Consider the following 55168-nt stretch of genomic DNA (forward strand, 5'->3'; position numbering starts at 1 on the left):
GGCGCAGCCGAAGCCCCGGCGCAAACCCGTGCGCCGGCCGCCCAGCTTGCGCACGCCGCCGGCCCCGCCCCTGATCGCGTCCACCCAGGACGACGCCAGCTTCGCCGTGGCCCCGCCGCCGCTGCCCGAGATCGAAGCAGGCCCCCAGCCCCTGATCGCCAGTGCCGAGCCTGAGCCGCAACCCGAACCGGACCAGGCGGCCCTCGCGGCACTTGCGGACGAGGAGGCCGAAGGAGAAGCCGAGCGCCGGCGCGAGGAAGCGCTGGCCGAAGCAGCCCGTATTGCAGCCGCCGAGGAGCAGCAGCGCCTGGAGGCCGAGGCCGAACGCCGCTTGCGCGCAGAGCAGGATCGGCTTGCCGCGCAGCGCGCGCAACAGGAGCGGCTGGCCGCCGAGCACGAACGCGCACTCCTGGCCCGGCGCGAGGCCGCGCAGGCCGAAGAACAAAGCCGGGCGGAGCGGGAACTGGCGGAACGGCTGCAGGCGCAGCAGCGCCTGCAGGAACAGCAACTGGCCGAACGCCGTCACGCCGAGCAGCTCTCCGCCGAGCAGCGGCAAGCGGAGCAGCTCGCCGCCGAGCGCGCGCGGATCGCCCGCCAGCAGCAGGAAGAGCGCGAGCGCGCCGACGCCGAGGAGCAGCGCCTGGCACGGCTGCGCGAACGCGAACAGGCGCTGGCACTGCAGGCCGAGCAGCAGCGGGCGGCCGAACGCCTGGCCGCGCAAGAGCTTGCGCGCCGCCAGGCCGAGGCAAGCGAGCGCCAGCGTACTGAGGAACTGGCGCGGCGCCAGGCCGCCGAGGATGCGGCGCGCCGGCAGGCCGAGGAGCGCGCCCGGTCCGAACGCCTGGCGCGTGAACTGGCCGAGGAAGCGGGACGCCGCATCGCGGCCGAGCGCCGGCAGGAATCGCCGGGACCGGGCAGCGGCAGCCCCGGTCCGGGCGGCCCGGGCAGTGGGAGAGGGGACGGCGCATTGCCGGCCGGCAGCGTGCCGGGCAGTGCGATGGCTACCCGCGCGCGCGAACTGCTGCGTGGCCTGAGCATTCCGAACGTGGCGCCGCCGCCGGCCCGGCCGGAGGATGCGCCTGGCGCGCGCCGGGTACTGGCCGACGGTACCGAACGCGACGTGCCGCTGCGCCTGTACATCGACAGCGTACGCCAGAAGCTCGAACGTACCGCGGTCCTCGGCGGCGCCAGGTTCTCGGCGCGCGAGGTGCGGATCGACCCCCTGGTCAGCCTGACGCTGCGCAGCGACGGCAGCGTCGACGACGTGACCATCGTGCGCTCGAGCGGCCGTGCCGACATGGACGATGCGGTGCGCCGCTTCGTCCAGCTCAATGCGCGCTACGCCGCCTTCCCGCCGAACGTGGCGGCGCGCTTCGACATCATCGAAATCCGCCGCGTGTGGCGTTTTGCCGACGGACTTAAATTACTGGAGGAAATTCGCTGAGCCATTGCGCAGCCGCTGTTTGATCAGCTGCAAAGCCAAGCCTGATAGACACCGTACGCTGAACTGGACCGTTCAAGTATGACGTCTATTTTTGATAGGCAACAATCATGGCTGCGATTTGTTCAGTTGCAATATCAGGTTACCGCCGGCTGGTGCTGTTGCCAGTGCTGGCGCTGACCCTTTCCGTCTTCCTGCCGGGTTGCACCACCGGCATCCAGTTCGCCGGCGGCGGCAAGGACGGCGCCAGCGATGCGCCGCCCACCGAGATCATCACCGAGCAGCTGATCGAGAGCGAACGGCGCGCGCTCGCCGAGCAGTCGCGGCAAGATCTTTCCCCGCTGATCGTGCGCAACCCGGCGCCCTACACCATCGGCCAGGGCGACGTCCTGTCGATCGTCGTGTGGGACCATCCCGAGCTCGCCGGCAGCGGCATGACCGCCGCCACAGCCGCCCTCGACAGCGGAACGGCCTCGCCCAGCGCGGTCCAGCCCGGGTTTGCCGTGGACCACATGGGACGCATCCAGTTTCCCCTGATCGGCCTGCTGCACGTCGAGGGCCAGACCGAGGAGCAGGCCAGGGCGCTGCTCACCAAGAAGCTGGCGCGCTACATCGCCCAGCCCAGCCTCACCCTGCGCGTTCAGTCCTACCGCAGCAAGCGGGTCTACATCGACGGCGAGGTCAAGGCGCCCGGCCTGCAGGCCATCAACGACATCCCCATGACCCTGGTCGAAGCCTTGAACCGCGCCGGCGGCATGCTGCCGAGCGCGGACCAGAGCCGCATCATGATCGAACGCGGGCCCAGCCGCTACATGATCAACCTGCGCGACCTGGTGCAGAAGGGTGTCAACCCGGGCACCGTCTTGCTGAAACATGGCGACGTGGTGCGCGTCCATTCGCGCGACGAAAGCAAGGTCTTCGTGTCCGGCGAGGTCGTCCAGCCGCGCGCGCTCACCATGCACAACGGCCGCCTGACCCTGAACGAGGCGCTCGGCGAGAGCGGCGGCGTCAGCCCCCTGAGCGGCGACGCGCGCCAGATCTACGTGGTGCGCAAGACGCCCGAACGCACCCGCGTGTTCCAGCTCGATGCGCGCGTCAGCGGCGCGCTGGCGATGGCCGAATCCTTCGAGCTGCGGCCGAAGGACGTCGTCTATGTCGCCGCCTCGCCCCTGGCGAACTGGAACCGTCACCTGAGCCTGCTGTTCCCGGGCGCACTGACCAACGCGGTCGGCGTGACGACCCGTCCCTGAACACCCGATCCCGAGCAAGGCCCGCCACCATGAGCAATCCAGCCGACGCCCACCCGCTGACCCACATCCCGCACAGCCCGCCCGTGCTGTCGGTGCCCTTCGACCCGCGGCCGCCCGAACCCCTGCCGGAAGAGTCCACCGTCGACCTGAAGGGCTACTTCAACACGCTGTACGACAGCCGCTGGCTGATCGGCAGCATCACCGCCTTCATCACCGTGGTGGCGGTCCTGTACGCGCTCGTCGCCAAGCCGGTGTACGAGGCCAACCTCATGATCCACGTCGAAGAGGAAAGCCCGAACGCGTCCAAGAACATCCTGAGCGAAGCCTCGTCCCTGTTCGAGACCAAGAAGGCGGCGATCGCCGAAATGGAGCTGCTGCGTTCGCGCATGGTGGTGTCGCGCGCGGTGGACAACCTCCAGCTCTACATCGAGGTCCAGCCGAAGTACTTCCCCGTGGCCGGCTTCTGGTTCGCCAACCAGAACGCCGGCAACCTGTCCACGCCGGGACTGTTCGGCTACGGCGGCTACGTCTGGGGCGGCGAGAAGGCCGACGTCTCGGTGTTCGAGGTGCCCGATTCCTGGCTCAACCGGGAATTCGTGCTGACGGCGCGGGCCGGCAACCGCTACCGCTTCTCCGGCGGCGGGCAGCGCCTGGCCTTCGACGGCACCGTGGGCCAGCGCTACCGGGTACCCCTGCCGGACGGCATGCTCGAGATCAAGGTGGACAACCTGTACGCGAACCCGGGCGCGCGCTTTCGCATCAAGCGCAAGTCGCGCCTGAGCACGATCCAGGCGATCCAGCGCTCGATGGTGATCACCGAGCAGGGCAAGCAGTCGGGCGTGATCGAGGTCAAGCTGCAGGGCGAGAACTCGGCGAGCATCAACAACCTGCTGAGCGAAATCGGGCGCGAGTACATGCGCCAGAACCTGGCGCGCAAGACCGAGGAAGCCGAGAAGTCGCTGGCCTTCCTCAATCAGCAACTGCCGATCCTCAAGCGCCAGCTGGAACAGTCCGAAGACCGCTACAACCAGTTCCGCAACGCGCACGGCACCGTCGACCTGCGCGAGGAAGCCCGCATGAGCCTGGCCCAGGCCGCGGCCGCGCGCACCCGGCGCATGGAACTCATCCAGAAGAAAACCGAGCTGCTGGCGCGCTTTACCGAAGACCACCCGATCGTGATGGCGATCAACCGCCAGCGCAAGGAAGTCGACGCCGAGATCGACGCCATCGCCAGCCGCATCCGCACGCTGCCGGTGATGGAGCAGGACGAGGCGCGCCTGACGCGCGACATCAAGGTCAACACCGACCTGTACACGGCGCTGTCGAACACGGCGCAGCAGCTGCGCCTGATCTCCGTCGGCCGGGTCAGCAACGTGCGCCTGGTGGACGCGCCGATCGCCCCCGAAAAGCCGATCAAGCCGAACCGGCCCCTGATCGTCGCGATGGCGGTCGTCACCGGCCTGTTCCTCGGCACCCTGATCGCCTTTACCCGCAAGGCCATGCGCGGCGGGATCGACGATCCGCAGAAGATCGAACGGATGCTGCGCGCGCGGGTCGTGTATGCCTCGATCCCGCACAGCGTCAACCAGGAAAAGCTGATGCGCAAGTCCAAGCCCGATGGCGTGTTGCCGCTGCTGGCCCAGATCCTGCCGGAAGACCCGGCGGTCGAGAGCCTGCGCAGCTTCCGCGCGGCGCTGCAGTTCTCAATGCCGCACTTCAAGAACAACGTGGTCATGATGGCGGGTCCGACGCGCGACCTGGGCAAATCCTTCATCGCCGCGAACTTCGCGGCCGTGATGGCGGCCAGCGGCAAGCGCGTGCTGCTCATCGATGCCGACATGCGCAACGGACACCTGCACCGCTACTTCGGCATCGAACGCGGCAAGGGGCTGTCACGGGCGATCGCCGGTGGCGCGACCGTGGACGAGGTCATCCACCGCAACGTGCTGGACCGGCTCGACTTCATCCCGACCGGCGAACTGCCGACCAACCGGGCGGAATTCCTCCTGCACCTCAACTTCGGCACCCTGCTGGAGACGGTCAGTCCACAGTACGACCTGGTGCTGATCGATCCGCCGCCCTTGCTGGCGGTGGCGGACGCCCTGATCATCGGCGCCCACGCGGGGGCCGTGTTCCTGGTGACGCGCTCCGCCGTGACCACCGAAGGCCAGATCAACGAGTCCATCAAGCGCCTGAACCATGCGGGCATCTCGCCGCGGGGCGTGCTGTTCAACGACATGGCACTCAGGCTGGGCGACTACAGCTCCCAGTATGGCGGCGGGCCGCAGCTCGCCTACGTGGCCTGAGCAGCGCCTGCCTGGCGACCCGGTTCGATGGGCGGAAGGCGCCCGTCGGCCGGCTGCATTCTTCAGGCGGCGCCGTCCATGAGCGCTGGCACGGACGCCTCGGCGTCCGCTGGCGCGCGTGGCAGTTCCGGCTGCTGTCTTTCAGCTTCCTGTCCCATCGTCCTGGCCATCCCACTTCGCCGGAAGCACGGCCGGCTGCAGCCGAAAGCCGCGCGTCTGCCCGTTGCCCCCTCCACAGCGGCAGATCACCGCAGCGTTCACCCAACCACAGCGCTGGCCCGGCGGAGGCTAATACAGTGAAAGCGCGGCGGCGCTGTCGATCCGGCGCCGTGCAGCCCGGCTCAGGCGTCCGCCCCAAGCGCGTCGCGTTGCCGTCCCCAGGCATGGGGGAAGACGGAGGAAGACAGAATGGCGTCTTGCCGCGAAGCGGAAAATGCAAAGGCCCGGCTTGCCTACGGCTGCCGGGCCTGTGACGTGGGCGCTGCGGACCCTCCGCCTTTCCGATCGCCTCAATCGGGCGACAGGGCGACCCGCACCGGCTTCGGGCGCGGGCTCAGGAGCAGGTTCTTCAAGCTATTGCGGATGCGGATGGTATGCCGCTCGAACAGCAGGTAGAAGCCATAGGCGGCCAGCACCAGGGCGCCGAGGAGGACGACATACCACAGGAAGTCGATGGCGGCATTCGGGTCGAGGCGCTCGCGCCCGAGGAACCGCTGTCCGAGGTGGCGCAGCAGGTAGATCACTGGTACATGGAGCACGTAGAGCGAGAACGAGAACTCCGAGAAGAAGACGGCAAGCCGGTTGCCGCGGACATAGGCCGGCGCTGCCGTGTCGACCGGTCGCTGGAACGAGGCCAGCAGGAGCAGGAAGGGAATGCTGCAGATGAGGTCCTGGACAAAGGAGCCCGGCACCAGGTCATCGTTGCTGCCACGCAGCCGGTAATAGACGAACAGCGCCAGCGTCATCGCCAGCAGCAGCGCCTGGAAGGCCTTGCCGCAATCGACGCGCACGCGCGAGAAGAGCGCGCCGAGTAGCCAGATGGCGAAATACAGCGAGATCATGTCGCGCAGCGTCGCCAGCAGCAGGATCAGGGCGGCGGCGGCGGCGGCGCGGCGCAGCACGCCGCCACCGGCAATCATGAGCAGCAACAGGGGGAACTGGATGTAGTACCAGGTCTCGTGCGCCAGGCTCCACAGCGGATAATTGCCGCCGTACTCGGGAACGGTAAGGGTCTGCAAGCCGAGGAGGTTGCCGGCGAGCGCGGTCGCCGAGAATTCGTTGCCCGGGTTGAAGTCGATCGGGCCGGGCGCGGCGGCGCCGATGACCAGGCCTACGGCCAGGCTCAGCAGCAGTGTGGGCAGCAGGACGGTCCAGAGCCGGGTGAAACGGTCGATCGCGTAATGGGCAAGGGCCTGCGGTTTGCCGATGCGGTTCATCAGGCTACCGCCCACCAGCCAGCCGCTGATGAGGAAGAACACGACCACGGCCTGGTGGGCGAAGCCGGTGACGAAGGCCAGGCCCATGTAGGCCATCGACGGATCTTCGAGTGTGCGCAAGCCGGGATAGATTTCGGCGCGCAGGTGCGCCGCCGCGACCTGCAGGGCAGCCAGGCCGCGCAAGGCGGAGATCAACAGCGACTGCATCGCGTTCTCGCCCAGGGGCGCCCGTGCTTGCCAATGTATCGAGGGGAAGGAAACCATGTGTCTCTCCATTGGTAGAAAATTGCTAGCCGCATGTATCCCAGGAATAGGGCTGGGCCTTGCCGGACAGCGCCAGCGCCACCTTGATCATCCAGTAACCGACATGCGCCGACTGCATCAGCGAGGCCGATGCGAAGAACACCAGCACGGCGCACAGGGCTGCGACGGGAGCCGTCGCGACGCCGTGCGGCTCCGCCTGGTACACGGTACCGAGGCTGGCGCAGGCGCCGAGCAACCAGCCGGCGGCTGCTTCCGCGACCGCATGCTCGTCCAGCCGGACCAGCGCGAAGGCCATCAAGAGCCCGAACGCCAGCCCGGCGCCGGCGGCCGCCAGCCCGGCCCTGCGCCCGGCCGGACGCAGCAGCAGGTAGCCGAGCACCGGGTACACCGCGGTCACGCCTGCCGCGTGGCCGCTGAATGCCTTGAAATCGAGCACCGCAATGTCGATGCCCCAGCCCATATAGGCGATCTTGCTGCCACCGACGAGCGCGATCGTGCCGCCGTACAAGAGCGTCCAGGCAAGCGCGGCGCGCCAGGCGCGGGCGGCCAGCAACCAGGCGCCGGCTGCCACGGCCAGCGGCAGGGTGAATTCAATGTCGCCGAGGTGCAGCAGTTGCATCGCAAGCCCGTCGCTTCAGCGCACGATGGCGGCAAGGGTGTGCGCCAGGATGCGCACGTCGCCCCAGAAACTGCGTTCTTTCACATAGCGCACGTAATAGTCCAGCTTGACCGGCAGCACGGCCTCGACATAGGCCCGTTCCGGATCGGCTGCGCGCGCCAGGATCGCGTTCTCGTCCTTGTAGCGGATGGCGGCCCAGTCGGTAATGCCGGGCGCGACCGACAGCACCACCCGGCGCTGCTCGGGCGGATAGCACTCGACGTAGCGCGGCACTTCCGGGCGCGGACCGACCAGGCTCATGCTGCCTTGGACGACATTCCATAGCTGGGGCAGTTCATCGAGCTTGTAGTAGCGCAGCAAGCGCCCGGCGCGGGTCACGCGCGGATCGGCGCCGACGGTCAGCTGGGGACCATCCATGGGGCGTTGGCGCATGGTGCGGAACTTGTAGATCGTGAACAGCCGGCCGCCGCGGCCGACGCGCTGCTGGCGGTACAGCACCGGCCCCGGCGAGTCCAGCCTGATCCAGAGCGCGATCAGTAGCAGCAACGGGGCCAGCAGGAGCAGGCCGGCGCCCGCACCGAGCAGGTCGAAGGCCCGCTTGCTCATGACAGCAGCTCGTGCAGCGCCGCGGCCACCCGGTCCTGGTCGGCATCGAGCATGCGGGTGTACAGCGGCAGCGAGAGCATTGTCTCGAAGCTGGCCTCGGCGACCGGGAAGGCCTCGGGGTTCAGGCCGCAGCTGTCGCGCCAGTAGGGCTGGCGGTGCAGGGGAATGAAGTGCACGCTGGTGCCGATGCCGCGTTCCGCCAGCTCGTTGATGAGGGTGTCGCGGTCGATGGGGGCGTCGTCCTGCAGCCGGACCACGTACAGGTGCCAGGCATGGGTGCTGCCGAACGAAGGGTGCGCCGGCAACTGCAGAGGCAGGCCGGCCAGGGCCTCGTCGTAGCGGTGCGCCAGCCAGCTGCGGCGCTGCTGGAAGCGGTCGATCTTGCGCAACTGCTCGATGCCGATCGCCGAGGCGATGTCGGTCAGGTTGTACTTGAAGCCGGCCGCGACCACCTCGTAGAACCAGGCCGGCACCCGGGAGGTGTAGCGGTCGAAGGCGTCGCGGTTGATGCCGTGCAGGCGCATGCAGCGCATGCGCGCGGCCAGTTCACTGTCGCGCGTCACCACCATGCCGCCTTCGCCGGTGGTCATGGTCTTGTTGGCATAGAAGCTGAAGACGGTGATGTCGCTGTCCAGGGTGCCGACCAGCCTGCCGTCGAGCCGCGTGGGGAAGGCGTGCGCAGCGTCCTCGATGACGCGCAGGCCGTGGCGCGCGGCCAGCGCCAGGATGGCATCCATGTCGCAGGCCAGGCCGGCGTAGTGCACCGGCATCACGGCGCGGGTCCGCGGCGTGATCGCCGCCGCGACGGCGGACGGCGAGATGTTCAGGGTGACCGGGTCGACGTCCACCAGCACCGGACGGGCGCCGAGGTAGCGCACGACTTCGGCGGTGGCGGTGAAGGTCATGGTGGGGACGATGACCTCGTCGCCGGGACCGATGCCCACGCTTTCCAGCGCCAGGTGCAGGCCGGCGGTGGCGGAGTTGACCGAGATCGCCTGCACGTCGGCGCCGAGGTAGGACTGGAATTCCTGCTCGAAGCGGCGCGTCGTCGGTCCGGTGGTTACCCAGCCGGACCGCAGGCAGGTTTCGACGGCCCGGATTTCCTCGTCGCCGATGTCGGGCAGCGCAAAGGGCAGGAAGGTCCGCGGGATGTTGTCCAGCGGGTCAGCGGTCGACTGCGAGGCAGCCTGTTCCTGTTCAGCCATGGGAAACCTCGTGTGCGAAAGTGGTCAGGAAGCGTTGTCCGAGGACGGGATAGGTGAGGTTGGCCAGCGCGTGGACGCGGCCGCGCTCGCCCAGCGCGCGCCGCTCGCCCCTGGACAGGGCCAGCAGGGACGCCAGCCCGTCGGCGACGGCGCGCGGATTCTCCGGCGCCACCGTCAAGCCGCAGCCGGCCTCCAGCACCGGATCGTTGCCGGCTTCGACCGCGTGCAGGACCGGGCAGCCGCCCATCATGTAGTCGATCAGTTTGTTGGGCGCGATGCCGAAGCGGTACAGGGGCTGGCGCTGCCAGCCGAGATAGGCGATGTCGATGCGCGCCATCAGGGCCGGGATCTGCGCCTTCGGGATGGGCGGCGCGAAGTACAGGTGCGCCAGGCCGAGTTCGCGCGCGCGCCGTTCGAGGCGGGGCTTCTCGGGGCCGTCGCCCACCAGCACGAAGGCGGCCGGCTGGTCGTTCATGAGGGCGGCGGCGTCGAGCAGGGTGTCGAGCGCATTGGCCAGCCCGTGGCTGCCGGCGTAGCCGACCACGGTGCGGCCCTGGGCGCGCAGGCCAGCCAGCAGGGCGTCGAGTTCCTCGGGCAGCGCCGGCGGCGCGGCCAGCCATTCGGCCGGGTCGGTGCCGTTCGGGATGACGTGCAGCTTGTGCGGCGCCATGCCGCGCGCCTCGAGGTGCTCGCGCACCTTGGGCAGGATCGACACCACGGTATCGGCATGGCGGCAGGCATAGTCCTCGGCCGCCTGCAGCAGCCGGATGAAGGGGTGATGGCGCGAGAAACCGCCCAGTTCCATCGGCGAGAGCGGCCACAGGTCGTGCACCTCGTGCAGCAGGCGCGCCCCGGCGAGGCGCGCGATCCGGTGCGCCGGCCAGATGTCGAGCGGGTAGGTGCTGGAGGCGATCACCACCTGCGGCGCCACCTCGCGCGCCAGCGCGGGCGCTTCACGCCACAGGCGCGCCACGAAGGCCGCCATGTTGCGCACCCGGGCCAGGCCGTTGCCGCGGTAGGGCGGCGTGGCGAACCAGGTGTAGTCGATGCCGTCGATGTTCTCGTCGCGCCGGCTGCGTCCCGCCATGCTCGGGGCGCGGGCGCGCACGTGGGCATGGCTGGCGGCTACGATCCGTACCCGGTGTCCGAGCCGCACCCACTCGCGCGCAAGGTAATAGGGCCGGTATTCCATGCCGTGGTGCACCGAGCCGGCATAGTGGTTGATCAGGAGGATGTTCATGGTGGTATCGAGGTGATGCGCCTCAGGCGCGCCAGGCCACTTCTTCGACCAGGCGGCGCATGTTGCAGCGCGTGCTTTCGACCCAGTTGGTCTCCCATTGCACCGGATGGGTGAGCAGGCAGATATGCCGGTACTTCCCGAGCGCCTCGAAAGGCGACAGCGGGTAGTAGTAGACCGGGTGCTTGCGGTCGCTGATGTAGATGTCGAAGCAGCGCAGCAGCGCGGCATCGTAGGATTCGCATTCGATGCCGCAGCGGCGGCGCAATGCGTCGTCGCGCAGCAGTTCGTGGTTGATGACCTTCAGGCGACGGTTGGCGAAGTCGCCGTGGCTCGCCACCGTCGTGAGCGGCATGCCCAGGCGCTCGACGATCTGGCCGACGTTGCGGGCGAACAGTTCGCGGATCTCGGGGAAGCGCTGGCGTACCGCGTCGGCACTGCGCAGGCGGTGGCGCTTGGCGAAATCGGCCACTTCCTCGTAGTGGTAGCTGGCTTCACTGCCGGCAGCCTCGATCTCGCGCATGAAACCGAAGTCCAGCGTGCAGAGCCGGAAGTAATAGCTCGCATGGACGCCATGGCGCGATTCGATGGCGAACATCTTCTTGGCGGTGCGCAGGTCGCTGTCGATATCATGCCGGTGCACGAAGCTGCGTTCCATGGGTTGCCCCTGGGCGCGCTCGCCGCCATAGGCCTGGCGGAAGAATTCGCGCACCGACAATTGGGCATAGCCGGCGCTGGCGACCTCGCGCACGAGGGCGTCGTACTCGCCGAGACGGCTCGGCATCAGGTAGTCCGCATAGACACGGTTGAGCATGGCGTTCATGGCAGGCTCATTGCAGGTGATAGCTGGCGCGGTAAGGGCGGAAGCCCAGGATGGTCTTGAAGTTCCGCAACCCGGGCTGGGCGCCGAAGAACGTGTCGTACATGACATAGCGCACCTTGCCGGCGTCGATCAGCCGGCAGATCGCTTCGCTCAGGAGCAGGTGCATGATGCCGTCGTTATTGCGGATTCCCATCATTTGGGAAAACGAAGCGAAATTCCCGTAGATACCCAGGGTGGCGTAGGCGACGAGCTTGCCTTGCGGATTTAATACGCCCCAATAATGGAAATGTTTTTGACGGTCGAAGCGTTCCTGTTTTTCCAGGTAATGCCCGTCCATTTTCCGGCCCTGCCGCACATCCAGGCTGGTATTGATCTCGTGGATATCGTCGACATGATCGTTGCGGTCGATTTCCCGCACTACATAACCGCGGCTGCGGGCCCGCTTGGCGTGATATCCGCCCTGGTTCTTGCCCTTGATGTGGTCCAGGTAGGCTTCGCGATTGGGGAATTGCGCGAGGTCGACCAGGGCGGCGCCGATGGTTTTATGGCGAATGATCTTGAAACGCGGATGCGGTTTCGTGTAATTGCGATAGGTTGCCTTGATATCGACCGGATCGATTTGCTGCGAGAAATGAAGCTGCGCACGCGGCAGCTTCATTACCTCGAGAAACGTATTGTAGTGTTGCAAAAACATAGTCGGTCTCATATATCCTTGATAACTGAACAATACGGCCGATGGCGCCGGTCCCTTTTAACCTAAGATAAAACCTTGGCTTTTAATCAATCGATTGAGCGAATTGGATGGGCGGACAGATTGCTTTGCTTAAACGGTTTTTTTCGAGTCGAATGCCCGGACAGCAGATCGGCATAGAACGCAATCAGCTTGGCTTCCTCGTTTTCCCAGTTGTAGCGATCGAGGACGGCGCGGCGGCCGTTGGCGCCCATCTCGCGCGCCTGGCGCGGATGGGAGGCAAGGTGGTCGATCGCGGCAGCGATCGCAGCAGGGTCGCGCGGATCGACGCACAGGCCGCAGCGGCTGCCTTCGACGATGTCGCGCCAGAGCGGAAAGTCGGAAGCGATCACGGGAATGCCGGCGGCCATGTATTCGAACATCTTGACCGGCAAGGCCTCGCGGTAGCTGGCGGTCGGCAACAGGGTGACCAGGCCGGCGAAGGCGCGCCCCATCACCCTGGCGATGCCCTTGCGGTCGAGGTGGCCGAGCGCATCGACACGGCGCCAGCCGGGGTGGCGCCTGACCTCGGCCTCCAGTTCGGCCTCGGCAAAGCTGCCGGCCAATGCCAGCCGCGCCGGCGTGCGCAGCAGGGCGCATGCCTGGACCAGCTCGCGTACGCCGCGGATCGCCGAGATGCTGCCGACATAGCAGAAGCTGGCGCGCGCCTCGCCTGTGGGCGCCGGCCCCGTGAACTCCTCGGCGCGCGGGTAGTTGTTGACGTCCACGAGCAGGGCCTGGTGCGCGGCCAGCCGGTCGCGGATGGTGGGTGTCGCCGCCAGCACGCCGTCGAAGCGGCGCAGTGCGCCGCCTTCGAGCATGCCGTAGGCGCGTGACAGCAGGCGCGCGTTGCGCGGCGACAGGTAGGGTTTGTCGAGCAGCTGGTTGGGGACGTCCTCGTGGGCGTCGAAGACCACCTTGCGACCGCCCAGGGCGAGCCGCAGGCCGACGGGAATCAGCTCGGGGTCGTGCAGTTGGTAGACGTCGGCGCCGAGCGCCAGCGCCGCGCGGCCGACCCGCCAGGTGGTGCGCAGCATGCGTTCGCCCCGTCCCGAGGGACGTCCGACGTCGACGATCCGGATGCCGTCGCGGCAGGCGTCGCCGAGGCCGTCGGCCACGACCAGGGACAGTTCATGTCCATGGCTGGCGAGGCTGCGGCACTGCTTGACGAAGATCCGTGTATCGAAGCGCGGATGTGCCGAGCTCAGGTGCACGATACGGGCCATGTTTCCTCTCGTACGAATATGGCGCGGACGCCGGTGGTGGGGCAGGGGCATGGCCGCAAGAGGATCGGCGCCATGCGTCCCTGCCGCGCGCCGTCTTTCAGGCCGCCTTGCCGCCGGTCTGCTCGGCAACAGCTTCGTCGCGCAACTGCGCCAGTCCCTGGGCCAGCGCCTGCACCACGCGATGGGCGCTGGGGCGGTCGAGATAGGGCCCCATCGGCAGGCTCAGTACCTCGTGCGCCAGGCTGGCCGCCACCGGGCAGCCGCCCGGGCTGGCCCAGTGGGCGTAGGCCGGCTGGCGGTCGATCGGCACGGGGTAGTGGACCGCGGTCGGGATGCCGGCCGCGTGCAAGACTTGCTGCAGGCGCTCGCGCTGCGGGACCAGCACCGTGTACTGGGCGTACACGCTGGTCCGGTCCGGCTTGCAGCCGACCGGCTCGAGCATATCAGCGGGCACACCCGCGAGCGTGCCGGCGAGCAGGTCGTCGTAGCAGGCGGCGGCGCGCTGGCGTTGCTCGATTTCCCACTCGAAGCGCTCGAGCTTGGCCAGTACGATGGCGCACTGCAGGGTGTCCATGCGGCCGCCGACGCCGATGCGGGTGTGCACGTAGCGGCGCGACTGGCCGTGCACGCGGATCTCGCGCATGGCGCTCGCCAGGCCGTCGTCGCTGGTGAAGATGGCGCCGCCGTCGCCGTAGCAGCCGAGCGGCTTGCTGGGGAAGAAGCTGGTGCAGCCGATGGTCGACAGGTTGCAGCTCTTGCGGCCGCGGTAGCTGGCGCCGAAACTCTGGGCCGCATCTTCGATGACGGCCAGGCCGTGGCGTTCGGCGATGGCGTTGATCTCGTCCATGTCGGCCGGCTGGCCGTACAGCGACACCGGGATGATGGCGCGGGTGCGCGGGGTGATGCGCGCCTCGAGCAGGCGGTGGTCGAGGTTGCAGGTGCCGGCCTCGACGTCCACGAACACCGGGGTGGCGCCCAGCAGCACGATCGCTTCGGCGGTGGCGATGAAGGAGAAGGGCGTGGTGATGACTTCGTCGCCGGGCTTGATGCCCAGCGCCATCAGGGCGATGATCAGGGCCTCGGTGCCGGACGACACCGTGATGCAGTGGCGCGCGCCGGTAAAGCCGGCCAGGCGCCCTTCCAGTTCCGCCACTTCCGGCCCCATGATGTACTGGCCGTGGTCGAGGACCGCCTGCATGCGTGCATTGATCAGCTCGCGGGAGGCGAGGTATTGCGACTTGAGGTCGATGAAATCCATGGGGTCCTCGTCAGGGTTGGAGGGCGGCGCGTTCGAGGTGGCAGGCGCCGTCGTGCAGCACGTACAGGTCGCCGGTGTGGGGGCAGCGGGCTTCGGCCTCGCGCCCGCCGGCGCTGTCGGCGCCGGGCAGGGGCAGGTCCAGGCGCTCGCCGAAGCGGCTGATCCAGCCGATCTGGCGCGCCGGCACCCCGGCCACCAGGGCAAAGGCGGGCACGTCGCGATTGACGACGGCGCCGGCGGCAACGAAGGCGTATTCGCCGACGGTGACGCCGCACACGATGGTGGCGTTGGCGCCGATGGTGGCTCCGCGCCGCACCAGGGTGCGCCGGTATTCGTGCTTGCGGGTCACCGCGGCGCGCGGGTTGTAGACGTTGGTGAACACCATGCTCGGGCCGCAGAACACCTCGTCTTCGAGTGTGACGGCGTCGTAGATCGAAACATTGTTCTGGACCTTGACCTGGTTGCCGAGCACGACGTCGTTGCCAACGTACACGTTCTGGCCCAGCGAGCAATCCTCGCCGATGCGGGCGCCGGCGCAGACATGGGCGAAGTGCCAGACGCGGGTGCCGTCGCCGAGGGCGGCGCCGTGGTCGACGATGGCGCTGGAATGGATGACGATGGCCATGATCAATACTCCAGCGGCAGGGCGATGCGCTTGCCATCGCGCGCCGAACGGTAGGCCGCGACCAGCACCTCGAGCGACTTCAGCCCTTCGCGTCCATCGGTTTCCGGCTCGGCCTCGCCGCGCAGCACCTTGATCACGTTGTCGTAGTAGAGCGGATGGCCGAAACCGTAGACCGAAGTGGTCTGGTAGCTGGCTTCCTTGACCCGTTCGTCGTCCGGATCGGGCGCGGCGAACTCCCACTGCTGCACTTCGTTGACGGCGACGCCGCCGATACGCGCGGTGCCGTGCTCGCCGAGGATGGTGATCGAGCCTTCCAGGTTGCGCGGGTAGGTCAGCATGGTGACGTTCATCGAGCCGAGGGCGCCATTGCGCCAGCGCAGGCTGATGACGCCGGTGTCCTCGACCTCGATGTCGCGCGCCAGGGTGGCGGTATAGGCCTGCAGGCTTTCCACCGGGCCGACGATCCAGTCGAGCAGGTCGACATAATGGCTGGCCTGGTTCATGAAGGCGCCGCCGTCGAACTCCCAGGTGCCGCGCCACTTGGCGCTGTTGTAGTACGCGTCGGGGCGGGTCCAGAACACGTTCAGGTTGACCATGTAGATGCGCCCGAAGCGTTTCTTTTCGACCGCGCTCTTGAGCAGCTGCAAGGTGGCGTTGCGGCGGTTCTGCTTGACGACGAACAGGCGCACCCCCGCGGCATCGGCCGCCGCGACCATGGCCTTGCCGTCTTCCCAGCGCGTGGCCATCGGCTTTTCGGTGATGACGTGGTGCCCGGCGCGCGCCACCTGGATCGCCTGCTGCGGGTGCAGCCCGGACGGGGTGCAGAGCACGAAGGCGTCGGCTTCGCACTCGGCCAGCATGCGGTCCAGGCTACGAAAGGCACGGGCGCCGGTGGCGGCAGCGGCCGCTTCGAGGGCGCGCGAATCGACGTCGCAGACCCCGACCAGTTCGGCGCGGTCGTGGTGCTCGCGGATGGCATTCATGTGGTTCTGGGCTATGCGGCCGCAGCCGACCAGGGCGAAGCGGATCTTGCGGTCGAGGATGGCAGGGGGGTAGGAACGCATCGTGTTCTCCGGCTTGTTCGGTGTGTGATTGCCTTGGTTTCGTGACGTGGGCTTGCGGCTGGTATCCGGCTCAGGCCTTGACGACGTTCGGCAGGCGCTCGGTGTAGACGCCGCGGGTGTCGACGATCAGGTTGGCGTACTGGCGCACCAGCTCGTAGTCGAAGGCGCTGTGGGCGGTGGCCACCAGCACCACGTCGTAGGAGGCGATCGCGTTCGGCGTGAGCGGCACGCTGGACAGCTCGAAGCGGTGCTCGCGCATGCGTGGGAACACCGGCACGTGCGGGTCGGAATAGTCGACGGTGGCGCCCTTGCGGCGCAGGATCTCCATCAGGGCCACCGAGGGCGACTCGCGCATGTCCTCGACGTCTTTCTTGTAGGCGATGCCGAGCACCAGCACGCGGCTGCCCATGATCGAGCGCCCGCGTTCGTTCAGGGCGTCGGTCACCTTGCCGATCACCCAGTGCGGCATGTCGCTGTTGATTTCGCCGGCCAATTCGATGAAGCGGGTGTGGACGCCGTATTCGCGCGCCTTCCAGGTCAGGTAGAAGGGGTCGATCGGGATGCAATGGCCGCCCAGGCCGGGACCCGGATAGTAGGGCGTGAAGCCGAAGGGCTTGGTGGCGGCGGCGCGGATCACTTCGTGGATGTCGATGCCCATGCGGTCGGCGATGATCTTCATCTCGTTGACCAGGCCGATGTTGACGGCGCGGTGGATGTTCTCGAGCAGCTTGGTGAGCTCGGCCGCGCGGGTGGAACTGACCGGGACCACGCGGTCCACGGCGGCGCGGTACAGGGCCAGGCCGGCTTCCAGGCAGGCGCCCGTGGAGCCGCCGCAGACCTTGGGAATGGTGCGGGTCTGGTAGTGCGGGTTGCCCGGATCTTCGCGCTCGGGCGAGAACACCAGGAACAGGTCGCGCCCCACCGTGAAACCGCGCGATTCCAGGCGCGGGCGCAGTTCCTCCTCGGTGGTGCCGGGATAGGTGGTGCTCTCCAGCGACACCACCTGGCCATCACGCACATAGGGCAGCAGGGCGCTGACGGTGCCGAGCACATAGGACAGGTCCGGCTCGCGGAAGGCGTTCAGCGGGGTCGGCACGCAGATGATCAGGGCGTCGGCCTCGCCGGCGCGGGTGAAGTCGGCAGTGGCTTCGAAACCGAGCTCGCGCGCCGAGCCGATCGCCCGGGCGTCGATGTGCTTGATGTAGCTCTCCCCGCGGTTCAGGCGTTCGACCTTCTCGGTGTCGATGTCGATGCCGAGCACCTTGAAGCCTTGGGCCGCATAGCAGAGGGTCAGCGGCAGGCCGACGTAGCCGAGGCCGACAATGCCGATGACGGCGGTGCGGTCCTGCAGCTTGGCCAGCAGCTGCTCCAGGTGAGGGGAGGTGTTCTCGTCGCGCATGTGTTTCCTCGTCGGTCAGTGGCAGTGGGGTGATGTCAAATCCGGAAAGGCACGAACTTCTTGATCAGGCTCGGCGCCTGGGTGTCGGCCACCAGCGGCGGTGGCGTCACCGGGGAGGTGGGCACGTACTCGGCGACGATGGCCTTCACCATCGATTCGATCGTGCCGCGCTCGTGGGTCTCGCAGGCCATCATCAGGCAGGTGATGCAGGTTTCCAGCACGCTGGGGCGCAAGGCGCTTTCCTTCATGCGCATGATGCGCGGGTGCTCGCTCGGAAAGACGGTGCCTTCGGTCAGCAGTTCCTCGTGCAGCTTTTCGCCGGGGAACAGGCCGACGAACTGGATCTCGATGTCGCCACGCGGGTTCTGCGGTGACCGTTCGGTGAGCCCGGACATGGCGATCATGGTGCGGGCCAGGTCGACGATCTTGACCGGTTCGCCCATGTCGAGCACGAACACGTCGCCGCCCTTGGCCATGGCGCCGGCCTGGATCACCAGCTGGGCGGCCTCGGCGATCAGCATGAAGTAGCGCGACACCTCCGGGTGGGTGATGGTCAGCGGGCCGCCGCGGGCGATCTGGCGCTGGAACAGCGGGATGACCGAGCCGGACGAGCCGAGCACGTTGCCGAAGCGGACCATGCAGAAGGTGGTGTGGGCGCCGTGGCGCACCGCCGCCGCCTGGAAGATCAGCTCCGCGATGCGCTTACTGGCGCCCATGATGTTGGTCGGGCGCACCGCCTTGTCGCTCGAGATCAGCACGCAGGTCTCGACCTTGTGCTGGGCGGCCGCGCTGGCGACGACCTGGGCGCCGATGACGTTGTTGCGCAGTCCTTCGACGATGTTGGCCTCGACCAGGGGCACGTGCTTGTAGGCGGCCGCGTGGTAGATGGTGTTGACCTTGCCGTCGCGCAGGATACGCTCGACCAGTTCGCTGTTGCAGACCGAACCCAGGTGGGCATGGATGGCCAGGGCCGGAAAGCGCGCGCTCAGCTCCTGGCGGATGGTGTACAGCGCGTATTCGGAATGGTCGAGCAGGTGCAGCTCGAGCGGGGTCAGCGTGACGATCTGGCGGCACAACTCGCTGCCAATGGAACCGCCGGCGCCGGTGACGAGCACGCTCTTGCCGCGTACGCAGCGGGCGAACAGGTCGAGCCGTGGCGGCACCGGCGCACGCCCGAGCAGGTCCTCGAACTTGAGTTCGCGGATCGAGCCGTGTGCCGGCGGCCGGTCGTCGGCCAGGTCGACCAGGCGGCTCAGGATCTTCACCGGCACGCCGGCCTGGCCGAGGCGCTGCATGATGTCGCGCAGGCGCTCCGGGGACACCGAGGGCAGGGCGATCACGATGGTGCGGATGCCCTGGGTCGTCACCAGTTCGGCCAGGCGGGTGGTATTGAATACCCGCAAGCCGGCGATCGTGCGTTCGTTCAGGGCGCGCTTGTCGTCGAAGAAGCAGACCGGGCGGTATTCGTCGCTGTGGCGCATCGCCTGCGCCAGGCGCGCGCCGGCGTCGCCGGCGCCATACACGGCGACCGCATCCGAACTGGCGGCGCGCCGCCCGCCATGGGCGCGCAACAGGTTGCGCAGGCCGATACGGGAAATGACGACATACGAGAAAACCACGAACCAGTAAATCGCGAGCGCGCTGCGCGGAAAACGCGGCTCATTCATGATGATTAATACGACATACACGCACAAAATGGCGAATGCGAGTGCGGCTCCGGTAAAACTCAATAAGCGCTGATCGATGAAGCGGATGACCGCGCGGTATAAATCGGACACCGAAAATGCGGCGATCGTGACCACGGCGACCAGCGCATAGGAGGCCGGGCCGAAATTCTGCGCAAGCTGCAAATCGCCACCCCGTAATATCATCGCGATCAGGAAACAGACCGGCAGTGCCAGCAGGTCGCACCCCACCATCAGGGCGATTTTGCTGGTGCGGCTCATCGACACCATCCGTACGCAAAGCTGGCTGAAAAGATCGGATCTGAAATTGGACATGGCAATCCGCTGCGGTTAGGAATTAATGAAAGCCTAGAGAAATTCGGGCGCGGCAATGCATAAAGCGAGATAATCCGGTTCTTATCCAGGAGTGAAACAAGTAAATAAAAGAAGTTTTGTAAATTTATTATCAGGCGGCTACTACTAATGGAGTTTGACCTGACTCAACGGCGGCAGGTGAATTAATTCGAAAGGGTCGAAAAATGAATATAGGAAATGAAAATAGGAAATAAATCGCCTATTTCATTTCCATTGATTATTTAATTGATGAGCGGAACTGATGAGCAGGCAGCCGGCGTGCCTGGAACGCGCCGCCGGGCGCCGCGAATCGAGAGGAGGGGAAATGACGACGCGCCGGCAGGCGGCGCGTCGGAAGGGGCGGGAAGCGCCGGCGCAGCCGGCAGCGGGTCAGGCCTTCGGGCGTCCCGGACGTGGTTGCGGCGCCATCGGCGGCACCGTGATCTCTTCGTTCAGGCGCAGGAACTTGAAGCCGGCCAGCACCTGCCCGGGCTTGCCCTCGCGCGCATTGCGCGCCTCGCGCTCGCTGGCGCGGGCGATGAAGGAGTCGAACGTCTCTTCGCGCACTTGCGGCGCCTGCGAGTGCAGGAAGCGGCGCTCGCCGTCCGGCCCCAGGACCACCAGCCCGACGTGCGAGGCCCAGTATTCGCCGTTGCGGGTCGAGATCACGTTCACGAAGTCGCCTTCCTGCAGCTGGCCGGCGATCGCCGCCACGGCTTCCTTGGCGACGAAGGCCTGGCGGCTGCTCTCGACCGGAATCTCGCGCACCGTGTTGTGGCGGGTGCGCAGGAAGCGCGCGCGGTCCACCGTCATCGAATAGGACGGTCCGCCCGGTCCGGCCAGTTCGGCGCTGACGTCGCTCACCAGCCAGCGGTTTGCCACGTTCCAGTCCATCTCGGTGTAGTGGTTGCGGGTGGCCACGCCGATCACGCCGTCGCGGTAGCGGATCCGCTGCAGCATCCAGAAGAATTCTTCCCAGGACTGCGACAGGGCCATCGCATAAGTGTGTTCCGCGAAGACCACGCAGTCGCTTTCCTTCAGGCTGAACAGCGGCAGGTTGTCGTGTATCTCATACGGAAATTCGCCCAGCAGGTGCAGCGAATAGGGCTGGCCAAGGTTCTTGCGGCCGATCGCCGCGATGCGCTTGCGCAGGTCGGGTTCGGCCGTGTGGATGTGGGCGATGTAGCGCCCCGCTTCCTGCGGCGTCATCTGGTAAATGGGTTTCTGCAGCACCACGGCCAGCGGCGTCTCCGCGGCCGGCATGGTGGAGGACTGCGGAGTCGGTGTGGTGCTGGCGCAGCCCGCGAGGGCGGCGCCGGCAAGCAGCATGCTGCTGAGGCGTATGGCGATGCGCATTTGTAAAAAAGAGACACTCGGTACGATGAAGATGCTGCCAAGCTACCGCCGCGCCTGCGAAAAAGGGAATGAAATTTTGTTTGTTCACTATAACTTCCGAGTGTTTGCATAAGTACATTCCTCAAAGTTATATAGACGCGAACACAAGTGATTATTCAGCAAGCTTCACATCATCAATACTCCCGACCATGGCAGAAGGTGCCTACCAGTTGCATACCAATAGCTATAATCTCAGGAGAGACGTCATGTTCAAGCAGAAGCCGCTCGCAGCGGCCGTTTCGTTGGCCGTTTGGAGTCTGGCCGCCGCCTCCGCCGTTGCGCAGGACGCACCCGCGGGCCAGATCCAGACCGTCGAGGTCACCGGTATCCGTGCCTCGATGGCCAAATCGCTGGCCGTCAAGCGCGATTCTTCCGCCAACGTCGAGGTGATCACCGCCGAAGACGTGGGCAAAATGCCGGACAAGAACCTGGCCGATTCGCTGCAGCGCCTTGCCGGCGTGGCCGTGCGTACCGACTACGACGAGGCCGAGAAAGTCGCCATGCGCGGCACCAACCCGGACCACACCCTGATCCTGTTCAACGGCCACACCGTCTCGGGCGGCGACTGGTACTTCGCCGACCAGCTCTCGAGCAGCCGCTCGACCAGCCTGTCCTTGATGCCGTCCTCGGTCCTGAACCAGGCTGTCGTCTACAAGACCTCGCAGGCCAACATCGTCGACGGCGGCATGGCCGGCACCATCAACGTCAGCACCCGCAAGCCGCTGGCGCAGAAGGAACGCCTGACCGGCGTGATCAACCTGGGCGCCGTGTACTCGCAGCTGCCGAGCAAGGCCGCGCACGACACCAACGCCTCGATCAACTGGAAGAACGAATCGAGCACCTTCGGCTTCATCCTGCAGGGCTTCGCCGAGAAGCGCCATTCGCGCCGCGATTCGGCTTCGCGCTTCGCGTACTCGGGCGGCAGCGGCTGGGACGTCATCAACACCTCGACCATGCTGGGCATCACCGACGAGTCGCTGGCCGGCACCGGCTACAAGGCCTCGGACCTGAACGGCGTGCGCATCCCGGGTTCGATGAGCATGGAATACGTGGAAGGCGTGCGTGACCGCAAGGGCGGCATGTTCTCGGCGCAGTTCAAGCCGAACAACGACCTCGACATGACCATGACCGGCTTCCATTCGGAGATGAAGGCCAATAACTTCGGCCGCCTGAACGCCGGCGCCATGTTCAGCATGCTGCGCGGCCTGGGCGGCCCGCAGGGCGGCGCCGCGCCGACCGACTCGAACGGCAAGCGCGTCTATGCACAGATCAAGAACCCGGTGATCGTCACCGAACGCACCATGTACGGCCATGAGCTGAAGGTGCTGAAGGCGGCCGACATCGTCTACCCGAACGGCACCACCCCGCAGTACATCGGCGAAACCGAAGGCGCCTACCGCGACGGCGCCAAGGCCAGCAGCGCCTTCCTCGACCTCGACGTGAAATACCGCGTCAGCCAGGACCTGACGGTCAAGGCGCTGCTGTCGGTCACCAAGGGCGTCGGCGAGACCGCGCTCGACCAGGGCCTGACCTACACCCGCTACGGCACCGGCGTCTCCTACGCGCTGGGCAGCCTGTACGACGCCCCGTTCGTCAAGTGGTATGGTACCGGCCCGAACGTCCCGGGCCGCAACGCCGACGGCAGCGGCTACGTCCTGACCGGCCGCGCAGCCTCGGGCGTGACCACCAACGACCGCGAGAAGAGCCTCAACCTCGACGCCGAGTACAAGCTCGACAGCACCTACGTCAAGTCGCTCGAGTTCGGCGTGCGCCACGCCGACCACCGCCGCGACAGCGCCCGCCGCTTCCCGCAGCTGCGTAGCGGCAACCTGGAATCCTTCGCACCGACCGGCGCCTTCAACTTCCAGCCGATCCCGTCGGACTTCGGCGCCGACCTGGACGGCCCGGCAGGCTGGGACAACACCAGCTGGACCCTGACTCCGGACGCGCTGAAGGCCTATTTCGCGGCCAACTACAAGCCGACCAATGCGGAATGGGAGCGCCGCGTCTCGACCGAACTCGACATGCGCGAACGCCAGAGCTCGGGCTACCTGATGGCCAACCTGGAAGGCGAACGCTGGTCGGGTAACGTCGGCCTGCGCTATGTGCGTACCCAGGTCAACGCCAACGTGCCGTCGCCGATCCCGGCAGGCACCTGCCCGCGCACCGAACCGGGCAAGCCGGCGACCACCTGCGCCGCCGTGCCGGGCGCGATCACCACCGCCAGCGACGGCGTGCAGTACTACGACGGCGTGCCGTTCAATCCGCTCGCCGGCGTGATGTACTTCAAGCAGGCCAAGGAAAGCACCTTCAACAACCTGCTGCCGAGCCTGAACCTGCGCTACGAGCTGACCAAGGACCAGATCCTGCGCTTCGGCGCCAGCAAGACCATCTCGCGCCAGAACTACAACATCCTGGGCGCCGGCTACGGTTCGCCGACCTGCACCGACGGCTTCTGCCAGGTCACCGGCCCGAACCCGAACCTGGAGCCGCTGTTCGCGAAGAACCTGGACATCTCGTACGCCTGGTACTTCGCGCGCCGTTCGATGGTGGGCGTGAACCTGTTCGCCTCGAACATCACCGGCTACCCGAAGACGGGCGTGGCCGGCCAGGACACGGTGCAGCTGCTCGACCCGCGTGACAACGTCATCAAGAACTTCGCGGTGAACTCGGCTTCGCAGCAGGGCGCGCGCATCCGCGGCATCGAGCTGATGTACGAGCAGCCGTTCGGCAGCACCCCGTTCGGCTTCACCTCGAACGTGAGCCGCGCCAAGACCGAAGTGGACGATGGCCGTCCGATGGTGGGCGCTTCCGAGTACGCGGCCAACCTGGGCGTGTACTTCGAGAACGACAAGGTCTCGGCGCGCCTGGTCGCCAACTACCGCAGCGAGTACGTCAACACCTCGACCGCGCCGGCGCCGAACGCCAACAGCCAGGGTCTGTCGACCATCAACGGCATCCTGATGCCGGTCGCGCCGACCATGGCCGCCCCGGTGACCACGCTGGCCTTCAACGCCAGCTACAACCTGCGTCCGGACCTGGTGCTGTCGTTCGACGCGACCAACCTGACCAACGTGAAGCGCGCCTACTACCGCTACAGCGAAGCGGAGCAGCAGAAGCTGGACGTGTCGGGCCGCATCTTCTACCTGAACCTGAAGTACCGCTTCTGATTCCGGTGTAGTGCATCCAGAGGGGAGCTTCGGCTCCCCTTTTTTCGTTCCTGCCCGATCCTTCTTCCACCCGGCCCCGCCGCCCTGTAGGAGACGGCCTATCGAACAATGTGCGGCACCTAACGGTGGAATCCGGAGCCCATCGGTAACATGGGAACCGTCTGAGTGAGGGACCTGTGCGCCAGCCGCACGGTGCCAACAGCTCAACAGGTTAGCCGGTCGCCTCGAGGACCGGCACCAATTTCGGGCCGCGCCCAGGCGTCGGCCCCAACGGAAGCGGAGGTCGCCATGTCCGAGATCAAGCAGCCACCCAAGCACCTGGTGCGTGAATACCTCGAGCGCCGTGCGCGGGAAAACGCGCCGCCGCCGACGCCGGAGGAAATCCGCCGCCAGCTCGGCTGGGGCATGCTGATGCCGTCCGATCTCAAGATGGGGACCAACCGCTCCTGATCCCGCGCCACGACGCGGTCCACCACCGTCCACAGGAGACAAGCATGACCAGAAAGATCGGCAGCAAACACGAGGCGCAACACCGCGGCAAGAAGGAGCGCCAGGAGATCCGCCGCACCAACATCGCGCGCGAAGCGGTCAAGATGGCCGAGGCCCGCGCCAAGTACCGCAACCAGGCCAAGGGTCGTCCGGCGATGGACCTGTCGGCGTCAAGCTGAGTTTTACCGAAGCAGTTTGCCCAACTGGCCCGCCTACGCACAGGCGGGCTTTTTTTCGCCTCGCCATTCGCCGTCCGCGCCGCCGTCCGCCGAATACTTCGCCATTCACCGCCGCCATACCGCCATTCACCGAAAGGCGCTGTCCATTCATGTTGCTGTTCCGGTATCGTGTGTCCATTCCACACACGAGGAGTCACGCATCATGCATACCGAAGAAGCTTACCGCTGGCGCAAGCAGGCCGTCCTGGGCCTGGTCCTGATCGCCGTCGGCACCATCATCCTGCTCGACCGCATGCACTACATCGACGCCGGGGCCTACTGGCGCTACTGGCCAATGCTGCTGGTCGTGGTCGGCATTACCCAGACCATCGGCTATCCGAGCCCGCGCGAATTCGGCAGCGGCCTGTGGATGGTCTTCATCGGCCTGTGGCTGTTCGCCTGCTTCAACCATGTATTCGGCCTGACTTTCGGTAACAGCTGGCCGCTGTTCATCCTGGCCTGGGGCGTGGAACTGGTGTTCCAGCCCCTGGTCGCCCGCCGTTTCGCCCAGCAGCAGTCGGCCCTCAAGGGAGTGGAGAATCGACATGAAGGATAATTTCCAGTCGAAGGGCGTCACCAGCCAGGTCGTGCTCGGCCTGCTCGTGATCCTGATGGGCATGCTGCTCCTGCTCGACAATCTCGATTTCATCGACATCCGGCGCGTCCTCGGCTTCTGGCCGATGGTGTTCATCATCGCCGGCACCGTGAAGCTGTGCGATACCCAGAGCCGCAACAGCCAGCTGCTCGGGGGCCTCCTGGCCGGACTCGGCGTCCTGATGATCCTGGACCGGATGGACATTATCGACTTTAACATCCGTACCCTGTGGCCGCTGTTCCTGATCGGCGCCGGCGCCTTCGTGCTGTACAAGGCCCTGGATGCGCGCCGTGCGGGGCCAACGGCGTCGCTGAAGGACGAGGCCGATCCGGGAAGCGACGTGGTCGACGTGGCCGCCATCGTCGGCGGCTTCGAACGCCGTGTCACGACGCAGAACTTCCGCGGCGGCGAGATCACGGCGGTGATGGGCGGCTGCTCGCTCGACATGCGCACCGCCTCGATCCAGGATGAAGCGGTGATCAACGTGTTCGCGTTCTGGGGCGGTGTGACCATCAAGTGCCCGCCCGACTGGACCGTCGTCCTGCAGGGGACGCCGATCATGGGCGGCTTCGAGGAGAAGACCGCGACCCCGCCGCACAGCCAGAAGCGCCTGATCATCCGCGGCTACGCGATCATGGGCGGCGTCGAGGTGCGCAACTGATGGTGCTGGCGCGGCGCGGCAGTGCGCTCTACCTGCTGGCCTGGCTGATGCTGGGCCTGCTGCTGGCGGGGCTGATCGATGCCGCCACCGGCGCCAGCCCGGGTGCCTGCCTGCTGTTCGCGCTGCCGCTCACGCTGTTCTACGCGGTCGCCTGCGGCTTCTCCAGCTACTACCTGTGCCGCGCCTTTCCGCTGGCGCAGCGTCCGCTGGGAACGGTGCTGTCGGTGTTCTTCTTCAGTGGCCTGAGCGCGGCGCTGCTGTGGTGCGCGGCGGGCAGCGCCTGGGCGGCCGTATGCCGGTTGCTGCTGGCCGAGGAAGACGCGGTCGGCTTCACCCGGCCGTTTGGGGCCCTGATGCTGGGAATCGGAATGCTGCTGTACTGGATGACGGCAGTGGGCCACTACCTGGCGCTGGAATTCGAACGGGCGCGCCGCGCCGAGACGCGCGAGCTGGAATCGCGCCTGCTGGCGCAGGACGCCGAACTGCGCATGCTGCGCACCCAGATCGACCCGCACTTCCTGTTCAACAGCCTGAACTCGATCAGCGCGCTGACGGCGATCGACCCGGGCCGGGCGCGCGACATGACCCTGCAGCTGGCGGGCTTCTTCCGCCAGACGCTCGGACTGGAAGCGCACCGCAAGGTGCGCCTGCGCGAGGAGCTGATGCTGGTCGAGCGCTTCCTGGCGATCGAAGGGGTGCGCTTCGGTCCGCGCCTGCGCTTCGAGCACAGTGTGGGCGAGGGCGCGCAGGAATGCCTGCTGCCGCCGATGATCCTGCAGCCTTTGGTGGAGAACGCGGTCAAGCACGGGATCGGCGGACTGCTGGAAGGGGGTAGCATACGACTGCATGCCGAGCGCTCCGGTTCGCTGCTGCGGATCCGGATCGAGAACGATGCGGACCCGGATGAAACGGGAACGAAGGAAGGCAAGGGCATCGGCCTGGTGAACGTGCGCCAGCGCCTGGCCGCGGCCTATGGCAGGGATGGCAGCGTGCACTGGGCACGCGAGAACGATCTATTCCGGGTGGAGTTGGTGCTGCCCGCAGAGACGGAGGAGAAGTAAGCGATGCGAGTACTGATCGTCGACGACGAACACCTGGCGCGCGCGCTGCTGCGCGAATACCTGGCCGGCCACCCGGACATCGAGGTCGTGGGCGAATGCGCGAATGGCTTCGAGGCCGTCAAGGCCATCGGCGAGCTCGACCCGGAGCTGGTCTTCCTCGACATCCAGATGCCCAAGCTCGACGGCTTCGAGGTGGTGGAGCTGGCCGGCAGCAAGCCAACCTACATTTTCGCGACCGCCTACGACCAGTACGCGCTGAAGGCCTTCGAGGTGCACGCGATCGACTACCTGCTCAAGCCCTTCAGCCGCGCGCGGCTGGCGCAGGCGCTGGAGCATGCGCGCAGCCGCCGGCCGCGGCCGGAGCAGATGCAGGCGGTGGTGCAGGATGCGGGCCGGCGCCGCGGCTACCTGGAGCGGGTCCTGATCAAGGACGGGACGCGGGTGCACGTGGTCCCGAGTGGCAGCATCGACCATATCGAGGCGCAGGACGACTACGTGCAGGTGACCGCGGCGGGCAAGGCCTGGCTGAAGAACCAGCGCCTGTCCGAGCTCGAGGCCCAGCTCGACCCGCAGGTGTTCATCCGCATCCACCGATCCTGGATCGCCAACCTGGGATCGATCGCGCGCATCGAGCCGTCCAGCAAGGACAATTACTGCGCCGTGATGAAGGATGGAAGCAGGCTGCCGATCAGCCGCAGCGGCTACCAGAAGCTGCGCGAGCTGATGCGCTAGGACGCGGCGGCGTCCACCGCCCACCAGGCCGGCAGCAGGGCGCGCACTTCGGAACGGGCGAAGCGGTCGTCGATCAGCCAGACCACCCCGCGATCCTGCTCGGTACGGATCACGCGCCCGGCGGCCTGCACCACCTTCTGCATGCCGGGATAGAGATAGGTGTAGTCGTAGCCGGCCCCGAACATCGCCTGCATCCGCTCGCGCAGCTGCTCGTTGACCGGGTTCACCTGGGGCAGGCCGAGGGTGGCGACGAAAGCGCCGATCAGGCGCTCGCCCGGGAGGTCGATGCCTTCGCCGAAGGAGCCGCCCAGCACCGCGAAGCCGACCCCGCGTCCGCCGGGGACGAAGCGCTCCAGGAAGGCGGCGCGTTCCGGCTCGCTCATGCGCCGTTCCTGGCGCCAGGCCGGGACGTCGGGATGGCGCGCCTGGAGTTCTTCCAGCACCTGTTCCAGGTAATCGAAGCTGCTGAAGAAGGCCAGGTAGTTGCCGGGACGCTCGGCATACTGGCGCGCGACCAGGTCCGCGATCGGCCGCAGCGAGGCCGCACGGTGCTGGTAGCGGGTCGAGATGCGCTTGGCCACGTGGACCTCGAGCTGGCTGGCGGAAAACGGCGAGGCGACGTCGGCCCAGGCGGTATCTGGCGGCATGCCGAGCAGGTCGCAGAAGTAGTGCCAGGGATTGAGGGTGGCCGAGAACAGCGTCACCGAGCGGGCCAGCGCGAAGCGCGGCGCCAGGAAGGGCGCCGGCACCACGTTGCGGATGCTGATGGTGGAATCCCTGGCGCCGCACCTAGCCAGGTCGCACAGCGAATGCGCGCCGAAGGATTCGGCCAGGCGCAGGAAGGCCAGGGCGTCGAAATGGAAGCGTTGCAGCTCCGGGTCGAGCGGCCCGGGGACCTCCACCAGGAAGTCGTTGACGGCGCTGGTGGCGTTCTGCAGCGCGTCCAGCAGCTTGTCCGGCACTTCGGGCAGGACCTGGTAGGGCGCGGAGGGCAGCGGCGCCTCCTTGTCGACGCCGCTCCAGGCGCGTCCAACGCGCTCCAGAGCCTTCTTGACGACCCCGGGCGCGTTGGCGCGCGCGGCGCGCAACTGGCCGCGCTCCAGTTCCACGCTGTACATCGCGCGGGCGCGCGAGACCATGTTGTGGGCTTCGTCGACCAGCACGCTGGTCTTCCAGCCGCGCTCGAGCGCCAGCGCGTAGAGCATGGCGCTGCCGTCGAAATAATAGTTGTAGTCGCCGACCACCATGTCGGCCCAGCGCGCCATTTCGCTGCCGAGGTAGTAGGGGCAGACCTCATGGGCCAGGCCGACTTCGCGCAGGGCATCGCGGTCCAGCACGGCCACCCGGGCGCTCGCCGCGCGCGCGGCCGGCAGGCGGTCGTAGAAGCCTTTCGCCAACGGGCAGGCGTCGCCCTGGCAAGCCTTGTCGGGATGCTCGCAGGCCTTGTCGCGCGCCGTCAGTTCGAGCACCCGCAGCGGTATCGTGCGCCCGGCACCCAGGCTGGCGGCGGCATCGAGCGCGAGGCGCCGGCCGGGGGTCTTGGCGGCCAGGAAGAAGACCTTGTCCAGGCCTTCTGTCGGCATCGCCCTCAGGACCGGGAACAGGCTGCCCACGGTCTTGCCGATGCCGGTCGGCGCCTGCGCCAGCAGGCAGCGTCCGCTGGTATTGGCGCGGTACACGTTCTCGGCGAGCTGGCGCTGGCCGGGACGGAAATCCGCATGCGGGAAGCGCAGTGCGCCGAGCGCCGCGTCGCGCGCCGCGCGGTGCGCCGCCTCGCTGTCCGCCCAGTTCGAGAAGCGTTCGCACAGCCCGGCGAACAGGGCGGCAAGCTCTTGCGCGCTCCGGGTTTCGCGCAGCACGGTTTCCTGGCCGCTGCCGATGTCATAGTAGACCAGGGCGAGGTTGACGCTGTCCATCCCGAGCTGCCGGCACAGCAGGTGGCCGTAGACCCGCACTTGCGCCCAGTGCAGGTGGCGGTGGTTGTCGGGAATGGCGTCGAACTTGCCGCGGTGGGTCTTGATCTCTTCGACCAGGTTCTGGTCCGGGTCGTAGCCGTCGGCGCGCCCGCGCACCAAGAGTTCGCCCCAGCCGCCTTCCAGGGCCACTTCGGTGCGGTAGTTGGGGCCGCGCCGGCCCGTCACCACCGCATGTCCATTGATGCCTTCCTGGGCGGTGGGCGAGGGAGTGAAGCGCAGGTCGAGGTCACCCTGCTTGGCGGTGAACTCGCACAGGGCGCGCACCGCGACGGCGTAGTGAAGGCCGACATTCAAGCGGCCTGCTCCCATTGCAGGTAGCACACCGATACCGGCATCCCGTGCAGCGAACAGTACTCGATCCAGCGCAGCTGGTTGTCCTGCAGGCGGTCGCCCGGGCCCTTCACCTCGATCATGGTGTAGCGGTTTTCCGCCGGCCAGAACTGGATCAGGTCGGGAAAGCCCGTGTGGTTGGCGCGCACGTCCGCCAGGATCCGCTCGCACCACTTGCGCAGGTGCTGCGGCGGGATGCAGGCCAGCGCCAGCTCCAGCAGTTCTTCGCTCAGTGCGCCCCAGTACACGAAAGGCGAAGCGATGCCGGCCTTGTCGCGGTAGTGGGCGCGGATGGCGTCGCGGTAGCTGCCGTCGTCCAGCCGGGCCAGGCAGGCGTCGAACTCGGCCTTGCGGCGCAGCTGGAAGTCGGGGCTGTGCAAGTCGGCCGGACCGCGGTGGAAGGGGTGGAAGAAGGCGCCGGGTATCGCGGCGAAGACCGCGGGCCAGCACAGCAGGCCGAACAGGGAATTGGCCAGCGCGTTCTCGACGTAGAACACGGGCGCCTCCGCGCTGGCCAGGTGGTCGCGCACCACGCCCTCGACCCACCGGTCCTCCACCGGCATGGGCAGGGACAGGTCGAGGCGCTGGACGACAGGCTTGCGGGCCGGCAGCCTGGCATGGCCGAGGCGGCGCGCCAGGCGCGGCCCGATGCGTGTCAAGTGCTGGCGCTCGGCCTCGCTCTCCGGCGCCGCCTGGGCCGCCTGGAACAGGGCATAGGCGTCCTCGAAGCGCTCGTGCTTTTCCAGCACGCGGATGGCGCGCCCGCGCGCACCGAGGAAGCGGCAGCGCGCATACACGGCATGGGCATTGTCCCAGTCCTTGAGCTTCTCGAAACCCTGGCCGATCTGGAACAGCAGCTTCTCGCGCCGGCTCGCCAGCCAGTCGTTGTCGAAGACGTGGGCGGGCAGGTCGCGCAGCACCTCGCCCGGCGGCTCGCCGGCGTAGAAGCGCTCCTTGCAGGCGTGCAGCAGGACGTAATGCTCGACGTCGGCACGCGAGCGGAAACCGCGCGAGGCCTGCGAGATCTCGACCTGCTCGAAGCGGAACATGCCGAGGTCGGACAGCACGAACTCGGTCCAGTCCTGGGCCAGGTTGCCGAAGAAGATCAGGCGCAGCCGGTCGCACAGCGGCTTGACCAGGATGCGCAGGGCGAGGTCGGGGCAGCCCCGGTACCAGTTCGAAAAGGACCGGCTGTCGGCGCATGCCTCGCGCAGCGCTTCCAGTTGCTCGCCCTTGCGCGCGTTCCGGTGCGGCAGTTGCGCGCCGAAGGCATCGAGGATCTCGGGCTTGGACAGCAGGTCGAACAATTCGTCGAGCGAGAGGACCGGGTCGGCTTCGACCCAGCCGGTGGCGAGCAGTTCGCGCGCGGCCTCGACCGGGCAGCCGATCTCGGCATACACCAGCTTGCTGGCGCGGAACAGGTTCCCCTTGCGCATGACCATGCGCACGAACAGGGCGCGCGCGTTCTGCGGCAATGCGGGAAAGGCGGCCAGGAAGGCCAGCTCGTCGTCGACCAGCAGGTCGCGATAGCGCTCCCCGATCCAGTCGAGGACGCGCTGGAAATTGTCCAGATAATAAAACTCGTTTTCCAGAACCCTGATCATGTCATGACGCCATACTGTGCTTTCGTACAGTATAGCGCCACGTGGGCGCAATAACCCAGCAGTAAGCCACTTTTCCGCCGATTTTCAGGCATCTTGCGGACTTTTCGCCACGTCACTGCTTTGGCGGGCGGGTCTGGCAGGCGTTGTTCGGGCACAGCAGTTCGGTCATCTGCGAACCTTCGGGCGCGTGCCCGTTGGCGTGCACGATGACGGCCGAAATCAGCGCGACGTCGGCATCGACCGGGGCTGGCGCGGTCGTGGCCGGGTTGACGCCGCGCGGGGCCTTGGCCTGGGCCGGCCTGGCGGTGCTTTTCGCGACCGCAACCGGCCTGGGTTTCGCCGGCGGCGCGGCCAGGCGCGCGGCTGGCCTGGTCTCGGCCGCAGCAAGCGTTGCCGGACGGGCGGAAGGACCGGCTTTCGTCACCGCCCGGACGGGGGGCGGCGGCGCGGATTTCTCCGCGACCGGCTTGTCCGGCGCCGGCTTGAGCAGGCGCAGCGGCGGGACCGCCCCGGCCGGGGACGCCTGGTCGACGATGACGGCGTCCCCGGCCGGCTGCGCATCGAACGCGGCCGGGGCCATCGCGACCTGGAGCACCGTTGCCGCCGTCGTGGGACGCTCGGCCGGCGCCGGGCCGTGCCGCGGCGCCTGCCGCGCATCGGCCAGCACCGCCTCCTGCACATCGGGGCGCAGGCCGTCGTTGTTGGCAGCCATCCAGACCAGCGTCGCGGTCAGGGCCAGTGCGACGGCGGCGCTGGCGCCGTACCATGCCAGCCGTAAGGCCGGGTTTCTGGCGCCGCGCTTGCGTGCCGGCTCGCGCTCGAGCATCGCCAGGATGCTGTCCTCGCCCGATGTCGCGGTGCGGCGTGGCGACATCAGGTTCGGACGCATGGACGGGGATTGATTTTCGTCTGTAGGCCGCACGGTATTACTCCTAAGATTGGTTCTCCCAGTTCTGATTAGAAACAATCTTGGAGGAAGCGATGCTGATTTTTCTCGCCCTTCTGTACTTTTGTCTGGCGACCGGCGCGATCTGGCTGGCCCTGTTCCCGAGCGGAAGGGCGTTCCTTGCGCGCGGCATGTTCCTGCTGCGCCAGCGCTGGTCCCGGCGCGCCCTCGGCTGGCAGATCGCCGGCAGCCGCTACGCCGACTCCGTGCGCGGCGAGATTCCCCGCGACATCCGGGGCAGCATCCTGCGCTTCATCCGGCGCCACCGGATCGCCTGTGCGATCGGGGTGCCGGCCATCCTGATTCCCTCGCTGCTGGCGCTGGCCCTGAGCAGTCCCGCCATGTTGCCGGTCTACGAAGGCGAGACGGCCGCACCCGATGTCCAGGTGGCGGCGCTGCTCCAGGGCGAGCGCCTGGTGCCGCCGGTGGCCCTGCCGCCGATGGCCTTCACCACCGCCGAGGTCGAGCTGGTGCGGCCGATGCTGGTGAACGCCAGCCGCAACTGGGGCCTGCTGCACCCGGACTTCGCCCAGCGCCTGCTGCTGGCCTTCAAGATCATGAAGGAAAAGCATGGCTACGAGATGGCCCTGCTGGAAGGCTATCGCAGTCCGGCGCGCCAGGACGAGCTGGCCCGGGCCGGCAGCCACGTCACCAACGCGCGCGCTTTCCAGAGCTGGCACCAGTATGGACTGGCGGCCGATTGCGCCTTCTGGCGCGACGGCAAGCTGGTGATTTCCGAGAAAGACCCCTGGGCCATGCGCGGCTACCAGTTGTACGGCGAGGTGGCCGAGCAGGTCGGCCTGACCTGGGGCGGACGCTGGAAGATGATGGATTTGGGCCACACCGAATTGCGGCTGCGTGGCGTCATGCAGCGCTAGGGTCGGGTCTGGCGGCCTCCCTGGCCGGGCAACCCTTGCGCAGGCGCAAGTATCGCCCGGCAAGCCCGTGCGAGCATTTCCTTTAGAACATTCCTACAACCCACCATCCTGCTCCCGCCATGGCACGAATCTGGCAGTTACTGACCGACAGCCGAGTGCTGGTCGCGATCGGCATCGCCGCGCTAGCGGCTTGCCTCTTCATCGGCGCCGACCTGATCGGCATCGACCTCATTTGGGCCGCGATCGTCGGGCTGCTATTGCTGGCCTGTTGGGGCCTCTGGTGGGCGATCCGGCGCCACCTGCGCGGGCGGGCCGCCAGGCAACTGGGCGACGCCATCATCCCGGGCGAGGACCAGAGCGCCGGCGCGAGCGGGGAGATGGCGGTGCTGCGCAAGAACATGCTGGAGGCGATCGCCACCATCAAGACATCCAAGCTGGGCCTGACGCGCGGCGCCGCGGCGCTCTACGAGCTTCCCTGGTACATGATCATCGGGAACCCGGCGGCGGGAAAAAGCAGCGCCATCGCACGCTCGGGCCTGAGTTTCCCGATACCCGGCAACAAGGCGCTGCAGGGCGTGGGCGGCACCCGCAACTGCGACTGGTTCTTCACCACCGACGGCATCCTGCTCGACACCGCGGGCCGCTACTCGGTGCAGGATGACGATCGCGCCGAGTGGTTCAGCTTCCTCGACCTGCTGAAAAAGCACCGCAACAAGGCCCCCATCAACGGCATCCTGATCGCCGTCAGCGTGGCCGAACTGGTGGCCGGGCCCACCAGCGCGTCGCACGAACTGGCCAAGAGCCTGCGCACCCGTGTGCAGGAACTCACCGAGCGCCTGGGCGTGCACGCGCCGGTTTACGTGATCTTCACCAAGGCCGACCTGGTGGCCGGCTTCACCGACTTCTTCGCGGACACCGAGCGGAGCGAACGCGACCGCATCTGGGGCGCCACGCTGCGCTACAACCGGCGCAGCGCGCCGCAGGACGTGCTGGGCTTCTTCGACCAGCATTTCGACGAGCTGTACGACGGCCTCAAGGAGATGAGCCTGGCGAACATGGGCGCCAACCGCAGCACCCAGATGCGCCCCGGGGTGTTCACCTTCCCGCTCGAATTCGCCGCCATCAAGACGCCGCTGCGCGCTTTTCTCTCCACCCTGTTCGAAGAAAACACCTATCAGTTCAAGCCGGTGTTCCGCGGCTTCTACTTCACCAGCGCGCTGCAGGAAGGCAGCGTGCAGGACCTGTCGAGCAAGCGCGTGGCCAGCCGCTTCGACCTGGCGCTGCGCGAGCAGAAGGGCGGCGAAGTCGCCGAGCAGTCCGGCTACTTCCTGCTCGACCTGTTCCGCAAGGTGATCTTCGCCGACAAGGACCTGGTCAAGCGCTATACCAATCCGACGGCGGCGCGCTGGAAGGTGGCGGCCTTCTTCGGGGCCACCGTCCTGCTGGGCGCCGCGCTGGGCGGCTGGAGCTGGTCCTACATGGGCAACCGCCAGTTGGTGGCCAACGTGCAGTCCGACCTCGACAAGGTGGCGCGGATGCAGGCCGGGCGCGCCGACCTGCAGTCGCGCCTGGAGGCGCTCGACATCCTGCAGGACCGCATCGAGCAGCTCGACAAGTACCACGAGGAGACGCCCTGGGCGCTGGGCTTCGGCCTGTACCAGGGCGAGGCGTTGGCGCGCAAGCTGCGCGACGAATACTTCGCCGGGGTGCGCGCGGTGATGGTCGAGCCGGTGACCGCCTCGCTGGAAGCCATGCTGGCCGAGGTCAACGCGAACGCGGCCCAGCTGGCGCCAGCCGCCCCCGACGCCGCCAGCGCCCACCTGGTGTCCGCGCAGGCGGCCCCACCGGCGAGCGCAAACGGCCAGTACCAGGGCGTCTCGGCCACCAGCGTGGCCGACGCCTACAACGCGCTCAAGACCTACCTCATGCTGGGCGACAAGCGCCACGCCGAGCCGGGCCACCTGAACGACCAGCTGACCCGCTACTGGCGCACCTGGCTCGATGCCAACCGCGGCAACATGCCGCGCGAGCAGATGATCCGCAGCGCCGAGCGCCTGCTGACCTTCCACCTGTCGCAGGTGAACGACCCGGCCTGGCCGCAGATGACGCTGAAACTCAGCCTGCTCGACAGCACCCGCGAGCACCTGCGCCGCGTGGTGCGCGGCACCCCGGCGCGCGAACGCGTGTACAACGACATCAAGACCCGCGCCGCGACCCGCTTCCCGGCGGTGACGGTGGCGCGCATCGTGGGCGAACAGGACCAGGGCCTGGTGGCCGGCAGCCACGCGGTCTCGGGCGCCTTCACCCGCCAGGCCTGGAAGGATTACGTGCTGGGCGCCATCCGCGACGCCTCCAGCAGCGAAGCGCAGAGCGCCGACTGGGTGCTCAAGACCGTGTCGAAAGACGACCTGACCCTGGAAGGCAGCCCGGAACAGATCCAGAAGGCCCTGATCGAGATGTACAAGGCCGAGTATGCGCGCGAATGGCTGAAGTTCGTGCAGGGCGTGGCGATCGCCGACCTGAAGGGCTTCGAGGGCAGCGTGCAGGCCATGAACCGGCTGGGCGACCCGCAGTCTTCGCCCATGGCCAAGCTGCTGCGCACCGTGTACGACGAGACCGTGTGGGACAACCCGGGGGCCGGGGCGGCAAGCCTGTCCACGACCGAGCGCACGTTCGCGCAGTGGTTCAAGGAAGTGGTCCTGCGCCGCGCGCCTTCGGATGCGCGCACCCTGGCCAACGCGGTCGACCCGGGCGCGCTGCTGGGCGGGTCAGCCAATGCGGGAGCGGGGCCGATCGGCCGCGAATTCGCCGGCGTGGCGCGCCTGGTCGGGGTGAAGGAGAAGGACGCCTCCCTCATGACCGGCTACCTCGACGCGCTGTCGAAACTGCGCACCCGCCTGAACGCCCTGAAGAACCAGGGCGACCCGGGCCCCGGCGCCAAGCAGTTCATGCAGCAGACCCTGGAGGGCAACGGTTCCGAGCTGGCCGACGCGCTGCGCTACGTGGACGAGCAGATGCTGACCGGGATGAGCGACACCCAGAAGGCCGCGCTGCGCCCGCTCCTGGTGCGCCCGCTGACCCAGACCTTCGCCATGATCGTGCTGCCTTCCGAGGCCGAGATCAACAAGACCTGGCAGCTGCAGGTGGTGGAACCGTTCCAGCGCACGCTGGCGACCAAGTACCCGTTCGCGGCCGGCTCCAACGTGGAAGCCACGGCGGGCGAGATCGGCCAGATCTTCGGCCCCGAGGGCCAGGTCGCCAAGTTCGTGAACACGGCGATGGGACCGCTGGTCGTGAACCGCGGCGGCGTGCTGGCCGCGCGCACCTGGGCCGATATCGGCATCACGCTGGCGCCGCAGGTGGTCTCGGGCTTTCCGGGCTGGATCGCGCCGCTGTCGGCCAATGGCGTGGCCGCCGGCGGCGGTCCGCAGACCGTGTTCCAGATCCTGCCGCAGGCGGCGCCGGGCACCCTCGAGTACACGCTCGACATCGACGGCCAGCAACTGCGCTACAAGAACACGGCGCCGGTATGGACCAATATGGTGCATCCGGGACCACAGGGCATGGCGGGCGTGCGCATCTCGGCCGTCACCTTCGACGGCCGCAGCGTGGAGCTGTTCAACGAGCCCGGGCAGAGCGGCCTGAAACGGATGATCGACGCGGCCCAGAAGAAGAGAAAGGACGGCGGCGTGTTCGAGCTGCGCTGGAGCGCCGGCAACGTCGCGGTGACGGTCGACCTGAAGATCGTCTCGAGCGCGGCCGCCAACGGCAGCGGCGAGCAGGGCCAGGGCTTCCGCGGCCTGCGCCTGCCGACCGCCATCGTCGGGCGCGCTCCCGACAGTCCGCCGGCCGCGGCGCCGGCGCTGGCCAGCGCGAACGGGGGCCAGTGATGCGCGGCCCGGCCTCGGAACGGATCGGCTACTTCGGCAAGATCCCGGCGCGCGCCGACTTCGTCAAGCTGGCCGACGACCCGGCCGCCATCGCCATGCTGGACCGCTGGCTGGCCCAGGTCATGACCCAGCTGGCCCAGGACGCGCGCTGGCGCATCAACTACGACGCCATGCCCGCGGTCAGCTTCGCCCTGGTGGGTCCGGCGCGCCGCCATGCGATCGCCGGCCACCTGCTGGCCAGCCACGACCAGTCGGGACGCCGCTTTCCCTTCCTGGCGGCGCGTACCCACGCGGTGCAGGACCCGGCCGCTTTCGTCACGCGCTGTCCGCTGGCCTTCGCGCCGCTCTGGAGCTTTCTCGAGACGCGCTGCCCGCGGGTGCTGTGCGAGGCCGATCCCGGCCCGCACCTGCAGGCGATCGCCGACGCCACCGTGGCCCTGGGCGACGCCGAACCGACGCTGTCGCACCTGCTGGCCAACGGCACCGTCGGCTCGCTCGGCGCGCTGCTCGAGGAGCGCCAGTTCGCGCGCATGGTGCTGGCGCTCGGGCTGCTGCTGCAGCCGGTGATGCACAGCCAGCCGGCCGAGCTGCACAAGAGCCTGGTGCTGCCGCTGCCGAACGACGCGGGGCAGCGCTATCCGGTGGCCGCGTTCTGGCTGCAACTGGTCGCGCCTTTCCTGCGCCGCTCGAACTTCGACCTGGCGATCTTCATCACGCGCCAGGAGGGGCGTCCGGTGCTGGTGGTGGGCTTTTGCGCGGCCCTGGCCGAGACCCTGCGCGCGCTGGTCGACCCGCTGGTCGGCGCCGAGCAGCAGGTGCGCCTGTCCGACACCGGCTGGATCGACGAGCAGCTCTACATCGACCTCGACGTGCGTTCGCTGGCGAGCTACCTGGCGCAGGCCGACCTGCCGCTCGGGCTGGCGCGCGACATGTTCATGAAGACCTTCATCGGAGCCGCGACGTGAGACGAACCTTGAGAGCATCCGCCTTCTTCCTTGCCGCCGCGCTTGCCGGCGCCGTCCATGCCCAGCAGGAAGCGCCGGTCGTCGTGAGCGGCACCGTTCCCGACGAAGCGACCCGCGCGGCGCTGCTCGACCGCCTGCGCATCGTCTACGGGGCCGCGCGCGTGGTCGACCAGCTGGCGGTCGGCACCGTGGCGGCACCCAGCAACTGGAACGACTACGTCGCGCGCCTGATCAACCCCAACCTGAAGCTCATCAAGGGCGGCCAGCTGAAGGTCGAGGGCAGCAAGGTCAGCCTGCGCGGCGACGTCGCCGACGAAGCGCAGCGGCAGAGGATCGCCGGCGACATCGCGGCCAGCCTGGACGGCACTTATACCGTCAACAACGGGCTGCGGGTGGCGGTGTCGGAGCAGGGCGTGCTGGACGCGGCGCTGGCCAACCGTATCATCGAGTTCGAATCCGGCAAGGCGGCGCTGACCGAGTCGGGCATGGAGGTGCTGGACCAGATGAGCGCGGCGATGCAAAAGCTCAAGGGCGTGAAGGTGGAGGTGATCGGGCATACGGACAACGCGGGCTCGCGCGCGGGCAACCTCTCGCTGAGCCAGGCGCGCGCCGAGGCGGTCAAGGCCTACATCGTCGGCAAGGGCATTGCGGCGGACACGATCGCGGTGTCGGGCGAAGGGCCGGACCGGCCGGTGGCGGACAATCGCACGCCGGAGGGCAAGGCGCGCAATCGCCGGATCGAGTTCAGGGTGATTCAGTAGGTGTGCATGCGAACTTGGGTTCCCGCCTGCGCGGGAACGACGGTTTTTAAGCCAACGCTGCTGGATACGTCATCCCCGCGCAGGCGGGGATCCAAGTTTGTAGCGTACCAACAGCGCTACCACTTCACGGCAAGGTAATCGTCACATGCGCCGCCTTGGGCGGCAGCTTCACCAGGTCGTTATACGCTGCCATCTGGGTCGAGGTCTCGTTCGACAAGGCCGTGCGGAAGCCCACGTAAGCCCCCAGCCCCGCCACCATGAACACCGCGCCCAGCACCCACAGCGACAGATCGCTCTGCAGCCGGTTGACCACCTGGTCCGGGCGCTCGGCGTGGGGCGCGAAACCGTGGGTGCGGCCGCGCATGCGGGCGATCTCGTCGCCCAGGCGCGCCACCAGGTAGTCGAGCTTGTCGCGTCCGTCGAGCGCGTAGCGGCCCTGGAAGCCCAGCAGCAGGCACATGTGAAAGACTTCGAGCGCTTCCACGTGCATCTGGCCCTTGGCGCGCAGGTCCTCCAGCCGGTGGAAGAAGTGCTCGCCCGCCAGCTGGTCGCCGAACACGCGCAGCTGCAGCGGCCGGGTTTCCCAGGCTTCGCGCACCTCGTAGGTGGAGCGCAGGATGATTTCGTCCACGGCCGAGCAGAACGCGTACTTGGCCGCGGTCACGTCCTCGGCCGAGATGCCGAGTCCCTTGGCGTTGCGGTCGACATCGGCCAGGAAACCCGTCATGTTGTCGGCGAAGGCCACCTTGTCCTGCGGCCCGCAGCCGTTCTTCAGCAGGAACAGCGCGTAGAAGCCCTCGTACATGATGTCCACCAGGCGCTGGGGTGGACGTTCGGCGGTCAAGCCGGGTTGCGGCGCCACGCGCCGTTCGACGAAGGCGCTCATGCGGCCACCGCGATCAGTTCAAGGCGCAGGTCGCGGATCCCGTTCGGGACGTAGATCGAGATCGCCTGCGATTTCAGCATCGTTTCGTACAGCATGCCACGGTTCTCCAAGATGAAATAATAGGTATCGGGCCGCACCGGCACCGCCGCCGGTACCTGGGGCGCGTGCACCAGCTTCACGCCGGGCAGGGCCGACAGCACGAACTTGTCGACGTCTTCCGGCGCGCCCACCTTGAACTGCAGCGGCACCACGTCCACCAGCTGCAGCGCCGGCAGGTCGGCCGACACCGCCAGGTAGAGGGTGGTCTGCAGGTTGATGCGTCCCGAGTCGAGCGCGCCCAGGTAGTAGGACGGGCGCTCGCGGTTCAGGGCGATGGTGAAATAGCGCGACGAGATCACGGTGTCGAGCAGGTCGCGGATGATGCCGTCCAGGCGCGCGAACTGCGGTCCCGGATCGGCATGGACGTACGACGGCAGGTCTTCCAGCCGGTAGCTGCGCGAGTAGGTCATGAGGCCGCCCGCCAGCCCCAAGAGCTCGCCGAACAGCCGTTCCGGATGCAGGTCGCGGTGGCCCAGGTAGTGCGACAGCGCCGCGTAGCCGGTGCTGGCGGTGTGCAGCAGCCAGAAGGCCGAGACGTCGCCGCCGCGGATCTCGATCACGTTCTTGCTCGGCTCGCGCATGTGCCCGTACAGGGCGTTGACCTTGGCCAGCAGCTTCTCCATCAGGCGCGCCAGGCTCAGGTGCAGGCCGGGTGCGGCGTCGATCGACAGGCTGGGCGGCACGAAGGACGGGTCGGCCTCGAAGCCGCCGGTGGGCACGCGCCGCAGGCGCACCAGCGGGAAGCTGTCGTAGGCTTCCAGCGGCTCGGTGTCGGCCACCAGGCGCAGCGCCTTGCGCAGGTAGGTGATCGGGGCCTCGGCCGCGCGCGTGTACAGGTCCTGGGTCTCGCGCTCGATGCTGCAAAAGCGCGCATCGAGCTCGGTATCGCCGTCCAGGGCCGCATTGTCGCCCCAGGCTTTCAGGGCCGGCAGGGCGGCATGGAAGGTCACCACCTGCTGCCCTGCCGGCAGTTCGCCCAGGCGCACCTGCAGCGGCAGCGGGTCGCCGTCGGGGGCGCGGTAGACCTCGCCGTCGGGAAACAGCAGCGACAGCTCCTCGATCCGCAGCACGTCGTGGCGCAGCGCGTCGTAGTCGACCACCAGCTTGCGCACGCCCCAGGCATAGGGGTGGAGGGCGCAGGCGGTCTGGTTCAGGCGCGCTTCGTGGTAGCGGTCCTGCTGCTGGAAATGCTGGGGCCGCAAAAACAGTCCCTCGCCCCACAGTAGCTTCGCTGGCATGCTCATCGACCTCGCCTCCAACTCAGAAATTCCTAGCTTGGCGGAAACAACGCCAACTTCATTGACAGCGCACAGAAGATAGCGTCGCGGCTTCGGCCTTGCCGCCGATTGTCATGGCACAGGCGTGCAGGCCGAGCGTGAGGCCGTCGCGCTCGGCCTCGGCGGCCGTCACCGCGGTGCGCCAGCGCTGCTCGGCGGGGCGCTGGAACAGGGCGACCACGGCCAGGTGGCCGGCCTCGCGGCCGAGCTTTTCCGTGACTTCGTAGCGCTGGCCCGGCACCAGCATGATCTCGCGCACCTCGATCAAGTCCGGCCCCAGGCTCTCGCGTTCCGCCTGCGGGTTCAGGAAAGCGGAATAGGGCGCCTGCTCGAACGCCTCCTTCTGGCGCAGCTTGTACAGGCGCACGGCCAGCGCCAGCGGCTGGCCGCGCTTGTCCAGGTTCAGCTTCGGCGAGGCGTGCAGGCGTAGCGCCACGTTGCGCGGCGGCTTGTGCGCCTCCGGCAGTTCGGGCGGCTTGCGCAGGCCGCTGGCCTCGAGTGCCTTGCTGGCGAGCCCGTTGCTGCCGCAGCCGGCCAGGGTGCAGGCCGCCAGCAGGGCCGCCAGGGATGAACTTGCTTTCATCGCCATTTCCTTTCTACATCGTTTGCGGGTTCAAGCACGGATTGAAACCCAGTGGCATGCGCGTGCCGTGATCGCGCGCAAGCGCAAGGCTTGAACGTATGAAAGAAAGCGAACTCTGCTTTGGTTGACAGTGCGCAATTTCGCCGTGACCCGCTTGCGAATAATGGTGGCTGGCTTAACTGTCCTGGAGAAAACCAGCATGATGTACAAACGCTTGATGCCATTGATCCTGGGAGTCGTCGCCCTGGCCGGGTGCGAAACCATCCCGAAAGCCGACTCCGGCAAGTCGACTGCCGCCCTGGGGGAGCAGGTCTTTACCGAGGCCGATGCCGCGATCGCGGCGAAACAGGAAGAAAAGGCCTACGGCATGATGAAGGCCGCCAGCCAGTCGCACCCGGTCGACAAGCGGCCCTGGGTCAAGATGGCGCAGATCCGCTTCAATGCCGGCGTCTACGGCGAAGCGATCACCAATGCGCAGGAGGCGCTCGAGCGCGATCCGGACGACACGGTGGCGCACAGCATCGTCGCCGTCAGTGGGTTGCGGGTGGCCAGCAAGGCCTTGGCCGACCTGACCCGCAAGAACAACCTGAACGGCGATGTGAAGAGCGAGGCGCAAGACCTGGCCAAGCTCCTGCGCACCAGCCTGGGCGAGACTACCCTGGTGCCTGCGAAAGGCGAAACGGGCAGGTCTTCGACACAGAGGTCGCGGCCAACCAACACCGCATCCAACACGCCGGCCGCATCGAGCAAGCCGGCCGACAAGGACAAGGACCCGTTCGCCGGCCTCAAGTAACCCGCGCGGCCGGCCCCGCCGGCCCTTTCATCCCCCGCAACCTGGAGTCGACATGGCCAAGAGTGAAAGCGTGCAGAAACGCTTGCAGAAGGTGCGCGCGCCGCGCGTGCAGATGACTTACGACGTCGAGATCGGCGACGCCATCGAGAACAAGGAGCTGCCCTTCGTCGTCGGCGTGGTGGGCGACTTCGGCAACGACCCGTCGCAGGAAAAGAAGCGCCTCAAGGACAAGAAGTTCGTCAACGTCGACGCCGGCAACTTCGACGAGGTGCTGGGGGCGGTGGCGCCAGTGGCGACGTTCAGGGTCGACAACCACCTCTCGCCCGAAGGCGGCCAGTTCGCGGTGCAGCTGCAGTTCAAGGAGATGGACGACTTCCGGCCCGAGTCGGTGGTGCGCCAGGTGGCGCCGCTCAACGGCCTGCTGGAGGCGCGCACCAAGCTGGCCGACCTGCGCAACAAGCTGGCCGGCAACGACAAGCTCGAAGACATCCTCAGCGAAGTGCTGGGCAATACCGAAAAACTGCACAGCCTGAAGAAGCAGGGCAAACCGGAAGGGGAGGCATGATGGCGGCAGTCCTCGATACCGCAAGCAAGGCCGCGTCGACCGCTCAATCGGTCGAACTCGACGCCTCGCTGCTCGACCAGATCGTCGAGCAGAGCCGCGTGGCCAAGTCCAGCAGCGAACACGAACGCGCGCGCGACATCATCTCGGAACTGGTGACCCAGGTGATGCAGGGCACCATGGTCATGTCGAACAACCTGTCGGCCATGATCGACGCGCGCCTGGCGGAGCTCGACCGCATGATATCAAGCCAGTTGTCGGCGGTGATGCATGCGCCCGAGTTCCAGAAGCTCGAGCGCAGCTGGACCGGCCTGCAATACCTGGTGAAGAACAGCAGCACCAGTTCGAACCTGCAGATCCGCATGCTCAACGCCAGCAAGCGCGAACTGGTGAAGGACTTCCAGTCGGCCCTGGAGTTCGACCAGAGCAGCATGTTCAAGAAAGTCTACGAGGAAGAATTCGGCAGCTTCGGCGGCGCTCCCTACGGCACCCTGATCGGCGACTTCGAGATCTCGCGCCAGCCCGAGGACATCTACTTCCTCGAGCAGATGTCGCACGTGGCGGCCGCCAGCCACGCGCCCTTCATCACATCCAGCTCGCCCGAGCTGTTCGGCATCGACAGCTTCGGCGACCTGGGTAAGCCACGCGACCTGGCGAAGGTCTTCGACACCGTCGAATACGCCAAGTGGAAGGCCTTTCGCGAATCCGAGGATTCCCGCTACGTCGGCCTGACCCTGCCGCGCTTCCTGGGGCGCCTGCCTTACCATCCGGCCGACGGCATGACCACCGAAGGCTTCAACTACGTCGAGGACGTGGACGGCAGCGACCATTCGAAATACCTGTGGTGCAACGCGGCCTACGCCTTCGCTTCCAAGCTGACCCGCGCCTTCGAAGACTACGGTTGGTGCGCGGCGATCCGCGGCGTCGAGGGCGGCGGCCTGGTGGAGAACCTGCCGGCCCACACCTTCAAGACCGACGAGGGCGAGGTGGCGCTCAAGTGCCCGACCGAGCTGGCCATCACCGATCGCCGCGAAAAGGAATTGTCGGACCTCGGCTTCATCTCCCTGGTCCACTGCAAGAACACCTCGTATGCGGCCTTCTTCGGCGCCCAGTCGGCGCAGAAGGCGAAGAAGTACAACAACGAGGCGGCCAATGCCAATGCCGTGCTGTCCTCGCAGCTGCAGTACATCTTCGCGGTCTCGCGCATCGCCCACTACATGAAGGCCATGATGCGCGACAAGATCGGCAGCTTCGCGGCCGCCTCGAATGTAGAGGATTACCTCAATCGCTGGTTAACCCAATATGTGCTCCTCGACGACAACGCGAGCCAGGACCAGAAGGCCCAGTTCCCGCTGCGCGAAGCCAGCGTGCAGGTGTCCGAAGTGCCGGGCCGTCCGGGCGTGTACCGCGCGGTGTCCTTCCTGCGTCCGCATTTCCAGCTCGACGAGCTGTCCGTTTCGCTCCGACTGGTCGCGGAGTTGCCCCAATCGACCAAAGGCTAAGCAGTTTCTTTCAACGTGAATGGAGTAGAACATGGCAATTGACGTGTACCTGCAGATCGACGGGATCAAGGGCGAATCGATGGACGACAAGCACAAGGACTGGATCGAGTGCCTGGCCGTGGACTGGGGCGTGAAGCAACCACGTTCGGCCACCGCATCGACCGGGGGCGGCCACACCGCCGAGCGTTGCGAACACGAGGAGATCACGCTGAAGAAGCTGGCCGACCTGTCCTCGCCGATCCTGCTGCAGACCTGCTCGGCCGGCAAGACGATCCCGAAGGCCAAGCTGGAGTTCATGCGTGCCGACGGCCAGGGCGAGCGCATCAAGTACTTCGAGATCGAACTGGAAAACGTCCTGATCGGCGCGGTCGAGCCGAGCGTGAAGGAGGGCAGCATCATCCAGGAGCAGGTCGGCCTGAAATTCTCGAAGATCAAGTGGAAGTACACCCAGCAGAAGATCGGCGGCGGCTCGGGCGGCAACACCTCGGGCGGCTGGGACCTGGCGGCCAACAAGGTCGCTTGACCCGTCTCCGGCCGCCCGGGGGTGCAGACCCGGGCGGCCGGTGCGAGCGCGGCGCACGCGGCCGATGCCGCTGCGCCGCGCGCTTTTTCGACTCGGAGGAAGCATGAAGGGCCTCAAGCCCGGCCTGCTGGACCGCCTCATGGACGAGCGCCCGGACGCCGCCAGGGGCGCGCCGCTGAGCAGCGAGCAGCTCAAGGACAGCGTGGCGCGCGACCTGGAAGCGCTGCTCAACACGCGCCTGCCGTTCGATCCGGCCATCCTGAACGCCTTTCCGGAAGCGCGCGCTTCCATCCTGCACTACGGCCTGCAGGACTTCGCGGGCTACTGCCTCACCAGCAGCCTTGATCGCGCCGCCGTCTGCGCCAGCATCCAGGACGCGATCGAAGCCCACGAGCCGCGCCTGCGCGACGTATCGGCCACGCTCGACCTGGTGGCGGGCAGCGTCAACCGCCTCAGCTTCATCATCCACGCCCGCCTCAGCCTGCTGGAGAGCAGCGAGCCGGTGAACTTCAATGCGGTGCTGCAGCCGTCGTCGCTGCACTACGCCGTCAAGCGCAACGGCCGGCCGCGCGGCTAGACGGCTGCAGCCGGCCCTCTTCATTACAAGGACGCGACACGATGGACATCAATCTCAAGACCCTGATCGGCAAGCTGAACGACACCACGCGCGCCGCCGCCACGCGCGCCGCCTCGATCTGCGTCGGCATGGGGCAGTACGAGGTCGAGATCGAGCACCTGTTCCTGGGCCTGATCGAGCAGCCGGGGAGCGACCTGTGCGTGATCGCGCAGGCCTGCGACATCAGCCTGACGGGCCTGGAGACCGACTTGCGCAGCGAGGTCAACCGCTTCGCCACCGGCAGCGCACGCACGCCGGTGTTCTCGCGCCACTTGCCGGTGCTGTTCGAGCATGCCTGGCTGATCGCATCGCTGGCGACGCCGGCCGCGGGGCAACCCAACCAGATCCGTAGCGCGCACCTGGTGCTGGCGCTGCTGACCGAGCCTTCGCTGTCGCAGCTGGCGACGCGCGCCTCGCCCCTGTTCCGCAAGATCCCGGTCGACCGCCTGAAACACGACCTGCCGAAACTCACGCGCGGTTCGGTGGAAGCGCAGCCGGTGGCGCAGGAAGTGGACGACACGCCAGGTGACGCGGCCGGGGACATCGCGGCCGGCCCGGCGCGCGCCACCCCGGCGCTCGACCAGTACACCACCTGCCTGACCCAGCGCGCGCGCGACGGCCGGGTCGACCCGGTGATCGGGCGCGACCCCGAGATTCGCCAGGCGATCGACATCCTGATGCGGCGGCGCCAGAACAACCCGATCCTGACCGGCGAGGCCGGGGTGGGCAAGACCGCCGTGGTGGAAGGCCTGGCCCTGCGCATCGCCGGGGGCGAGGTGCCGGACGTATTGAAGGGTGTGGAGATCCACACCCTCGACATGGGCCTGCTGCAGGCCGGGGCGTCGGTGAAGGGCGAGTTCGAGAACCGCCTGAAGAACGTGATCGACGAGGTCAAGAAGAGCCCGCACGCCATCATCCTGTTCATCGACGAAGCCCACACCATGATCGGCGCCGGCGGCGCCGCCGGCCAGAACGACGCGGCCAACCTGCTCAAGCCGGCGCTGGCGCGCGGCGAGCTGCGCACCATCGCGGCCACCACCTGGGGCGAATACAAGAAGTACTTCGAGAAGGACGCGGCGCTGGCGCGGCGCTTCCAGGTGATCAAGGTCGAGGAACCGGACGAAGCGACCGCCTGCGCCATGCTGCGCGCCATGGCCCCGCTGATGGAAAGCCACTTCAAGGTGCGCATCTTTGATGATGCCGTGACCGAGGCGGTGCGCCTGTCGCACCGCTACATCAGCGGGCGCCAGCTGCCGGACAAGGCGATCAGCGTGCTCGACACGGCCTGCGCCAAGGTCGCGCTGGGGCAGAGCGCCACCCCGGCGGCGCTGGAAGACTGCAGCCGCCGCATCGAGCGCATCGACGCGCAACTGTCGGCCCTGCAGCGCGAAGCGAACAGCGGCGCCAGCCACGAGGAAAAAATTTCACAGCTGCGCCAGCAGCGCGGCGCGCTGATTGATGAGCGCATCGGCCTGCAGCAGCGCTGGGACGAGGAGCAGAGAATCGCCCTTGAGATCGGCGAGATGCGCAGCGCCCTCGAGGCCGGGGGACAGCCCGGCCGGCCGGCTGATTTTAGCGAACTGCGTGCCCGCGTCGAACGCCTGCGCAGCCTGCAAGGGGAAATGCCGCTGGTGCCGGCGCAGGTCGACGGCCACACGGTGGCGGAAATCGTCGCCAACTGGACCGGCATACCGCTGGGGCGCATGGTCAAGGACGAGCTGAACACGGTGATGCGCCTGCAGGCCATGCTGGACGAGCGCATCCTCGGCCAATCGCACGCCAGCCATGCGGTGGCCCAGCGGGTGCGCACGGCGCGCGCCAACCTGGACGACCCGAACAAGCCCAAGGGCGTGTTCCTGTTCGTGGGCACCTCGGGCGTCGGCAAGACCGAGACCGCGCTGGCGCTGGCCGACATCCTCTACGGTGGCGAGCGCAAGCTGGTCACCATCAACATGAGCGAATACCAGGAGGCGCACAGCGTCTCGGGCCTGAAGGGCTCGCCGCCGGGCTACGTCGGCTATGGCGAAGGGGGCGTGCTCACCGAGGCGGTGCGCCGCAATCCCTACAGCGTGGTGCTGCTCGACGAAGTGGAAAAGGCGCATCCGGACGTGATGGAGCTGTTCTTCCAGGTGTTCGACAAGGGCGTGATGGACGATGCCGAAGGGCGCCAGATCGACTTTCGCAACACCATCATCATCCTGACCTCGAACGTTGGCTCGAGCCAGATGATGGGGGCCTGCCTGAACAAGCCCCCAAGTGAGGTGCCGACGCCGGAGCAGCTGGCGGAGCTGATCCGCCCGCAGCTCATGAAGCACTTCAAGCCGGCCTTCCTAGGGCGCCTGGCCGTGGTGCCCTTCTACCCGATCCGCGACGAGGTGCTGACCAACATCATCCGTCTGAAACTGGACCGCATCAAGGCGCGCGTGATGGACAACCACCGCGCCCGCTTCGAGTACGACGACGCGCTGGTGGCGGCGGTCCTGAGCCGCTGCACCGAGGTCGATTCCGGCGCGCGCAACGTCGACAACATCCTCAACGGCACGCTGCTGCCCGAGATCGCCGACAGCGTGCTGGCGCGCATGGCCGAGGGCGGCGCCATCACCCGGGTCAAGGTGGGCGCGACCAGGGCCGGCAAGTTCAAGTACGCGATCGAATAAGGAGCTCCCATGCTGGACATCGACAAACTGCTGGCCCCGATCGCTGCGGACCAGCCCTGCGGCGAGGACCTCGCGTTCTCGCCCGAGTTCGACGCCATCAACCGCGCGCGCCAGGCCGACGATCCGTCGATCGAGCAGGGCGCCTGGGTCACGACGCTGAAGGAAGCCGACTGGAAGTTCGTGGCCAGGCGCTGCGCGGAGCTGATCGAGACCCGCAGCAAGGATTTGCAGTTGGCGGTCTGGCTGGCCGAGGCGGCGGCGAAAACCGACCGACTGGCCGGGCTGGCGGCCAGCCTGCGCCTGCTGGGGGCGCTGTGCGAGCGCTACTGGGAGCACGTGCATCCGCTGCCCGACGAGGACGGCCACGAGCGCCGGATCGGCAACCTGGCCTGGATCGCGGCGCGCATCGCGCCCCTGGTCAAGGACGTGCCGCTGGCCGATGGCCTGACCATGCTGGCCTGGGAAGCGGCGCGCGCGCGCGGGCCGGACAGCGTCGCCGAGCTGGAAACGGCGCGCACCAAGGCAACGCCGGCGGCGCGCCAAGCGCTGGCCGAGGCGGCGCACGACTGCCTGGCGGCGCTGGTGGAACTGGAGCGGGTGGTCGACGAGCGCCTCGGCGCCGACGGCCCCAGCTTCGGCGCCGCGCGCGCCGCGCTGCGCGACTTCGAGGACATGGCGGCGCCGCCGACGCCGCCGATGGCGGCTCCCGTGCCTGTCGCGCAGGCCATGCCGGTGGTGGTGGCGGGCAGCGCGCTGCGCGCGCAGGGCGTGGCCAGTGAGGGACCGCTGCACAGCCGCGAGCAGGCGCTGGCCCAACTGCGCGGTGTGGCCGAGTTCTTCCGCCGCACCGAACCGCACAGTCCGGTGGCCTACCTGGCCGAGAAAGCGGCGCGCTGGGGCGAGCAGCCGCTGCACGCCTGGTTGCGTTCGGTCATCAAGGACGATGCGTCGCTGGCGCGGCTGGAAGATTTGCTGGGAATCGAGACGGAAGAGGGGTGAAAGAAAATTTCATGTAGAGCGCAGGATGAAATTTTCTTTCATATAAAGGCCGGCATCGCCGTCATGCCGTTCAGTCAGCAAAAAAACGTCGCTCCGGCGAAGGCCGGAGCCCAAGGAAGCGCTTCGATAGCGCATGCAGAACCTGGATTCCGGCCTTCGCCCACTGCTGTCCGGGATAATCGCTAACTCTACATTAATAGGGGTTTAGGGAAACGGCGGCGGTGTAAGCGTATCCAACAAGCAAATTTTAAGCACCTAACTCGTCGTACGCCCCACTGGCGCCTACGACTTCCGGCGAAGGCCGGAACCCAATCCTGTTGCGGGCCGCTATCGCGGGGCACGATATTTCACCCAAAATCGGGTTCCCGCCTACGTGGGAACGACGATCTTCGGCTAGATGAAATTATCCCGGACAGCAGTGCGCCTTCGCCGGAAGTCATGGGCGCCAGTGGCGCCATGACGTTCATACGCCAACTAAACGGCCACAGGCATCGCCGGCCTGTTGACGTTTACTCGGCCTGCTTTTGCGCGCCCGGCTGCACCATCGAGGTGGCTTTCGCGATCTGCGCTTCCACGGTCTCCACTGCCTGGCGGGTCGCCTGGGTGACCTGTTCGTAGCCCTTGAAGGCATTGTCGATGGCGGTCTTGATGATGTCGACGGCGTTCTCCGAGCCCGGCTTGACGTTCTGCGTCACGTCGTAGATCAGGGCCGACAGGGTGCTCTTGGCTTCGGCCACGTGGGTGTCGGCGGCCTGGCGGAACTCCTGGTGCATCTCGTCGATGATGGCTTTGAGTTGCTCGCGGTATTCCGCGGCCCCGGCCGCGCCCGGCTGCATGCGTGCATGCAGCGCCGCGATGGCGGCCTTCGGGTCACCGGAATTGGCCAGGCCCGCCATCTCCTGGCCGGCCGCGATCGAGCCTGCCATCGAACTCTTCGCTGCATTCATGTTCAGCGCCACCACCTGTTCCACGCCCTTGACCGTCTTGTCGGCAAGGGTGTTGAAGGTTTGCATCTGCAGGTCGAACAAGGTCTTGGTGGCATTGGCGAACTGCTCCGGACTGGTAAACATCGGTGTCTCCTCGCTATTGGAATAATCGGATGCATGTCGGATGAGATGCGGCTTGCACCCCATTATTTAGCAACAATGGGTTTTTCGCAACGCGCGTCCCGATAGGGGCCGCCGGATTTTTCCCAGCCCGGCCCGAGGGGCGTCTGCGAGCATGCAAGCGCGCCGTTCAATTTGCTGCGCCATTGGTAATAGGGGGCCGGACCGGCGAGCGCGGCATCCGCAGCCAGTCCGAGCGCCAAGCCCAGCGCAAGGAGAAGAGTAGCGTGTTTCATCGACTGCCGAGCTTACCCTCATCACGAAACAAGTCAAGCATCGTGTCGATTTCCCTCGCTGCGCGGGCCGCGGGCATGCCTATGCCACCCGGTTGTAGCGCAGCACGATTTCGTAGCGGCTGTCTTCGTCGTCGCTGATGTACTCGCGCCGCTCCCGGTACTGGCCGGGAATCTTGCCGAGGGGCGTTACCTTGACCCTGATTCCTTGCGGCGTGACATACTCGCTCGCTGCCGGCAGCGCGACATCGACATTGGTCAGTTCGACCAGGTCTTGCAGGCCCGGGCCGATCATGTCCTCGATGATCGGATCGGCCGGCGCCCACAGCGCGACGAACACGTCGATCGCGACCACCACCGCGGCCGCGATGGCGGCGGCGATCAGGCCCTTGAGGCCGTAGCTGGCCAGCTTCGATGCGATCGCACCCGCCTCCTTCAGGTGGTCCATCACGAAGGCCAGCTGGTCTTTCAGGATGTCGATGAAGGCGTCGAGCGTGTCCTCGATCTGGCGCTCGAAGGCCTCTTCGCCGTCGACCTCGAAACCCCGGATCGACAACGCCGCACCCAGGATCGGCGCCTGGTGCGAGAACAGCAGGTGGTCCATGGCGCGCGTCTCGCCGCTGTCGACGTCGCTGAAGCGGATCGGCTCGCCGTTATTGGGCGTCTGCGCCGCACCGGGACTGAGGTCGGGAAGCAGCGGCAGCGCCACGATCCGGATGCCGACTTCGTCCGAGCCGAACGAGGCGGGCGAGGTTTCGGCACGCGCGTACAGGCTCTCGCTCCTGATCTCGAAGCGCGCGCTTGCGGGCGTGGCCACGCCGACGTATTCGACGTTCGACAGCAGCACCGGCCCATGGCCGGGGTAGGTGCTGAGATTGGGCACCGCGACCTGGAACCCATAGACGCCGGGGGCCAGGTCGGCGGGCACCTGGAAGCTGAGGCGGTCGTGCACGCGGCAATCGAGGATGAGGCGGTCCTGCTCGCCGATGCGCTCGGTGAGCGGTGTCTCGTCGTCGCCGCACACCTGGGCCGGCACCTCGCGCAGCACCGTGCCCGGCGCCTCCCTGGTGAAGATCCGCACGGTCGCATCGACGCTGGAAAAATTCACGCCCTCCAGCAGTACCCCCTGGCCGGCTTCGATCTCCGGCACGCGTGCGCAAGCGCCGGCCAGGGTGTTGCCGGGGCAGTCGCTGGTCTGCACATCGCACACCTGTTTGGGTTCATTGCCTTCCAGAATCACGCGGCAACGCTGCTGCAGTTCGGACGGCAGGTATTCGCCCGGGCTGAGCGGCGGCGTGAAGCTGGCGGTGCGCAGGCCGTTGACGCGGCAGATCCGCACCAGGGGATCGAAGTTTTCCTCGCCGGGGATATGGGGCCGCACCCGCACCCGGCCGGGATGTTCCTGCGTCGCACAGGCGGCGGCGTCGAAGGCCTGCACGCCGACCCGGTCCGCGATCTCTTGGGCGAAACCCAGCGACAACTGCGCCAAGTCGAGCGGCTGGTCGATGGAGGGCAGCAGGCTGGTCGCAAACAGGCGGCTGCGTTCGCCGTCGCCGAGGCTATCGAGCGATTCGCTGGCGCAGGCCAGCACCCGTTTCAGTTCCGGCGCCAGGCGGTCCAGGGTGGCAAAGCCGCTTTGCTCCAGCGCATTGGCCGGCGCCTTGCCGGCGAGGTAGCGCCGCGTCAGGTGGAAGAAGGACGCGCCGAGCGTACTGGGGACGCGGTTGTTGGCCAGCAGCCGGTCGAGCTTGTTGCGCCGGCTCTGCTTCGGCTTGGCGCCCAGCGACACCGGCACGCAGGCGCCGGGTACGCCGGGCGGGCAGGGATGGCCGCCGCCCGGCGGCGCGCATGGCGTTTCGGGCTGCGCCGGCGCCGCGCAGTTGTAGATGTGGATGGTGCCGCTGCTCTTGATGCTGATGTTGATGGTGCATCCGCCTTCATGCCCTGGCTTGCTGCTGTCCGAGGGATTGTTTTTGCTCGATTTCATGATGTAATCTCCGTAAAGAGGCGACAGGGCAGGGCTTGGCCGTCAGGCAGGCGCGACACGGATGACCGTAGCGCGGTATGCGCCCGAGCCCTTGGATTGCGCTCAATGGAGAAGCGAACAGACGAGGGAGGTGAGAATGCAGCACAGCGCCACGCTGCTCAATATCGGCGAGGCCGCCAAGGCGTCCGGCGTATCGGCCAAGATGATCCGCCACTACGAATCGATTGGCCTGCTCAAGGAGGCGAAGCGTACCGAATCCGGCTACCGCGTGTACAGCCAGGACGACGTGCGCGTGCTGCAGTTCGTCCACCGCGCCCGCGCGCTCGGCTTCTCGCTCGAACAGATCGGAAAGCTCCTGAGCCTATGGCAGGACCAGGGCCGCGCCAGCGCCGACGTGCGTGCCCTGGCGCGCGCCCACATCGAAGAACTCAACCGCAAGATCGCCGAGATGGAAGCCATGCGCCGCACGCTCGAAGCATTGGCCGCGTCCTGCCACGGCGATGCGCGCTCGCACTGCCCGATCCTCGACGACCTGGCCGCGCACTAGGCTCGTGCCGGCAGCGCCAGGGGCCGGAGCGGTTCCAGGTCGGGAAAGGCGGTGACGCGGTAGCGTGGGGGCCAGGCCTGCGGCACGGGCTCGATCAGGTGGCCGCAGGCCGCGTGCAGCGCGTCCCACGGGAACATGAGCAGTTCGTCCGACCCGCCATCGCCGCCATGGCTGGACAGGACGACCCGTTCGGTGCGCGGCAGCAGGGTATCGACCCCCTCGGTCCAGACGCAGAAGCTGTATTCGGCGCCGCTCGCTTCTTCGCGCATCACCTTGTAGCTGGCGACGAACATGTCGGTCCCGTTCTTCTCGTGCAGCGCCTCGAGCATCTCTGCCTGCGCCGCGTAGTCGCCGTACAGGTACTGCCGCCGCAGGCTTGCAAGGCCGGTGCGCACGAGCGCATCCTCCGGCACATGTTCGACCGGGCGCCCGGCTTCGAAACGGTACATCAGGGCCGACACCGGCCGTGTTTCGGTATCGGCGACCCGCTGCGCCAGTGCGACCATCGCGCGCACGCCCTCGACATTCTTGCTCGAGGCCCGCAGCAGCGTATGGCGCGCCGGGATCATCGCGAGCGGATTGGCGCCGGCAATGCGATGCGCCAGGTCGGGCAGCAGCAGGCGCGAAGAGTCGTAGGCGTCGCCCCAGTCGCCCGCGTACACGCCACGCTCGACCTGGATGAAACGGTCGACCGTGGCATCGCGCAGCTTGTCCATGGCGGCGGCCAGCGCTTCCTCCACGCCCACGCCCCACTGCGCCAGTTGCGCCGGACCGACGGACTGCATCATGTCCGCGCCGTCGTGCACGAGCATCAGCACGGTATCGCCGCTGAACGGCAGGAACAGGCTGCCCGATGGCGCATCGGGCTCCTTGCCCAGCTCCATGAGGCGCAGGTATTCCGCCATGCCGCGTCCGCGCAGGGCCGGCATCAGGTGAGGCCGGGCAGCGGCAAACGTGGCCGGCAGGCCGGGAGGGCAGGCCATCGCGACCGCGCGTTCGAGCTGGCGTTCGCGTTCGCCCCCCGCAGCGGCGCAGTATTCGGGGTACAGGTTGTGCAGGTTGATGACGTGCGCGCCATCGGTGCCCAGCAGCAGGCGCAAGCCTTCCTCGTCGAAGCGGACCGGCTCGTGCGGGTAGCGGGCGGCCAGCTTCTTCATCAGGAGCTGGGCGTACTTGCGGCGCGAGGGTGGGCGCCGGAAGAAATCGAGGAGGGACATGGACGCAGTCTAGGGCGATTCGCCGGCGCTGTCCAAGCAGGGGAGATACAACGCAAAACGCCGTAAGCCTTTTTCAAAGCTTACGGCGTTTTGCGGGACTGTCGTCCAAGGTAGAGTTTGGTGCCCACGGAGGGACTCGAACCCCCACACCTCGCGGCACATGGACCTGAACCATGCGCGTCTACCAATTCCGCCACGTGGGCATATTTACTTCGGTACAGCTAACTCTTTGCAAGCTTCCGCACCGGCGGGAAACCCGCCGGACCTACGATACTGCATACTGCTACGGAATTCTATGGTGCCCACGGAGGGACTCGAACCCCCACACCTCGCGGCACATGGACCTGAACCATGCGCGTCTACCAATTCCGCCACGTGGGCATTTGTACTTCTTACTTCTTGC

At 67.2% G+C, this 55168-nt stretch carries 46 protein-coding genes and 2 tRNA genes; 22 read left to right on the top strand and 26 right to left on the bottom strand.

Translation table 11 applies throughout. From position 1 onward, the window contains the following. From ACK4S9_RS17090 to ACK4S9_RS17100, 3 genes are all read left to right on the top strand, one after another. On the top strand, positions 1-1444 hold a 1444-nt coding region (locus tag ACK4S9_RS17090; protein WP_409727986.1), incomplete at its 5' end, for a TonB family protein. Positions 1445-1596: 152 nt separating this feature from the next. Next, positions 1597-2691, top strand: a complete 1095-nt coding sequence (locus tag ACK4S9_RS17095) for a polysaccharide biosynthesis/export family protein (protein WP_409727989.1) — start codon at positions 1597-1599, stop codon at positions 2689-2691. Positions 2692-2720: 29 nt separating this feature from the next. Then, complete coding sequence (locus tag ACK4S9_RS17100) at positions 2721-4997, top strand: polysaccharide biosynthesis tyrosine autokinase (protein WP_409727992.1); 2277 nt, start codon at positions 2721-2723, stop codon at positions 4995-4997. A gap of 509 nt (positions 4998-5506) precedes the next feature. Here the strand turns inward: ACK4S9_RS17100 and ACK4S9_RS17105 are convergent. From ACK4S9_RS17105 to ACK4S9_RS17170, 14 genes are all read right to left on the bottom strand, one after another. Then, a complete protein-coding gene (locus ACK4S9_RS17105; protein ID WP_409727995.1) occupies positions 5507-6697 on the bottom strand; it encodes an acyltransferase family protein in 1191 nt (396 codons plus the stop codon). Positions 6698-6722: 25 nt separating this feature from the next. Next, the gene (locus ACK4S9_RS17110) at positions 6723-7316 is read right to left on the bottom strand and encodes a membrane-associated phospholipid phosphatase (RefSeq protein WP_409727998.1); all 594 of its coding nucleotides are present in this window, start codon (positions 7314-7316) and stop codon (positions 6723-6725) included. A gap of 15 nt (positions 7317-7331) precedes the next feature. Then, a complete protein-coding gene (locus ACK4S9_RS17115) occupies positions 7332-7922 on the bottom strand; it encodes a sugar transferase (protein ID WP_409728001.1) in 591 nt (196 codons plus the stop codon). Beyond that, a complete protein-coding gene (locus ACK4S9_RS17120) occupies positions 7919-9127 on the bottom strand; it encodes a DegT/DnrJ/EryC1/StrS family aminotransferase (RefSeq protein WP_409728004.1) in 1209 nt (402 codons plus the stop codon). The genes ACK4S9_RS17115 and ACK4S9_RS17120 overlap by 4 nt, the downstream gene beginning before the upstream one ends. After that, positions 9120-10367: a glycosyltransferase family 4 protein gene (locus ACK4S9_RS17125; RefSeq protein ID WP_409728007.1), complete on the bottom strand. Its 1248-nt coding sequence runs from the start codon at positions 10365-10367 to the stop codon at positions 9120-9122. The genes ACK4S9_RS17120 and ACK4S9_RS17125 overlap by 8 nt, the downstream gene beginning before the upstream one ends. Positions 10368-10389: 22 nt before the next feature. Further along, positions 10390-11187, bottom strand: a complete 798-nt coding sequence (locus ACK4S9_RS17130; RefSeq protein ID WP_409728010.1) for a hypothetical protein — start codon at positions 11185-11187, stop codon at positions 10390-10392. A 7-nt stretch (positions 11188-11194) separates the two neighbouring features. Beyond that, positions 11195-11881, bottom strand: a complete 687-nt coding sequence (locus ACK4S9_RS17135) for a hypothetical protein (protein WP_409728013.1) — start codon at positions 11879-11881, stop codon at positions 11195-11197. An 86-nt stretch (positions 11882-11967) separates the two neighbouring features. Further along, a complete protein-coding gene (locus tag ACK4S9_RS17140; RefSeq protein WP_409728016.1) occupies positions 11968-13143 on the bottom strand; it encodes a glycosyltransferase in 1176 nt (391 codons plus the stop codon). A 97-nt stretch (positions 13144-13240) separates the two neighbouring features. After that, a complete protein-coding gene (locus ACK4S9_RS17145) occupies positions 13241-14401 on the bottom strand; it encodes a DegT/DnrJ/EryC1/StrS family aminotransferase (RefSeq protein ID WP_409728019.1) in 1161 nt (386 codons plus the stop codon). 10 nt (positions 14402-14411) lie between these two features. Next, on the bottom strand, positions 14412-15026 hold the full coding sequence (locus tag ACK4S9_RS17150) for an acyltransferase (RefSeq protein WP_409728022.1): 615 nt from the start codon (positions 15024-15026) through the stop codon (positions 14412-14414). 2 nt (positions 15027-15028) lie between these two features. After that, positions 15029-16090: a Gfo/Idh/MocA family protein gene (locus tag ACK4S9_RS17155; protein WP_409728025.1), complete on the bottom strand. Its 1062-nt coding sequence runs from the start codon at positions 16088-16090 to the stop codon at positions 15029-15031. A gap of 70 nt (positions 16091-16160) precedes the next feature. Further along, positions 16161-17489 (bottom strand): nucleotide sugar dehydrogenase, encoded by a 1329-nt coding sequence (locus ACK4S9_RS17160; RefSeq protein WP_409728028.1) that lies wholly within the window; start codon positions 17487-17489, stop codon positions 16161-16163. A 35-nt stretch (positions 17490-17524) separates the two neighbouring features. After that, positions 17525-19435, bottom strand: a complete 1911-nt coding sequence (locus ACK4S9_RS17165; protein WP_409728031.1) for a polysaccharide biosynthesis protein — start codon at positions 19433-19435, stop codon at positions 17525-17527. A gap of 462 nt (positions 19436-19897) precedes the next feature. Continuing rightward, positions 19898-20863, bottom strand: coding sequence for an N-acetylmuramoyl-L-alanine amidase-like domain-containing protein (locus ACK4S9_RS17170; RefSeq protein ID WP_409728034.1), 966 nt, complete (start codon positions 20861-20863; stop codon positions 19898-19900). 245 nt (positions 20864-21108) lie between these two features. On the opposite strand from ACK4S9_RS17170, the gene ACK4S9_RS17175 reads away from it, so the two are divergent. The 7 genes from ACK4S9_RS17175 to ACK4S9_RS17205 all read left to right on the top strand — a co-directional run bounded on the left by ACK4S9_RS17175 (position 21109) and on the right by ACK4S9_RS17205 (position 27828). After that, positions 21109-24072, top strand: a complete 2964-nt coding sequence (locus ACK4S9_RS17175; protein ID WP_409728037.1) for a TonB-dependent receptor — start codon at positions 21109-21111, stop codon at positions 24070-24072. Between the two features lie 288 nt (positions 24073-24360). After that, on the top strand, positions 24361-24522 hold the full coding sequence (locus ACK4S9_RS17180) for a hypothetical protein (RefSeq protein WP_409728040.1): 162 nt from the start codon (positions 24361-24363) through the stop codon (positions 24520-24522). Between the two features lie 44 nt (positions 24523-24566). Further along, on the top strand, positions 24567-24740 hold the full coding sequence (locus ACK4S9_RS17185) for a hypothetical protein (RefSeq protein WP_409728043.1): 174 nt from the start codon (positions 24567-24569) through the stop codon (positions 24738-24740). A gap of 202 nt (positions 24741-24942) precedes the next feature. Further along, positions 24943-25335, top strand: coding sequence for a LiaF transmembrane domain-containing protein (locus ACK4S9_RS17190; RefSeq protein ID WP_409728046.1), 393 nt, complete (start codon positions 24943-24945; stop codon positions 25333-25335). Beyond that, positions 25325-26035, top strand: a complete 711-nt coding sequence (locus ACK4S9_RS17195; RefSeq protein ID WP_409728049.1) for a LiaI-LiaF-like domain-containing protein — start codon at positions 25325-25327, stop codon at positions 26033-26035. Before ACK4S9_RS17190 ends, ACK4S9_RS17195 begins: the two co-directional genes overlap by 11 nt. Beyond that, positions 26035-27096, top strand: a complete 1062-nt coding sequence (locus ACK4S9_RS17200; protein ID WP_409728052.1) for a sensor histidine kinase — start codon at positions 26035-26037, stop codon at positions 27094-27096. Before ACK4S9_RS17195 ends, ACK4S9_RS17200 begins: the two co-directional genes overlap by 1 nt. Positions 27097-27099: 3 nt before the next feature. After that, on the top strand, positions 27100-27828 hold the full coding sequence (locus ACK4S9_RS17205; protein WP_409728055.1) for a LytR/AlgR family response regulator transcription factor: 729 nt from the start codon (positions 27100-27102) through the stop codon (positions 27826-27828). Here the strand turns inward: ACK4S9_RS17205 and ACK4S9_RS17210 are convergent. The 3 genes from ACK4S9_RS17210 to ACK4S9_RS17220 all read right to left on the bottom strand — a co-directional run bounded on the left by ACK4S9_RS17210 (position 27825) and on the right by ACK4S9_RS17220 (position 32627). Further along, a complete protein-coding gene (locus ACK4S9_RS17210; protein WP_409728058.1) occupies positions 27825-30113 on the bottom strand; it encodes an ATP-dependent DNA helicase in 2289 nt (762 codons plus the stop codon). The two genes, ACK4S9_RS17205 and ACK4S9_RS17210, sit on opposite strands and share 4 nt — an antisense overlap. After that, positions 30095-31738: a VRR-NUC domain-containing protein gene (locus ACK4S9_RS17215; protein WP_409728061.1), complete on the bottom strand. Its 1644-nt coding sequence runs from the start codon at positions 31736-31738 to the stop codon at positions 30095-30097. The genes ACK4S9_RS17210 and ACK4S9_RS17215 overlap by 19 nt, the downstream gene beginning before the upstream one ends. 112 nt (positions 31739-31850) lie before the next feature. Next, positions 31851-32627 carry a hypothetical protein gene (locus ACK4S9_RS17220; RefSeq protein ID WP_409728064.1) on the bottom strand — a complete coding sequence of 259 codons (777 nt, stop codon included), beginning with the start codon at positions 32625-32627 and terminating at the stop codon, positions 31851-31853. A 92-nt stretch (positions 32628-32719) separates the two neighbouring features. Between ACK4S9_RS17220 and ACK4S9_RS17225 the strand changes: the two genes are divergently transcribed. From ACK4S9_RS17225 to ACK4S9_RS17240, 4 genes are all read left to right on the top strand, one after another. Continuing rightward, positions 32720-33562 (top strand): M15 family metallopeptidase, encoded by an 843-nt coding sequence (locus tag ACK4S9_RS17225; protein WP_409728067.1) that lies wholly within the window; start codon positions 32720-32722, stop codon positions 33560-33562. 119 nt (positions 33563-33681) lie between these two features. Then, positions 33682-37452, top strand: a complete 3771-nt coding sequence (gene tssM, locus ACK4S9_RS17230) for a type VI secretion system membrane subunit TssM (RefSeq protein ID WP_409728069.1) — start codon at positions 33682-33684, stop codon at positions 37450-37452. Further along, a complete protein-coding gene (gene tagF / locus ACK4S9_RS17235; protein WP_409728072.1) occupies positions 37452-38417 on the top strand; it encodes a type VI secretion system-associated protein TagF in 966 nt (321 codons plus the stop codon). Before tssM ends, tagF begins: the two co-directional genes overlap by 1 nt. Positions 38418-38425: 8 nt before the next feature. Continuing rightward, the gene (locus tag ACK4S9_RS17240) at positions 38426-39178 is read left to right on the top strand and encodes an OmpA family protein (protein ID WP_409728075.1); all 753 of its coding nucleotides are present in this window, start codon (positions 38426-38428) and stop codon (positions 39176-39178) included. A 124-nt stretch (positions 39179-39302) separates the two neighbouring features. Here the strand turns inward: ACK4S9_RS17240 and icmH are convergent, their stop codons facing one another. The 3 genes from icmH to tssJ are packed head-to-tail and all read right to left on the bottom strand — an operon-like array spanning position 39303 to position 42023. Beyond that, on the bottom strand, positions 39303-40064 hold the full coding sequence (gene icmH / locus ACK4S9_RS17245) for a type IVB secretion system protein IcmH/DotU (RefSeq protein WP_409728077.1): 762 nt from the start codon (positions 40062-40064) through the stop codon (positions 39303-39305). Then, positions 40061-41407, bottom strand: a complete 1347-nt coding sequence (gene tssK, locus ACK4S9_RS17250; protein ID WP_409728080.1) for a type VI secretion system baseplate subunit TssK — start codon at positions 41405-41407, stop codon at positions 40061-40063. The genes icmH and tssK overlap by 4 nt, the downstream gene beginning before the upstream one ends. A 52-nt stretch (positions 41408-41459) precedes the next feature. Further along, on the bottom strand, positions 41460-42023 hold the full coding sequence (tssJ, locus tag ACK4S9_RS17255; protein WP_409728083.1) for a type VI secretion system lipoprotein TssJ: 564 nt from the start codon (positions 42021-42023) through the stop codon (positions 41460-41462). A gap of 199 nt (positions 42024-42222) precedes the next feature. Between tssJ and ACK4S9_RS17260 the strand changes: the two genes are divergently transcribed. The 7 genes from ACK4S9_RS17260 (at position 42223) to tssA (ending at position 49675) form a co-directional block, all read left to right on the top strand. Next, positions 42223-42816 (top strand): tetratricopeptide repeat protein, encoded by a 594-nt coding sequence (locus tag ACK4S9_RS17260; protein WP_409728086.1) that lies wholly within the window; start codon positions 42223-42225, stop codon positions 42814-42816. 52 nt (positions 42817-42868) lie between these two features. Further along, a complete protein-coding gene (gene tssB, locus ACK4S9_RS17265) occupies positions 42869-43381 on the top strand; it encodes a type VI secretion system contractile sheath small subunit (protein ID WP_409728089.1) in 513 nt (170 codons plus the stop codon). After that, positions 43381-44880: a type VI secretion system contractile sheath large subunit gene (tssC, locus tag ACK4S9_RS17270; protein WP_409728117.1), complete on the top strand. Its 1500-nt coding sequence runs from the start codon at positions 43381-43383 to the stop codon at positions 44878-44880. The genes tssB and tssC overlap by 1 nt, the downstream gene beginning before the upstream one ends. 31 nt (positions 44881-44911) lie before the next feature. After that, positions 44912-45403 (top strand): Hcp family type VI secretion system effector, encoded by a 492-nt coding sequence (locus tag ACK4S9_RS17275; RefSeq protein ID WP_027865055.1) that lies wholly within the window; start codon positions 44912-44914, stop codon positions 45401-45403. A 103-nt stretch (positions 45404-45506) separates the two neighbouring features. Next, a complete protein-coding gene (gene tssE, locus ACK4S9_RS17280; protein WP_409728093.1) occupies positions 45507-45980 on the top strand; it encodes a type VI secretion system baseplate subunit TssE in 474 nt (157 codons plus the stop codon). Between the two features lie 41 nt (positions 45981-46021). Further along, a complete protein-coding gene (tssH, locus tag ACK4S9_RS17285; RefSeq protein WP_409728096.1) occupies positions 46022-48676 on the top strand; it encodes a type VI secretion system ATPase TssH in 2655 nt (884 codons plus the stop codon). A gap of 9 nt (positions 48677-48685) precedes the next feature. Then, positions 48686-49675, top strand: coding sequence for a type VI secretion system protein TssA (gene tssA / locus ACK4S9_RS17290; protein WP_409728099.1), 990 nt, complete (start codon positions 48686-48688; stop codon positions 49673-49675). A 509-nt stretch (positions 49676-50184) separates the two neighbouring features. Here the strand turns inward: tssA and phaP are convergent. The 3 genes from phaP to ACK4S9_RS17305 all read right to left on the bottom strand — a co-directional run bounded on the left by phaP (position 50185) and on the right by ACK4S9_RS17305 (position 53001). Beyond that, the gene (gene phaP, locus ACK4S9_RS17295) at positions 50185-50745 is read right to left on the bottom strand and encodes a TIGR01841 family phasin (RefSeq protein ID WP_409728102.1); all 561 of its coding nucleotides are present in this window, start codon (positions 50743-50745) and stop codon (positions 50185-50187) included. Positions 50746-50807: 62 nt separating this feature from the next. Next, complete coding sequence (locus ACK4S9_RS17300) at positions 50808-51017, bottom strand: hypothetical protein (RefSeq protein ID WP_409728105.1); 210 nt, start codon at positions 51015-51017, stop codon at positions 50808-50810. Positions 51018-51096: 79 nt separating this feature from the next. Beyond that, entirely contained in the window at positions 51097-53001 is a 1905-nt protein-coding gene (locus ACK4S9_RS17305; RefSeq protein ID WP_409728108.1) for a hypothetical protein, read from the bottom strand. 136 nt (positions 53002-53137) lie between these two features. On the opposite strand from ACK4S9_RS17305, the gene cueR reads away from it, so the two are divergent. Continuing rightward, a complete protein-coding gene (cueR, locus tag ACK4S9_RS17310; RefSeq protein ID WP_409728111.1) occupies positions 53138-53548 on the top strand; it encodes a Cu(I)-responsive transcriptional regulator in 411 nt (136 codons plus the stop codon). Here the strand turns inward: cueR and ACK4S9_RS17315 are convergent. The 3 genes from ACK4S9_RS17315 to ACK4S9_RS17325 all read right to left on the bottom strand — a co-directional run bounded on the left by ACK4S9_RS17315 (position 53545) and on the right by ACK4S9_RS17325 (position 55146). After that, a complete protein-coding gene (locus ACK4S9_RS17315; RefSeq protein WP_409728114.1) occupies positions 53545-54765 on the bottom strand; it encodes a hypothetical protein in 1221 nt (406 codons plus the stop codon). The two genes, cueR and ACK4S9_RS17315, sit on opposite strands and share 4 nt — an antisense overlap. 118 nt (positions 54766-54883) lie before the next feature. Next, a tRNA-Leu gene (locus ACK4S9_RS17320) sits at positions 54884-54968 on the bottom strand. A gap of 93 nt (positions 54969-55061) precedes the next feature. Next, positions 55062-55146, bottom strand: a tRNA-Leu gene (locus ACK4S9_RS17325). Positions 55147-55168: the final 22 nt, after the last annotated feature.

The sequence above is a fragment of the Massilia sp. genome, assembly GCF_046293535.1.
GTDB lineage: Bacteria > Pseudomonadota > Gammaproteobacteria > Burkholderiales > Burkholderiaceae_D > Telluria.

Bases quoted from the DNA above. Each gene is read 5' to 3' on its own strand.
- ACK4S9_RS17190 (WP_409728046.1), top strand. From the start codon at position 24,943: ATGCATACCGAAGAAGCTTACCGCTGGCGCAAGCAGGCCGTCCTGGGC.
- ACK4S9_RS17170 (WP_409728034.1), bottom strand. From the start codon at position 20,863: ATGCGCATCGCCATACGCCTCAGCAGCATGCTGCTTGCCGGCGCCGCC.
- ACK4S9_RS17225 (WP_409728067.1), top strand. From the start codon at position 32,720: ATGCTGATTTTTCTCGCCCTTCTGTACTTTTGTCTGGCGACCGGCGCG.
- ACK4S9_RS17145 (WP_409728019.1), bottom strand. From the start codon at position 14,401: ATGGATTTCATCGACCTCAAGTCGCAATACCTCGCCTCCCGCGAGCTG.
- ACK4S9_RS17180 (WP_409728040.1), top strand. From the start codon at position 24,361: ATGTCCGAGATCAAGCAGCCACCCAAGCACCTGGTGCGTGAATACCTC.
- ACK4S9_RS17135 (WP_409728013.1), bottom strand. From the start codon at position 11,881: ATGTTTTTGCAACACTACAATACGTTTCTCGAGGTAATGAAGCTGCCG.
- ACK4S9_RS17185 (WP_409728043.1), top strand. From the start codon at position 24,567: ATGACCAGAAAGATCGGCAGCAAACACGAGGCGCAACACCGCGGCAAG.
- ACK4S9_RS17315 (WP_409728114.1), bottom strand. From the start codon at position 54,765: ATGTCCCTCCTCGATTTCTTCCGGCGCCCACCCTCGCGCCGCAAGTAC.
- ACK4S9_RS17215 (WP_409728061.1), bottom strand. From the start codon at position 31,738: ATGATCAGGGTTCTGGAAAACGAGTTTTATTATCTGGACAATTTCCAG.
- tssB (WP_409728089.1), top strand. From the start codon at position 42,869: ATGGCCAAGAGTGAAAGCGTGCAGAAACGCTTGCAGAAGGTGCGCGCG.
- tagF (WP_409728072.1), top strand. From the start codon at position 37,452: ATGCGCGGCCCGGCCTCGGAACGGATCGGCTACTTCGGCAAGATCCCG.
- ACK4S9_RS17120 (WP_409728004.1), bottom strand. From the start codon at position 9,127: ATGGCTGAACAGGAACAGGCTGCCTCGCAGTCGACCGCTGACCCGCTG.
- ACK4S9_RS17150 (WP_409728022.1), bottom strand. From the start codon at position 15,026: ATGGCCATCGTCATCCATTCCAGCGCCATCGTCGACCACGGCGCCGCC.
- ACK4S9_RS17175 (WP_409728037.1), top strand. From the start codon at position 21,109: ATGTTCAAGCAGAAGCCGCTCGCAGCGGCCGTTTCGTTGGCCGTTTGG.
- tssC (WP_409728117.1), top strand. From the start codon at position 43,381: ATGGCGGCAGTCCTCGATACCGCAAGCAAGGCCGCGTCGACCGCTCAA.
- tssM (WP_409728069.1), top strand. From the start codon at position 33,682: ATGGCACGAATCTGGCAGTTACTGACCGACAGCCGAGTGCTGGTCGCG.
- ACK4S9_RS17220 (WP_409728064.1), bottom strand. From the start codon at position 32,627: ATGCGTCCGAACCTGATGTCGCCACGCCGCACCGCGACATCGGGCGAG.
- ACK4S9_RS17165 (WP_409728031.1), bottom strand. From the start codon at position 19,435: ATGAGCCGCACCAGCAAAATCGCCCTGATGGTGGGGTGCGACCTGCTG.
- ACK4S9_RS17130 (WP_409728010.1), bottom strand. From the start codon at position 11,187: ATGAACGCCATGCTCAACCGTGTCTATGCGGACTACCTGATGCCGAGC.
- tssE (WP_409728093.1), top strand. From the start codon at position 45,507: ATGAAGGGCCTCAAGCCCGGCCTGCTGGACCGCCTCATGGACGAGCGC.
- ACK4S9_RS17210 (WP_409728058.1), bottom strand. From the start codon at position 30,113: ATGGGAGCAGGCCGCTTGAATGTCGGCCTTCACTACGCCGTCGCGGTG.
- ACK4S9_RS17200 (WP_409728052.1), top strand. From the start codon at position 26,035: ATGGTGCTGGCGCGGCGCGGCAGTGCGCTCTACCTGCTGGCCTGGCTG.
- ACK4S9_RS17100 (WP_409727992.1), top strand. From the start codon at position 2,721: ATGAGCAATCCAGCCGACGCCCACCCGCTGACCCACATCCCGCACAGC.
- cueR (WP_409728111.1), top strand. From the start codon at position 53,138: ATGCAGCACAGCGCCACGCTGCTCAATATCGGCGAGGCCGCCAAGGCG.
- ACK4S9_RS17155 (WP_409728025.1), bottom strand. From the start codon at position 16,090: ATGCGTTCCTACCCCCCTGCCATCCTCGACCGCAAGATCCGCTTCGCC.
- ACK4S9_RS17115 (WP_409728001.1), bottom strand. From the start codon at position 7,922: ATGAGCAAGCGGGCCTTCGACCTGCTCGGTGCGGGCGCCGGCCTGCTC.
- ACK4S9_RS17300 (WP_409728105.1), bottom strand. From the start codon at position 51,017: ATGAAACACGCTACTCTTCTCCTTGCGCTGGGCTTGGCGCTCGGACTG.
- ACK4S9_RS17105 (WP_409727995.1), bottom strand. From the start codon at position 6,697: ATGGTTTCCTTCCCCTCGATACATTGGCAAGCACGGGCGCCCCTGGGC.
- phaP (WP_409728102.1), bottom strand. From the start codon at position 50,745: ATGTTTACCAGTCCGGAGCAGTTCGCCAATGCCACCAAGACCTTGTTC.
- ACK4S9_RS17140 (WP_409728016.1), bottom strand. From the start codon at position 13,143: ATGGCCCGTATCGTGCACCTGAGCTCGGCACATCCGCGCTTCGATACA.
- tssK (WP_409728080.1), bottom strand. From the start codon at position 41,407: ATGAGCATGCCAGCGAAGCTACTGTGGGGCGAGGGACTGTTTTTGCGG.
- ACK4S9_RS17195 (WP_409728049.1), top strand. From the start codon at position 25,325: ATGAAGGATAATTTCCAGTCGAAGGGCGTCACCAGCCAGGTCGTGCTC.
- ACK4S9_RS17260 (WP_409728086.1), top strand. From the start codon at position 42,223: ATGATGTACAAACGCTTGATGCCATTGATCCTGGGAGTCGTCGCCCTG.
- tssH (WP_409728096.1), top strand. From the start codon at position 46,022: ATGGACATCAATCTCAAGACCCTGATCGGCAAGCTGAACGACACCACG.
- icmH (WP_409728077.1), bottom strand. From the start codon at position 40,064: ATGAGCGCCTTCGTCGAACGGCGCGTGGCGCCGCAACCCGGCTTGACC.
- tssA (WP_409728099.1), top strand. From the start codon at position 48,686: ATGCTGGACATCGACAAACTGCTGGCCCCGATCGCTGCGGACCAGCCC.
- ACK4S9_RS17125 (WP_409728007.1), bottom strand. From the start codon at position 10,367: ATGAACATCCTCCTGATCAACCACTATGCCGGCTCGGTGCACCACGGC.
- ACK4S9_RS17275 (WP_027865055.1), top strand. From the start codon at position 44,912: ATGGCAATTGACGTGTACCTGCAGATCGACGGGATCAAGGGCGAATCG.
- ACK4S9_RS17160 (WP_409728028.1), bottom strand. From the start codon at position 17,489: ATGCGCGACGAGAACACCTCCCCTCACCTGGAGCAGCTGCTGGCCAAG.
- ACK4S9_RS17110 (WP_409727998.1), bottom strand. From the start codon at position 7,316: ATGCAACTGCTGCACCTCGGCGACATTGAATTCACCCTGCCGCTGGCC.
- ACK4S9_RS17205 (WP_409728055.1), top strand. From the start codon at position 27,100: ATGCGAGTACTGATCGTCGACGACGAACACCTGGCGCGCGCGCTGCTG.
- ACK4S9_RS17305 (WP_409728108.1), bottom strand. From the start codon at position 53,001: ATGAAATCGAGCAAAAACAATCCCTCGGACAGCAGCAAGCCAGGGCAT.
- tssJ (WP_409728083.1), bottom strand. From the start codon at position 42,023: ATGAAAGCAAGTTCATCCCTGGCGGCCCTGCTGGCGGCCTGCACCCTG.